Genomic DNA, 55,198 nt, shown 5'->3' with positions numbered 1-55,198 from the left:
CCACTCGGGATACTCGCCGGCCTCGATGGCCTCCCAGAGATCGCGCCGGTGATAGTCGGGGTCGGCGCCCGAGATCTTGACGGCTTCGTCCCAGACGTGGGAGTGCGTGCCCAGCTTGGGGTTCCAGTGGAACTTGACCAGCTTCGCCTGGCCTTCGGCGTTGACGAACCGGAAAGTATGGACGCCGAAGCCCTGCATCATGCGGTAGCTGCGCGGGATGGCGCGGTCCGACATCAGCCACATGATCATGTGGGTCGATTCGGGCATCAGAGAGATGAAGTCCCAGAAAGTATCGTGCGCGGACGCGGCCTGCGGCATGCCGTGATGGGGTTCGGGCTTGACCGCGTGGACCAGGTCCGGAAACTTCATGGCGTCCTGGATGAAGAACACCGGCATGTTGTTGCCCACGAGGTCCCAGTTGCCCTGGTCGGTGTAGAACTTCACGGCGAAGCCGCGCACGTCGCGCGCGGTGTCCTTGGAACCCCGTTCGCCGGCCACGGTCGAGAACCGCACGAATACCGGCGTGCGTTTTCCGGCTTCGGCGAAGAGCGAGGCGCAAGTCAGGTCCGCCAAGGCTTCATAGCATTCGAAGTAGCCGTGCGCGGCCGAGCCGCGGGCATGCACGATGCGCTCCGGGATCCGTTCGTGGTCGAAGTGGGTGATCTTCTCGCGCAGGATGAAGTCCTTGAGCAGCGCCGGGCCGCGCAGGCCCGCCTTCAAGGAACTCTGGTTGTCGCTTACGGGCACGCCCTGGTTGGTCGTGATGGCCTGGCCCGAGCCGTCGGCGCGCACGCGCGGCAGTTCGCCGCCGGCGGCGTTGACGCCGGACGCGGCCCTGGCGCCCGTCTTGCCCGAACGGTTCTTCTCCGACAAGGTGCTCGCCAAAGCGGACTCCTCGGCCGGCTCGGCAGTCGCGCCGGCCGGCGGGCGAGCCGCCGCCAGACCGTATTCGGCCGGCTTGTTCGGATTGGCCGGCATGCCCTCGACCATCTTCCCCACGGCGCGGGCCTGTTTTACTGCCGGATGCGCCGCCGCCTCGGAGGGAGGCGTCGCGGGACCGCTGTCCGTATTCAGGTAGGCGGTGTCTACCGCCGGCTGTGGTGCGGGGTCGGTGGGTGGACGCTTGCGTGTAGGCATGATGCATTCCTCGGAGGTTGTTGGTTGGCTCGGCGCACTCCAACATACAGACGGCGCTCTTTCCGGCGCGTGTCCGCGTTAAACAAAATGATTCCGCTTGCGGGCCGGCTGGCGTGCGCCGATTCGTATGGCGGCAAAGCGGCCGCACGCTTCGTAACGCTTTGAACAGAATGGTCTCCCGCCGGTTGAGCTGATCCCCATGTGCGCGCCTGCGAGCCCTGCTCAGGCTTCGCCGGGTTCCAGCATGGCTTGGGGGCGCGGAGACTGCTGCTCCCACGCGCGCCGCAACGTACAGGCGAATCCGCCTGCGACGCGCGAGAAGGGGCGTGCACTGGTGACGACGCGGGGCAACGCGGTCCAGGCGATGGGAACGCCGGCGCGCTCCAGCTTGTCGACCAGGGCCTGGTCTTCGCTACAGGCCAGTGCCTGGAAGCCGCCGATGCGCCGATAGGCCGCGGCATCGATGCCGAGATTGGCGCCGTGGACGTGGCGGTGTCCGTCGCGGTCCTGATAGGCGCAAAGAAAGGCGTTGCGGGCGAGCTCGGCATAGGGGCCGTGGGCGGTCCAGTCGCCGACCTCCACGGTGCCGCAGACGACAGCCGCCTGCAGCGAGAGCTGGTCGGCGAGCCAGCTTTCCGACACGACCGTGTCGGCATCCGTGAAGGCCAGCCATCTGGCGCCGGCGTCGAGCAGGCGGCGAGCGCCGGCCGCGCGCGCCAGGCCGACGTTCCGGCAGGCTGTCTCGATCGCGGTTACCGGCCAGGCGCGCGTGCGCGCCGCGGTGCGGTCGGAACAGGCATCCAGGACCACCACGACTTCCACAGGCTCTCCGCGCAGCCCTGGGTGGCGCACCGCGCGGGCCATGGCGGCCAGGCACCGGCCGATGTCCTCTTCCTCGTTGTGGGCGGGGATGCAGACGCCGATCATGGGGCGGCTCCTTCGTGTTTGCGCCAGATGTCCAGGCGGAAGCGCGCGTCGTCGTGGGTGACGATGCGGCGCAGCCCGGCGGTATCGTCCACTGCGCGGTGCAGGCGCGCGGTGTCCTGGAGCCGGTCGTGGAAGGGAAGGGTGTAGTGGCACATGGCCCAGTCCCCGCCCGGGGCGAGCGAACGCGAACAGCACTGGATGAAGCGCCGCAGCGCGTCGTCGGAAAAGTAATAGGCCAGCTCCGAAACCACGATCAGATCGACGGCGGCGCCGGCGGCCAGCGGCCATTGCCCGGGCAAGTCGAGCAGGTATACGCGCGCGTTGATCGTGCCCCGCTGCGCGAGGGCCTCCTGGCACCGGGCCGCCGCGGTCGGAGCGCCGTCCACCGCCAGCACGGCATCGCTGCGCGCGGCCAGTTCCACCGTGGCCTGGCCGGTGCCGCAGCCGAGTTCGAGCGCGCAGCGATAGCGTTCGCGCGGCAGCGCCGCCATCAGCAGGCCGAGTTTGCGGCGTTCGTACCACGCGCTGCGGACCGACCACGGATCGGGATGGTTGCGGTACAAGGCTTCGAAGTCCGTCATTGCAGCACCACTTCGAAAGTGCGCTGCAATCGCGCCAATGCGAAATCGGGCAGGATGGGCGGGTTGCCGGTATCCGCGTCGGGTTCCAGCTGGCTGCGGAATGCCTGGATCGCGTCGGCCTTGGCCTGGCGGTCGGCGGCGTCCAGCGCGATGGCCGCCGCTCGCCGCCACGGGAATCCGCCGTTTGCCGGTTCCGCCCAGTGCCAGCCCCAGATGGGGACTTCGAGCAGCCTGCATGCGCGGATTTTCGACGCCCGCAGGCATGCCCGGGCGACGGCTTCGTGGTCGGGATGGCCGTCCAGGCGCCATGGCGCGATGACGGTGTCGCCCGGCTGCAGGCGTGCGCCCAGTGTCGCCGCCAGTTCCGTCTCGTGGGTGGCGACCCCGCCGTCGGGCAGGCCGAGGCGTTCGCGCCGCGCGTCTATGCCGAGCCGGCGCAGCGCTTGTTCGCTTTCGCGGGTGCGCGCCCGCGCCAGGCTGTCCGCCGGCCACCTTGGCGACCCGGGGTGGCTGGCTTCGCCATCGGTGACAGCCCAGACCTGGACGGCGATGCCCAGGCGCGAGACCTGCCGCATGATGCCGGCGCAGCCGAGTATCTCGTCGTCGGGGTGCGGCGCGACCACGTGCAGCGCGGCTCCCGCGCGGACCAGGCCGGCGGCGCTTGCCGCGCGCAAGGGGTGGCGGCGCAGCCAGGTTTGCCAGGCCGCTTCGGGCGTGCCCCTGCCCACGATGGCGCGGCGGTTCAGAGCGTCCATGCAGCGTCCTGGCCGGATTGGGAAACGGCGTGCCCGTGTGCGGCGAGGTCGCGCTCGGCGTGGCTTTGGCGGATGAACACGGGCAGGTCGGCCATCAGGCGCGCGAAGCCGATGTCCTTGCATAGGGGCCCGGCGCCGACGGCGCGCGGCGCGCGCCGCAGCACGGTTTCCGCGGCCGCCTCGACGGCCAGCCGCGCGCGCCGGACGGCATGCGCACAGGCGTCGCGCCCGTCTCGGGCGTCGATCTCGGCCGCCGCGGCGCGCAGCAGGGCGCGCGCCTGGGCCAGCGCCACGTCGATGGCGCCGAGATGGGCCAGCGCATGCGGATCGTCTTCCCGCTGCCGCACTGATTGCGCCACCCGCGTGCCTATGGCTTGCGCCGCCCCGTACCAGCATGCCGCTATGCCCGCCGCGCCGTGCATGAACCCGGGGCGCTCGACATAGGCGCCCGGTCCGCCTACCAGGCAGCCCGGCGCCGCATCGAAGACGACGTCCACGCTGGCGGTGTCCGCCATGCCCACCGCATGCCAGCCTTCCCCGGTGACCCGAACGCCGGGCCGGTCCATCCGGACCGCAACCAGCACAGGCCGATCGTCGGCGTCCCAGGCGCTGAGCAGCGCGTGGCCGACATGCGCGGCTCCGGAGCACCAGGCCTTGGTGCCGTGGAGCCGGACCGCATCGGCTGCCGTTCCGGACGGGACGACGCGCACGCGCCTGTCGGGCGGCTCCGCGCACCATACCGCCCACAGGCCGCCGCGCGGCGCGAGCGCATCGCGTCCCAGCTCGTGCAGGATGGCCAGCGCGTCGGCATGGCTTTCGTACAGCTTGGCCAGCGCGAGGTCGTGCCGGGCGACTTCGGCCAGCATTTGCCAGCGCGCCAGCGTGCGGCCCGCGCCGGGGCAGGGCAGGTCCGCGCATCCTGAATCGATCAGGTCATGCAGCAGCGCATAGGTATCCCGGGGCAGATCGCGAAGGATGGCGCGCAGCTTCGAGAGGGCGGGATCGGCGAGGGGCGAGGAGGGTCCAGTCATGGCTGCGGACTTGGAAGAAAGAATCAGGATGAGCCGCGGCCTGAGGACGAGAGCCGATCCGCATGGGGGCCGGCCGCGTTGGTTGATGCAACATACACGGCGATTCGGCGCCAACCCGTTTCGGCTTTAAACAAAGTGATTCCATCCGACGTGAATGGAAGACCGTGCTCGCACGGCCGAGCACGGGGGACGGAAGAATCTTGGTAACGGTTGTGGCCGGGCCTATACAGGTCCGCGGGACCGGACTCGATTCGGCCGACTCGCATGGGCATATAGTTTGCTGCGAGGATGCGTCCTTCATGCCTGGACCTCATGCAGCAGCCCGATGGGAGATCCGCCGTCCATGCAAGACCTGGTGCAACTGCGCCCCGAAGGCCTTTACTGCGCGGCCGGGCGCTTCTACATCGATCCCTGGCGCCCCGTGGCCGCGGCCGTGCTGACGCATGGCCACGGCGACCACGCGCATGCGGGCATGGGCTGTTATCACACCAGCGCGGAAGGATTGCCCGTGCTGCGCTGGCGCCTGGGCGAGCAGGACTTTCGCCCGCATGATTACGGCGAGCCATTCGTCCTGGGCGATGCCCGCGTGTCCCTGCATCCCGCCGGCCACGTGCTGGGATCCGCGCAGGTGCGCATCGAGGCCGACGGACAGGTGTGGGTCGTGTCGGGCGACTACAAGCGCCAGCCGGATCCCACCAGCGCGGCTTTCGAGGTGGTCGCGTGCGATACCTTCATCACGGAGGCGACCTTCGGCCTGCCGATCTACCGCTGGCCGGATTGCGCGCAGGTGGCCGGCGAGATCGCGCAGTGGCGGGACCATTGCGCGCAGCGCGGCGAAGCCGCGATCCTCTATTGCTATGCGCTCGGCAAGGCCCAGCGGCTGCTGGCCGAACTCGCGCCGCATCTGGATCGTCCGGTCTACCTGCACGGGGCCATCGCGGCGGGGGTGGAGGTCTACCGCGGCTGCGGCATCGCGATGGCCGACACGCGGCTGGTTGCGGATGCCGGCGCGGCGGATGCGGGCTTTGCCGGCGAGCTGATCCTGGCGCCGCCCTCGGCCGCGGGCAGCGCGTGGCTGCGGCGGTTCCGCAAGGCGCAGCAGGGCTTCGCCTCGGGATGGATGCGGCTGCGCGGCAATCGGCGCCGGCGCAACATGGACCGGGGCTTCGTGGTGTCCGACCATGCGGATTGGCCGGACCTGCTGCGCACGATACGCGAGACCGGCGCGCGCCGGGTGATCGCCACGCACGGCGATACCGATGCGCTAGTGCGGACTTTGAACGAAGCAGGCCTGGCAGCCGAGACCTTGGCCACGCAATATGGCGAAGACGATTAGCAGTGCGCCGGCCGGCGCGGCGAAGGCAAAGCCATGAAGCGATTCGCCGCGCTCTACCAGGAACTGGATCGCTCCACCGCGACCTTGGACAAGCGCGCCGCGCTGGCGGCGTATTTCCGCGAGGCGCCGCCGCGCGATGCCGCCTGGGCGCTGTATCTCCTGGCGGGCGGCAAGATCAGCACCGCCCGGCGCAAGATCGCCGGCGTGGGCGAGTTGCGGGCCTGGGTCGCCGAGGCTTCCGATACCGCGCCATGGCTGGTCGATGCCAGCTATGCCCAGGTCGGCGACTTGGCCGAGACGCTGGCGCTGCTGGTGCCCGACCCGGCACGGCCCGCGCCCGAGCGCGGGCTGGCGGAGTGGATCGAGGAAGTCATGCTGCCGGTCGCCAACGGCGGCGAGGCCGAGCGGCGCAGCGTGGTCGTCACGGCCTGGCTGGGTTTGCCGTTCGACGAGCGGCTGGTGTTCAACAAGCTGTTGACCGGCGCGCTGCGCGTCGGGGTGTCGCAGCGCATGGTGCAGCAGGCGCTGGCGGAGCTCTCGGGCGTGCCGATCGCGCGCATCGCGCAGCGCATGCTGGGCGCATGGACGCCCAGCCCGGCGTTCCTGCGCGATCTGTTGAGCGCGGAAGACCTGCCCGGCGACCGGCAGCAGCCTTATCCGTTTTTTCTGGCCTCGCCGCTGGAGGGCGAGCCCGCCGGACTGGGGCCGATCGAGGACTGGCTGCTGGAGTGGAAGTGGGACGGCATACGCGCCCAGTTGATCCGGCGCCATGGCGAGGTGGCGCTGTGGTCGCGCGGCGAGGAGCGCCTGGACGGGCGCTTTCCGGAGATCGAGGCCGTGGCGGCGGCGCTGGATGCCGACTGCGTGCTCGATGGGGAGCTGCTGGCCTGGCGGGAAGGGGAGGCCATGCCGATGCCGTTCTCGGCCCTGCAGACGCGCATCCAGCGCCTCAAGCCCGGCACCCGATGGCTGGCCGATGCGCCGGTGCGCATGCTGGCCTACGATTTGCTCGAACTCCATGGCGCCGATCTGAGGGAACTGCCGCAGACCGAACGCCGCCGCGAACTCGAAGCGCTGCTGCTGCGGCATCCCGATCATCGGCTGGCGCTGTCGCCGCTCGTCGCGGCGCCGGATTGGGAAGAGGCGGCGGCGCTGCGCGCAAGCTCCCGCGAGCGGGGCGTGGAAGGCTTCATGCTCAAGCGTGCCGGCGCTGCCTACCAGGGCGGACGGCGGCGCGGCGACTGGTGGAAATGGAAGATCGCCCCGCTGACCATCGACGCGGTGCTGTTGTACGCCCAGCCGGGCCATGGGCGGCGCAGTACGCTCTATACCGACTACACCTTCGGTCTATGGCAGGACGGCGAGCTGGTGCCGGTGGCCAAGGCCTATTCCGGCCTGGACGACAAGGAAATCCTGGCGTTGGACCGCTGGCTGCGCGCCCACACGCGCGAGCGCTTCGGACCTGTGCGCGCGGTCGATCCGGTCCAAGTGTTCGAACTGGGCTTCGAGGGGGTCAATCTTTCCAGGCGCCACAAGTCCGGCGTCGCCGTGCGTTTCCCGCGCATCCTGCGCTGGCGGCACGACAAGCCGGCCGCCGAGGCGGACCGCCTCGATGCGCTCAAGGCGCTGGCGCGATGAATCGCCCGTCGCCGGGTCGGGATGCGCCGCTGGCGGCCTGGTTCGCGTCGCGGGGCTGGAAGCCCGCGCCATTCCAGCGCGAGACCTGGCGGCGCTATCTGGCGGGCGAGTCCGGGCTGCTGCACACGCCCACGGGCAGCGGCAAGACGCTGGCTGCATTCGGCGGCCCCATGCTGGAAGCGCTGGCCGAATCCGGGCAGGCCGGCTGGGTCGCGGACGCCGGTCCGCGGGTGCTGTGGGTGACGCCGCTGCGCGCGCTGGCCGCCGATACGGTCCGCGCCCTGGACCAGGCCGCGCAAGGCCTGGAGCTGGCCTGGACCGTGGCCTTGCGCACCGGCGATGCCAGCGCGCGGGACAGGCGGCTGGCCCGCCAGGGCAAGGCCGACGTGCTGGTGATCACGCCCGAGTCGCTGGCGCTGCTGCTGTCGTATGCGGATACCGCGCCGCGCTTTCGCACCTTGCGCTGCATCGTGGTCGACGAGTGGCACGAGCTGCTGGGCAACAAGCGCGGCGTGCTGCTGCAGCTCGGCCTGGCGCGGCTGCGAAGCCTCGCGCCGCAGGTGCGTATCTGGGGCCTGTCGGCCACGCTCGGCAATCTGGAGCAAGCCCGCGAGGTGTTGTTGCCGCATGCGCCGCAGGGCGCCCTGGTGGCGGGCGCGCGCCCCAGGCGGATGACGCTGTCTACGCTGATGCCGGAAGGCAAGGGCGCGGCGCTGCCCTGGGCCGGGCATCTGGGCCTCTCCCAATTGGCGCGGGTGTTCAAGCGCCTGTTCGAAGTACGCGCCAGCCTGCTGTTCACCAACACGCGCGCCCAGGCCGAACTCTGGCATCGCGCGCTGGCATCGATCTGGCCGGAAGATCCGGCCACGCTGGCGCTGCATCACGGCTCGCTGGATCCGGCGCTGCGGACCGCCGCCGAACAAGGCCTGCGCGCCGGAACGATACGCTGCGTAGTGGCGACCTCCAGCCTGGATCTCGGGGTGGATTTCCCGGAAGTCGACCAAGTCTTGCAGGTCGGCAGCCCCAAGGGCGTGGCGCGGCTGCTGCAGCGCGCCGGCCGCGCCCGCCACCGCCCGGGCGAATCCGGTCACGTCACTTGCGTGCCGACCCATGCGCTGGAGTTGATCGAATATGCCGCGGCCCGGCAGGCCATCGCGTATGGCCGGATCGAGTCCAGGCCGGCTCCGCGCGACTGTGCGGACGTGCTCGCGCAGCATGCGGTCACGCTGGCGCTGGGCGGCGGGTTCGAGGCGGATGCGCTGTACCGGGAGGTGCTCGGCACGCATGCCTATGCGGGGCTCGATCCGGCAAGCTGGCGGGCGGTGCTGGATTTCATCGCGCAGGGCGGCCAGGCGCTGTCCAACTATCCCGAGTTTCGGCGTGTAGAACGCGATGCCGACGGCTGGTACCGGGTGCACGACCGCCGGATCGCGTTGCGCCATCGGCTTTCCATCGGCACCATCGCCGCCGATGGCGCGGTGTCGGTCAAGTATCTGCGAGGCGGAGGGCTGGGATCCGTAGAGGAAAGCTTTCTGGCGCGCCTGCGGCCGGGCGACCGTTTCCAGTTCGCCGGCCGCACGCTGCAATTGGCCCGGCTGGAAAACATGACGGCCTACGTGCGGCGGGCCAAGGGCGGCGACGGCCCGGTCGCCACCTGGCAGGGCGGTCGCATGGCCTTGTCCACGCAATTGGCGCGCGAAGTGGAGAGTCTGTGCGCCGACCCCGGCGATCATCCCGAAATGCGCATGGCCGAACCCTTGTTGCGCATCCAGCGGCGGGCCAGCGCGCTGCCCGGCCCGGGCCGCCTGGTGGCAGAGCGCATCGCGACGCGGCGCGGCATGCACTTGTTCGTATACCCGTTTGCGGGGCGGGCAGTGCATGAAGGCCTGGCGGCGACGATGGCGCTGCGGTGGGGGCGGCGGCAGGCCAATACGTTTTCGTATGCCGTCAACGACTATGGCCTCATGCTGACCCTGGCCGAACCGGCGCCGCTGGACGCGGCGCTGCTGCGCGAACTGCTCGGCGTCCGGAACCTGGCCGAAGACCTGCGGGAAGGCGTCAACCTGGGCGAACTGGCGCGTCGGCAGTTCCGCGAGATCGCCCGCGTCGCCGGGTTGCTGACGCCGTCGCTGCCGGGGCGGGCCGCGCGCGCGATGCGCCAGGTGCAGGCTTCCAGCGGCCTGCTGTACGACGTGCTGCGCCGCTACGACCCGGACCACCTGCTGCTGGCGCAGGCCGAGCGGGAAGCCCTGGCGTTCCAGCTGGAGGCGCCGAGACTGGCCGCCGCGCTGCGCGATTGCGAGGGCAGGGAACTCGCGCTGCGCGAGCCTGCCGCGCTGACGCCGCTGTCATTTCCCCTGTGGTCGGAGAGCCTGCGCGGGCAGCTCAGCACGGAGACCTGGCAGGCGCGCATCCAGCGCGCCGCCGCGCAACTGGAGAAGCGCTATGCCCGGATCGTCTGAGAGCGCGCTGGCGCTGGAGCTGGCCGGCGAACCCGTCGTGCTGCTGGGCGAGCGCGCCATGTTCTGGCCCGCGCGCAAGCGCTTGATCATCGCCGATCTGCATCTGGGCAAGAGCCATGTCTTTCGCCGGGCGGGCATCGCCGTGCCGAGCGGCGGCACGCAGGACGATCTGCAGCGCCTGGCGGAGCTGGCGGCGCGCATGGCCGCGCGCGAAGTCTGGATCCTGGGCGACGTGCTGCATGGCCCGGCGGCGCAGGCGGGCTGGCGCGACGCCTGGCTGCGATGGCGCCAGGCGCATGCCGGGCTCGAGGTGGCGGTGCTGGCGGGCAACCACGACCGCGCCCTGGCGCCCGCCGCGCTCGGCATGCGCGGACTGGGAGAGGCCTGCTGCGACGGTCCCCTCCTGTTTCGCCACCTGCCCGAGCCCGATGCACATGGCCGCCATGTGGTCGCCGGCCACGTGCATCCGCGCACGCGCCTGCCCGGGGTGCCGCGCAGTTGGCCGGCGTTCTGGCTGAGGGAGGGAATGACGGTCCTGCCGGCGTTTTCGGATTTCACCGGCGGCCACGTAGTGGAGGCCGAGCCCGGCCACGGCCTGGTCGCATGCGTGCAAGGCTCGGCGCTGCCCATCGGGGTGTTCGCGGGGCTGCCGCGCGCCCGGCCGCCGTGACCCGCGCCGCTGCCGGACGTGCCGGCAAACCGCCCGTTTGATACTCTTGATCATTATCTACTGCCAGAGGAGCCGCCATGAACAACGCCGTCGTCCGCATGACCAACCTGTTCCTGCAACTGGGCCTGGATGCCAGCGAACAGGCCATCGCCGATTTCATCAAATCCCATCAGCTGCCGGCCGACGTGCAGATCGCCGAGGCGCCGTACTGGAACGCCGGGCAGCGCCAGTTCCTGGCCGAGCAGTTGCAGGCCGATGCGCCGTGGGCCATCGTGGTGGATCAGTTGAACGAGTCGCTGCACGAGGATGCCGTCAAGCGCCAGACGGGGCTGTAGCCGCCGCTGCCCGCCGGCCGCCAATGCGCTATCCTCGCCCCAGTGCAAAGAATGGATGGCGCATGGTCCCTATCAGGATGGCAGGCGCGGCCGCGGTGGCATGCGCCATCCTGGCCGGCTGCGCCCAGTACAGGGCGTTGCCTCGCCCGGGCTACGAGGCTGGCGGCACCGAGGAGATGTCCTCGGACCAGGTCGTGCAGACGGATTTCAACCGGACGCTGACCATCTCCATGCGCGACAACCTGGCCGGCCTGATGTCGCTGATGACCAAGCTGTACAAGCGCAATCCGCGCGAATGGCGCAAGGCCGGCCAGCCGGACCTGGAAGCCGCCGCCGAGGCGGTGCGCCGCTCCATCGACGCGCGCACGCCGCCGGCCGGGCTGGCGGGGCTGCGCGACGTCGAAGTCCTGGCCGTATCGCTCGACCCTTCCTACCAGGGCGACCGGGTCGCGGCCTTCATCTACGGCCTGGCCGATACCATCATCGCGGCACATGACGGCAAGACGCGATTCTTCGCGTTCGACCTGCTCGACGGCCAGCGCGTCTACAACGCCGCGCGCAATGTCGAGGCCGCCGCCTGGCTGCTCAACACCCGCAAGGATGCGCGCGGCACGCTGCTGCTGCTGGCCAACGAGTGGACGCCGGAGCAGGCGAACCTGAGCTTCGAGCGCGAGTTCGGCGCGCTGATCGGCCGGCTGGACCTGGTGGCGAACCTGCTGGGCGAGAATACGCGCCGCATCGGCATCAACTACGCGCAGAACCTGCTGCTGTTTTCTTTCCTGCCGGTGCGCTGAGGTGAGCCCCGGCCCGGGCCTCGCCTTCAGGCCGCGCGTGAAACGAAATGGTCGCCCGCCTGGGCGGGCAGGCGCAGCGCGTCGATGATGCCGAGCACGCAGACCGCCGCGGCGATCAGGAAGGCGATGCGGTATCCCATGCCGGCGCCGGTCAATTCGAACCGCTCGGCGATGAGGTGGCCCACACGGATGCCGAGCGCGGCCAGCGTGATGCCGGCCGCCATGCTGAGCTGCGAAATGGTAGTGAACAATCCGTTCGCGTCCGACATCTGCGGTTTGGGCACGTCGGCGTAGGCCAGCGTGCTCAGCGCGGTGAATTGCATGGAACGGGCCGCGCCGCCCACGAACAGCAGCGCCAGCGTGACGGCCAGCGGCGTGCCGGGCGTCAGCAGCGCGCAGGCAGCGATGCTGAGGGCGCACAGCAGGCCGTTCCAGACCAGGACCGGACGGTAGCCGGCATGCCGCAGGACGGGCGTGGTGACCGCTTTCATCGCCAGGTTGCCGGCGAACACCGCCAGCACCAGCAGGCCCGACCGGAAGGCGTCGTAGCCGAATCCGACCTGGAACATCAAGGGCAGCAGGAAGGGGGCGCTGCCTATGGCCATGCGCGACAGGGAGCCACCACGCAGCGAGGCGCGAAAGGTCGGAATGCGCCAGGAGCGCAGATCGATGAGCGGCTCCGGCGCCCGCGCGAGGTGGCGGATGGACAACGCCAGCAGCGCGATGCCCGCCGCCAGCAGGGCCAGGCTCGGCGCATCGAGGCGGTCGACCAGTTGCTCCAGGGCAAACAGCAACGAGAAGGTTGCCGTTCCGCACAGGAGGAAGCCGCGCAGGTCGAAACGGCGGCGCGCCGGTTCGGCGACCCCGGGAATGATCATCCAGGCCGCGGCCAGGCCAATGACGCCGAGCGGTACGTTAAGGTAGAAAATCCATCGCCAGCCGAAGTGCTCGGTGATGAAACCGCCCAGCGGCGGGCCCAGCACGGGCGCGACCAGCGCCGGCCAGACCAGCGCCGACATGGCGGCCATGAGCCTGGCCTTGGGGGTGTACTTCATCACCACCAGCCGGCCGACCGGCACCATCATCGCCCCGGCGATGCCCTGCAGGATGCGCAGGACGAAGAACGTGGGCAGGTCGTCGGCCATGCCGCACAGCGCGGACGCAAGCGTGAACAGCGCGATCGCGGCAACGAAGACGCGGCGCGCGCCGTAGCGGTCGGCGACCCAGCCGCTCACGGGAATGAACACGCCGAGAGCAAGCAGGTAGCCGCTGACGCCTATGTTCAGCGCGATGGCCGAGGTGCCGAAGCTCTGCGCCATGGCGGGCAGGGCGGTGGTGATGATGGTGCCGTCCAGGATTTCCATGAACAGCGCGCCGGTGACCAGCAGCATGACCAGCGCGAGGCGGCGCGGGGATAGCGCCGGCAGTTGTCGGCCGGCGCCGGTATCGGTAGAGGGAACAGCCATTTATATGTCGTAAGATATGTTTTAAGATAGTCAAAACAATATCTCGCTTCATGTCTGGAGGCAATAGAAAACCTTCGGGAGCCGGTCGCGAAGACGGGTTCCCGTGGTTTTTCCGACAGATCGGAACGGCGAAAAGGATTCGGCGCCGGCGGGCGGCAGCGACAGCCTGCCGGGCAGGGTGCCGGTTACAGCGCGTCCACCGGGATCTTCAGGTAGCGCACGCCGTTGTCCTCGGGCTCGGGCAGGTGGCCGGCGCGCATGTTGACCTGGACCGAGGGCAGGATCAGCCGCGGCATGGAGAGCGTGGCGTCGCGGGCCTCGCGCATGGCGACGAAATCGTCTTCCGATACGCCTTCGTGCACGTGGATGTTGCCGCGGCGCTGCTCGCCTATGGTGGTTTCCCAGACATAGCGGTCGCGCCCGGGGGCCTGGTAGTCGTGGCACAGGAAGACCCGGGCGGCCTCGGGCAGCGCGAGCAGCCGGCGGATCGAGCGGTAGAGCGTGCGGGCATCGCCGCCGGGGAAATCGCAGCGCGCAGTGCCGTAGTCGGGCATGAACAGGGTATCGCCCGGGAAGACTGCGTCGCCGATCACGTAGGCCATGCAGGCCGGGGTGTGGCCGGGCACGTGCAGGGCAATGGCTTCCAGCTCGCCGATGCCGAAGCGTTCGCCGTCGGCGAACAGATGGTCGAACTGGCTGCCGTCGCGGGCGAAGCGGCTGCCGGCATTGAAGATCTTGCCGAAGGTTTCCTGCACCCGCGTGATGTCGCGGCCGATGGCCAATTGCCCGCCCAGGTGTTCCTGCAGCACCGGCGCTGCCGACAGGTGGTCGGCATGGGCATGGGTTTCGAGCAGCCACTGGACGTCCCAGCCTTGCGCGCGCACGAAACCTTCCAGGGTGTCGGCGCAGGCGCGGCTCGTGCGGCCGCTGGCCATGTCGAAGTCGAGCACGCTGTCAATGATGGCGCAGTGGCCGCTGGCCGGGTCGCGCACGACGTGGCTGGCGGTGAAGGTGGCTTCATCGAAGAACGAGACGATCTCTGGACGCGGGGCGAGCCCCGCGCGGGCGCGGTTGACGATGTCGGACGCTGCGTGCAGCGCCTGGTCGCGGGTCATGTCGGACACGGTCGTGCTCCGTGGGCAGGCAAGGTAACGCGCCATGTTTCCATTGTTTGGGCAAGTGTTCAAGTGCCGGTTTGCCGCAGCCGCGCGGGTCCGGGTGCGGCGCCGCCGCCTGGGAGGCGATTTGTCATGGCCGGCTGCGTGTTTTACCCTCGGTGGGACTTTTTCCATCGTTCGACCAAGGAGGCCCGCGAGTGGCGCAGCACCCAGCGACAGCACCGATATGCATGTTCTTTCATTCGATCCGCGCTGCCCGACCCTGGCACCGCGGGCCGTCGAGGCCCTGGCTGGCAGCCCTGCTGCTGGCGGTGTCGCTGGCTCTGGGGCTTTTCGCGGGCGCCGCCCGCGCCGCGCCCGCCGAGGCCGCGCCGGCCGACCATCCGGCGCTGACGCCCGCCGCGCTGGCGGAACTGCTGGACGATCCCAAGGCCCGCGAGGCCCTGATCGAGCAGTTGCGGGCCCGCGCGCCGGCTGCGCAGGCGGCGGCGCGGCCGGCGCCCCGGCGCGCCGGCGAGGATTCCGCGCCCCTGCGCACGCGCCTGGCCGACGGCGTGGAGCGTTTCCTGGCCGGGCTGGCCACCGACGTCGAAGAGGGCGTCGACGACATGAAGGCCATTGCGAGCGGCCAATTGCCGCGCATGCCCGCCGGCCAGGCCGCCGGCGTCCTGCTCGGCCTGGCCGCCGTGGCGGCCGCGGCAATCGCCGCTTTCGTGCTGATGCGGCTGGTCGCGCTGTGGATCTACGGGCGCATCGACCGCTGGGTCGCCAGCCTGGGCCGCGCGGCCACCGCCACGCCCGAGGGAGTGCCGGTGGGGGTGAAAGTGTTGTGCCGGCGTGCCGTGGCCATTGTCGGAGCGGTGATCATCGACGCCGTCGTCGTGTTGCTGGCGGCCGCGGCCGGATATGCCGTGGCGGCCTACCTCGGCCCCGGCCGGGGCGCGCTGCCGGTGCTTGCCGCGGTCTTCCTCAAGGCCTTCGTGGCCGTCGAGATGACCAAGGTCCTGATCCGCACCGTGTTCGCCACGCGCCACCCGCACCTGCGGCTGCTGCCCGTCTCGGACGAGACGGCTGGCTACTGGAATGGACGCATCGTGTTCATCACTGCAGTGGCCGGCTACGGCACCATGCTGGTGGACCCGCTGGCGTCGACCCTGCTGTCGCCCGCGCTGGGCCGCATGGTGGGCCTGCTGATCATGCTGGGCATCTATGTGTACGCGGTGCGCGTGATCTGGCGCAACCGCCGAAACGTGCGCGAACGGATGGAGGAGCATGCCCGCAGCGATACCGCGCTGCTGCGCCGCCCGGGCCTGCTGGCGCGCACCTGGCACATCCTGGGCATCGCCTATTTCACCGTGCTGCTGGTGGTCAGCCAGGTCGATCCGGCCAATGCCCTGCCATTCATGGTCAAGGCCACGCTGCAGACCGTCCTGGTCGCGGGCGTGGCGGCCTTGCTGGTACTGGTGCTCAACTCCCTGCTGGCCCGGCCGATACGCCTGTCCGACGACACGCGCCGGCGCTTGCCCATGCTGGAGGCGCGGCTGAACTCCTACGTGCCGGCGGCGCTCAAGCTGCTGGGCCTGGCCATCCGCGTCATGGCGCTGCTGGTGATCCTGGACGGCTGGCACGCATTCGACCTGGCGCGCTGGATCACTTCGGATGCGGGATCGCGCGCCATCGGCACCGCCGTCAACGTGGCGATCGTGCTGCTGATCGCCACCCTGGCGTGGACCGTCGTGGCCAGCATCATCGAGCACCGCCTGAGCCTCAAGGAAGGCGGGCCGATGCCCAGCGCGCGCGAGAAGACGCTGCTTTCGCTGTTCCGCAACGCGGCCCTGATCGTCATCGTGGCGATGACCACGATGGTGGTCCTGTCGCAGATCGGCATAGACGTCGCGCCCTTGATCGCGGGCGCCGGCGTGGTCGGCCTGGCGGTCGGCTTCGGCGCGCAGAAGCTGGTGCAGGACATCATCACCGGCGTATTCATCCAGCTCGAGAACGGCATGAACGAGAACGACGTCGTGCAGGTGGCGGGCGTGTTCGGCACGGTCGAGAAAATGACCATCCGGTCGGTGGGCATACGCACGCTCGACGGCGGCTACCACCTGGTCCCGTTCTCATCGGTGGAGGTGGTCTCCAACCATATGCGCGACTTCTCGTACCACCTGGGCGAATACACCATCTCGCACCGCGAGAGCGTGGACGATGCCATGGCGCACCTGCGCGGCGCGTTTGCCGAATTGATGACCGACGAGATCCTCGCTCCGGAAATCCTCGAGGAAATCTCCATCCCCGGCGTGACCGCCGTCAACGAGAAGGGCGTGACCATACGCGTGTTGATCAAGACCCGGCCGGGCATGCAGTGGGCCGTGCAGCGCGGCTACAACCGGCTGGTGAAGAAGCATTTCTCCGAAGCGGGCATCGAAGTGCCGTATCCGCAAATGGTGGTGCACTTCGGCGAGGACAGGCAAGGGCAGGCGCCGGCTGCGCGCGTTGCCTTGCAAGGGGGCGAAGAGGGCGCCGCGGAACGGCCGGGCGTCGATTCCCGGGCTTGAGCCTTGCGCCGGCGTTGTGGCCGGCGTGCCGCTCATCCCGCTTCCAGCTCCGGCGCCAGCAGTTCGGCCGCCCAATCCATGAAGGCCTGCACCCGGCGCGGCACCTGCCGGCGATGCGGATACAGCAGCGTCACCGGCAGGGAAGGCGGCCGCCATTGCGGCAGCAATTCCGCCAACTGGCCGCTGGCGACGAGCTGCGCCCTGGGGCCCTGGACGGGCGCCTGGATGATGCCCAGGCCGGCCAGGCAGGCCGCTTCGTAGGCCAGGCTGGTATTGACCGTGACCATGCCCGCCATGGGCTGGGTGCGCAGCTGGCCGTCTTCGACATACTCGAAGCCGGCCGGCCCGCCGCCGAGGTCGGCCGAATAGCGGACCAGGCGGTGCCCGCCCAGATCCGCCAGCGTCCGGGGCGTGCCGAAGGCCGCCAGGTAGGCGGGGGAGGCCAGGTTGATCTGCCGCATGCGGCCGAGAGAGCGGGCGATCAGCCCCGAGTCCTGCAGCATGCCGATCCGGATGACGCAGTCGAATCCTTCGCGGACCAGGTCCACACGGCGGTCGGTGCTGCTCAGCTCCACCTCGATGTGCGGATGGACGGCCAGAAACTCCGGCAGGCGCGGGAGCAGCACGCGCGCCGCGAGCAGCAGCGGCATGTCCACGCGCACCCGGCCGCGCAGGGCGGCGGGCTGGCGCTGGAACAGCGCCTGGACGTCGTCGGCATCGGCCACCAGCGCCTGGGCCCGCTCTGCGAACAGACGCCCGTCGTCGGTTACCTGGACGGTGCGGGTGGTGCGCTGGAGCAGGCGGGTGCCGAGTTCGGTCTCCAGCCGCTGCACCGCTGCCGAGACGCGCGCACGGGTCAGGCCCAGCCGCTCCGCGGCGCGGGTAAAGCTGGCGGTTTCGGCGACGTGCAGGTAGATGCGGAGGGCGTCCAGGTCCATTGTCAACTGAATTCGGACAGTGAAGTCCTATCTTGGTGGTTTTTCTCGGTATTGTGCTTTATTAAAGTGCTTCCGTCTCCACACCATCTGCAAGGAAGCCAAATGAATGCCTCGACTCCCCGTATCGCCCTCATCACCGGCGGCAGCCGCGGCCTGGGCCGCAATGCGGCGCTGCACCTGGCGCGCGACGGCGCCGACCTGGTGCTGACCTATCGCAGCCGCGCCGACGAGGCGCAGGCCGTGGTTAGCCAGATCGAAGCGCTGGGCCGCCGTGCCGTCGCACTACCCCTGGATGTTTCGCAGTCTGGCAGTTTCGGCGCCTTCGCGGCCACGTTGCGGCGTTCGCTGCAGGAAACCTGGCAGCGCGAACAGTTCGATGTCCTCGTCAACAATGCCGGCATCGGCATCCATGCCAGTTTCGCCGAAACCAGCGAAGCGCAGTTCGACGAGCTCGTGGCCATCCATCTCAAGGGTCCGTTTTTCCTCACCCAGGCGCTATTGCCGCTGATCGCCGACGGCGGCCGCATCTTGAACGTATCGTCCGGGCTGGCGCGCTTCGCGCTGCCGGGGTATGCCGCGTACGGCGCGATGAAGGGCGCCATCGAGGTGCTGACCCGCTACCAGGCCAGGGAGCTGGGGGCGCGCGGCATCGCCGTCAACGCCATCGCGCCCGGCGCGATCGAAACGGATTTCGGCGGCGGCGCGGTACGGGACAACCAGGCCCTCAACGAGTTTGTCGCATCGGTGACGGCGCAGGGCCGCGCCGGCCTGCCCGACGACATCGGCGGCGCCGTCGCGGCGCTGCTGCGGCCCGGCAACGGCTGGATGACGGGGCAGCGCATCGAGGTGTCGGGCGGCATGCTGCTGTAGGGCCGCAGGTCTCAATGCTCGACCTGGACGCCCGATTGCTTGACGATGGGCGCGAAGTGCGCGACGTCGGCGGCGATGCGTTCGGCGAACTCCCGGGGCGAGGTCGCATAGACCTCGAATCCCTGCAATTGGTTGTTCGCCTGGGCGGTCTTGAGTGCACTCACGAACGCCGCGTTCAATACGTGCACGATGGGGTCGGACAACCCGGCGGGGCCGACCAGGCCGAACCAGATGTCCATCTCGACGCCGGGAAACCCCGCTTCCCGCATGGTGGGCACGCCGGGGAACAATTCGGAACGATTGCGCGCCGCGATGGCGATGGCGCGCAGCCGTCCTTCCTTGACCCACTGGGCCTTGTCCAGGCTGGCGCCGTCGAAGCTGAAGGCGACCCGGGCCGCCATCACGTCCTGCAGGGCGGGCAGCGAGCCTTTGTACGGGACGTGGGTGGCGTCCACGCCGGTCTGGAGGCGGAACTGCTCGCCCAGCAGATGCCCGCCGCTGCCCGGGCCTTGCGAGGCATAGCTGTCCGGCTTGGCCTTGATCGCAGCGACCAGTTCCGCAACCGTCTTGACGGGCGACGAGCCCGGCACGAACAGTACGCTGGGGAAGGACCAGCCCAGGGTGATGGGCTTGAAGTCGCGCACCGGGTCATAGGGCTTGCGCGTGAACAGTTCGGGCGTGACGGCCAGCGTGCCGACGTTGACCACGCCTATGGTGTAGCCATCGGGCCGCGCTCCGCGCACGGCCTGCATGCCTATCACGCCGTGCGCCCCGGCGCGGTTTTCCACCACGACGGTCTGGCCCAGCGTCTTCGATGCCTCCGCCGCCACCGCCCGCGCGGCGATGTCCGACGAACTGCCCGGCGGAACCGGCAGGATCAGGGTAATGGGACGCTCCGGGTACGCCGCGTGCGCCACTCCCGCCAGCGCCAGCGCGACCGCTCCCAGCAGCGCTCCCGCCGCGGCACGCCGCCGTGAAGAGGATCCAGGCCTGTCGTTCAGGCGGTTCGGCAAATAGCTCATCAGTGTCTCCATGCATGACTCGTATCGGTTCATTGCGTTTCATCGCGCGCAAAGCGGGCAATCGGCGGCATCGCCGATCCGCTCCGCCGGGCGCGTCGGGGCTAGATTTCTATTCCCCAATACCGGTGGGCGCAGCCCTGCAGCAGGTCGAGCTTGCGGCGCTGCATCTCCTCGGTGGCCGATGCGAAGTCCTTGTCGGTGCCCAGCGCCAGCCGGTGCTGGCCGAGCACGGCGTCGGCCGCATCGAGCGTCTCGAGGACGGCCTCGGTGTCTTCCAGCGTATCGGCATTGGCCTCGATCAGGCCGAGGACCACGGTGAGCGGCATGGGCAGTTGCGCCAGCGGGGAAAAATCCCGCACCCGGCCGCCGAGGTCGAGCACGACGCGATCGATGGCCAGGCCGTCGAACAGCTTGCCGATCCGCGGCGCCGATGCCGTTCGCAGCAGCCAGGAGCCGCCGTCGCCCGTGCGGCCCAGGCGCAGCGCCAGGGTGGTGTCGCGGGGCTGGGCCTGCTCCGCGAAGACGGCGGCGTCGGCTTGCCGCAGCGCTTCGAAGACGGCATCGGCGCTTTGCCCGCCGTCCTGGAGCATGGCCTGGGCCTCGGGCTGCGCCAGCCAGTCGTAGGCGGCGCCGCTGTCGACCTGGACGTAAGGCGTCTTGTCGGCGATCAAGGCGGCGACCGTGTCACTCAGCCCGGAGACGGCCTGGTTGGCGACGCCGGCCAGGTCGCGGGGGGAGGCCGTGCCGGCCGAGAGCGACCGCCACGCGAGCAGCGACGGGGCGGGCAGGCAGATCTTGAACGGCCATGAATAGGGCTTGCGGGTGTGCTCGTAGAGAAACCGGACTTCGTCGGCCGGTATCCAGGCGCCGGGCGCGGCGGCGCGCAGTCCGCCCGAGGTGACCACGTCCACGCGCAGCTCGATCTGCATGGCGACCGCGGCGGCCGCAGCCTCGGCGGCCAATTCGTCGTAGAACGCCTGGCTCAGCGTGCCTGCGTCCAGTTGCTCGCGGGCCTGCTGCAGCCTCCGGGGAACGACCAGCTTGCCGACATGGTCGGCGCGGAATTTCATCGGGTTGGCCATGTCAGTCCTTCTTGATGGTGTTCCACTCGGCGAAGGCGGATTCGTAGCCGAGCGCATGCAGCGCGGCGTCGCAGATTTCCTGGTCTTCGTCGCCGGTGCCGCCGGAGACGCCCAGGCCGCCCAGCAACTGGCCGTTGCGCTTGATGGTCATTCCGCCCTCGGTGGCAACGATGGGGTGATGACCCATGGTCGACACCTGGGCAAAGAAGCCGGGCTGCGATTCGGCCCAGCCCTTGAGCATTTTCGACGGGCGTTGCATGACGGCCGAGGTGTAGGCCTTGGCGGTGGCGATGCTGGGCTGCAGCGGACGGGCGCCGTCCATGCGCTCGGTGGCGACGACGAAGCCGCCCGTATCCACCACCACGACCGTGATGGGCTTGTCGATCCTGACGGCAGCCGCCTGGGCCGCGTCGATGAGCGCCTTGGCATCCTGCAGGGAAATATTCATTTCGCTATCTCCGTATTCTCGGTATTCGGTAGCGGGAGCGCGTCAGGCGTACAGCCGGCGCAGGAGCCGTCCCACGGCGGCGTTGTACTGGGCGGGCATCTCCCAGTACATGGAGTGCGGCGCTGCCGGCACGACGTCGAGCAGCGAGCCGGGCAGCAGCTCGTGCGCCTTGCGGACGGTGTCGGTGCGGATGACCGCGTCCCGTTCGCCGGCCAGGAAGGCCACGCGCACGCCGCTGGCCGCCACCTGTTCGACGCTGGGACCGCCCACGCTGAGGTTGCGCAGATCCTGCATGGTGGCGTGGTTGAAGGTGCCCATCTGCTTGAACAGGAAGGTCATCTCGGGCCGTTGGGCCTGGAATTCCGGAGTCAGCAGGCGGTCGATGACGGGCAGCGTCTCGGCCACGGCGCGATCGGCCCGGACCAGCGGCGTGACGTCAGGATGATTCATGCCGCCCAGCGAGTGCGCCAGGATCACGCCTGCGACCCGGCCGGGATGGCGCACGGCGGCCTGCAGCGAGGCGACCGCGCCGATGGACTGGCCTACCAGCACCGCCCGCTCGACGCCGGCGTGGTCCAGCACGGCGAGCAGATCGTCCGGGAAGTCCTGGGCGTCGGGACCGCCCTCGACCGGGTCGGAGCGGCCGAAGCCGCGCAAGTCTATGGTCAGCACCCGGTAGTCGGACGCGAACACCGGCACCTGCTGCCACCACGCGGCATGATGGCCGCCCGAGCCGTGCACGAACATGACGGCGGGGCCTTCCCCATGGCTTTCGTAATAGATGCCGACCGGGCCCGAATTGGCGTAAGGCATGCGTGTTCTCCTTTCCGGGACGGCTCAGCCGGGGCGGTTGCCGTGGTAGGTCAGCTCGATGGTCGTGCCGTCGGGATCGTGGATGTAGCAGAACTTGGAGTTGTTCTGCGGACGCTCGACGGGCTTGGTGTAGCGCACGCCTATGGAGCGCAGGTGGGCCAGGAAGCCGTCCCAGTCTTCGACCTCCATGGCCCAGTGCACCGGAAACAGGTTGCGCATTTCGGTCATGGGCGTGAAGTGCAGATCGAAGTCGCCGCGCGTGAGCAGCAGCACCTTGGTGTTGCTCAAGTGGCCGACATCGACGTGTTTCATGCCGAACACCTTGGTGTACCACTCGCGGGTGCGGTTCACGTCGGTGCACGGGAAGTTGATGTGGTGGATGGAGTGTGGCCGGTTGCTCATGGTCGGTCTTCTTCGTCGAGGCCGTCCGCATCGAGGACGACGTAGTTGCGCAAGGTGCCAAGTCCGGTGATCTCGATGTCTATCGTGTCGCCTGGCTCCATCTGGGTGGTGCCGTCGGCGCCCATCCAGAGGACGTCGCCAGGGTGCAGCGTGAGGTACTTGCTCATCTCGACGATGTAGTCGCAGGGATCGAAGACCATCGCCCCGGTGGGAAAGGACAGGCGGCGCTCGCCGTTGACGCTGACGAGGGTGGTGGCGTTCATCGCATCGGCGCCGGTGTCTATCCACGGGCCCATGGGCTTGAAGGTGTCGCTGTTCTTGCTGCGCCAGAACGTGCGGTCGCTGTGCTGCCATTGGCGCGCGCTCACGTCGTTGCCGATGGTCCAGCCGAAGATCGCTGCCCGCGCCTCGTCGCGGGAGCAGCGGCGCAGCTTGCGGCCGATGACCGCGACCAGTTCGGCTTCGGCCTCGAAACGGCCGTGGACGCCGCGCGGCCGCATGATGGGCTGCAGGTGGCCGGTCAGCGCGTTGTTGGCCCGGTAGCCGATTTCCGGCCGGTTGGGAATCTGCGCGCCGGGCATGCCGTGCTGGCGGGCGTGCTCGATGTGAGACCGGTAGTTCAGGCCGACGGCGTAGAACGTGCCGGGCACGACCGGCGGCAGCCATTGCACGGCGCTGCAGGGAAGGGGCGCGCCCGCAGGCCGCGGCGGGTCGAACAGTCCGCCGGCCAGCGGCTGTATGCTGTCGTCCTGCACGAGCCCGTAGCCGGTTTGGCCTTCGTGGGTGTAGCGGCACCACTTCAACGCGGGTCTCCCTTTATACTTTTTGCGAGTGCCATCTTAGGAGATCACCCTTGTCCTGAGCCCAGGACAACTCAATGTTGCACGGTCCTCAACAGTTCGGGTCTCGGTTCTAGCGGATACTACGTCCATGGATCGCTTTACCGTCATGAAGAGTTTCGTTTCCGTCGTAGAAACGAGCAGTTTCTCCGTCGCCGCGCGGGCCTTGGGCTTGTCCCGCGCGCTGGTCTCCCGCCATATCGCGGACCTCGAGCAGCAGGTGGGCGCGCGCCTGCTCAATCGCACCACCCGCTCGGTCACGCTCACCGAAGCAGGCATCAGCCATTTCGATTTCTGCCAGCGCATCCTTGCCGAGATCAAAGAGGAAGAGGAGTCGTTGCGCGGCCTGCGCGAACGTCCCGAAGGCGCGCTCGGCATCGTCTCGCCCAAGTGGATAGGCAGCCTGGACCTGGGCGATGCGATCGCCTCGTTCGCCGCCGAATATCCGCTGATCAAGGTCAGGCTCGAACTGGGCGGGATGTCCGACCGCACCCACGAGTTCCTCAGTTCGGGCTACGAGATCGCGTTCCAGACCAAGTACCTGCGCGACTCGTCGGTGATGGTCAAGAAAATGGCCACGCTGCAGTTCGTGGTGTGCGCCTCGCCCGCCTACCTGGCGCGTTCCCGCCGGCCGATGGAGCCGCGCGATCTCCTGGAACACAAATGCCTGGTCCACACCAACGACCCGATCTGGCATTTCACGACCGAGGAAGAAAAGCTGCGCATCAAGGTCGAGAACGTGGCGTTTTCCTCGAATACCTTCCTGGTGCTGCAGAAGGCCGCCGTGCAGGGGCTGGGTATCGCCATGCTGCCGCTGCGCTCGGCGTTGCGCGAACTGCGCGAAGGCGAGCTGGAGATCGTGCTGCCCGGCTTCAAGGTGCCCGACCGGCCGCTCTATGCGATCTATGCGCCGGGCGCGCACCGCATACGCAAGATCCAGTGTTTCCTGGATTTCATCTACAACTGGTATCGCGTGCATCCGGTTTCCGAACTGGAGAATGCGCGCGAGTCGCGCCTCGCCGAGATCGACTGAGTCGGGCAGGGCGGACGGCGGCGCGGCTGGCGGGGGGCGGAGAGGCTCCGCCGCGCGGCCGTATGCCTAGAGGATCTTGTGCAGTACGCGCTTGGTGATCAGGTAGCCGTCCAGGCCTTCCGGGCCGCCCTCGCGTCCGTAGCCGCTTTCCTTCCACCCGCCCGAGGGCGCTTGGTGCACCGAGCCGCCGGTGTGGTTGATCGAGAGGATGCCCGCCTCGAACCGGCGCTTGAGCCGGCTCGCATTGGTCGCCGACTTCGTGAAAGCGTAGGCGGCCAGCCCGTAGGGCAGCGCGTTGGCCTGTTCGATGGCGTCGTCCAGGTCGCTGAAACGCAGGACGGGCAGCAGCGGTCCGAACGGCTCTTCGTGCAGCACGCGCGCCTGCGGGGAAAGGTCGGTCAGGATGGTGGGCGGATAGAAGTGCCCGGGACGATCCATCCGTTCGCCGCCGCAGACCACCGTCGCGCCGCCGGCGCGCGCATCGTCGACCAGTTGCGCCACCGCCTGCAGGCGGCGATGGCTGATCAGCGGCCCCATGGTCGTGCCTTCGTCCAGGCCGTCACCTACCACGACCTCGCCGGCAGCCTTGACCAGCTCGGCCAGGAAGCGGTCGTGGATCGCGTCGTGGACGAAAAAGCGGCTCGGAGAAGTGCAGACCTGGCCGGCATTGACGATCTTGCCGGCGATGCAGGCCCGCGCGGCCTGGACCGGGTCGGCGTCGGCGCAGACGATGACCGGCGCGTGGCCGCCCAACTCCATCATGTGCGGCTTCATGTGGCTGGCCGCCATGGCGGCCAGTTGCTTGCCCACCGGGATGGAGCCGGTAAAGGCGACGAAGCGGACCACGGGCGAAGGGATCAAGTGGCTGGACACTTCGGCCGGAACGCCGAACACGAGGTTGAGCACGCCGGCGGGCAGGCCGGCATCCTGGAAGCAGTGCGCGATGGCGCAGGCGGTCGCGGGGACTTCCTCGGAGGCCTTGATCACGATGGAGCAGCCCGCCGCCAGCGCCGCGGCGATCTTGCGGGTAGGCGAGCCGGCGGGGAAATTCCACGGCGTGAATGCCGCCACCGGCCCCACGGGCTGGCGGATGATGGTCAGTTCGGTGTCGTTGTCCATGGGCACGACGCGGCCATAGGCGCGCCGGCCTTCCTCGGCGTCCCAGGAGATCATGTCGGCGACGCGGGTGACTTCGCCCAGGGCTTCCTTGTAGTGCTTGCCCTGTTCGCGGGTCATGTTGCGGGCGATGCCGGGCGCGCGCTCGCGCAGCCGAGCCGCAGCCTGGTGCAGGATCCGCGAGCGGGCATCGACCGGGGTGTCGCGCCAGCGGCGAAAGCCTGCGTCGGCGGCGGCCAGGGCCCGGTCCAGGTCCTGTGCGCTGGCCAGCGGGACGGTGCCGATGACCGTGTCGGTCGCGGGATTGCGGATTTCTTCGCGGCGGCCGGACGTGCCGTCCGTCCACGCTCCGTCGATGAGCATCTGTACCGGGCCGTAGGCGTCGGTCTGGCTGGTTGTGGCGGAACTCAAGTCGGTCTCCTCCTGGGGTATCGATGAGGCTGCCGGATCAGTCCAGCAGCGCGGCTGGCCGCACGCCGAGCCGCTCGGCATCCGCGACCAGTTTTTTCCAGCTCGCCATGGGCAGGGGAATGCCGCTTGCGCTGCGCGCTGCGAGGGTGCTGGCGCCGCGCTCCCCGGGGAACAGGATGGCGTCGGCGCCGGATCTGGGCAGGCCGTGGAGGGTGTCCAGGGTCGCGTCCACCATGGCGCGAACCCGGTCGGGCGGCTGGAAGGCCGACACGTCGGCCACGATGAAGGTGGCGTTCTGGCGGTGGCGCTCGCCCTCCGGCGTATGCGTGTGGTATTCGGTGACGATCGGATTGCCGGTCAGCACGCCGCACAGCAGTTCCAGCATCAGCGACAGGCCCGCGCCCTTGGCGCCCGCCATGGGCAGCGGTGTCTCGGCCTTGGCCGCGTCGGTGGTCGGAACGCCGTCGGCGTCGAGCGCCGAACCTTCGGGCAGCGGCTTGCCGGCGATCTTGTACTGGGCGATCTTGCCGAGCGCGATCGCGGCGGTCGCCATGTCGAGCACGGGCGTGGGCTGGGCGGCCGAGGGCATGGCGATCGACACCGGACTGGTGGCGACGGCGGGCACGGAACTGCCGGTATAGGCCATGTTGGGAACGCCGGCCACCAGGCCGATGACGGCGAAGCCCTCCCTGGCGGCAAGCTCGGTGTAGTAGCCGATGGCGCCGGTATGGACGGTGCCGCGCACGGCCGCCCAGCAGACGCCGGTTTCGCGGGCGATTTCCATGGCCTGGCGGACGGCGTGGGTCAGCGCGACCGGGCCGGGCGCGCCCTTGGCGTGGACCATCAGCACGCCCGGCCGCAGGCGTTGGGTTTCCATCGCGGCGCGCGCGGCTGCCTCGCCGGAGGCGAACATTTCCAGGTAGCGCGGCACGCGCGCGATGCCGTGGGAATCCACGCCGCGCAGATTGGCCCATACCAGTACGTCGGCGACCACGCCGGCCGGAGCGGCTTCCATGCCGGCCGCGGCGAACATGTCGCGCACCATGGCGTGCAGCGCCTGCGCGCCTACCTTGACCTTTTTGGGCGTCTCCATCGTATCTCCTTGCGTTCGATTGATCGTGACCGGTTGCGGTGCCGACGCGCTTCGGCACCGCGCGCCGCGCTTATTTCGCGACGATGACGTTGAGGATGGCGGTGCGTCCGGCGGCCACCGCCGCGGCGGCGTCGGCCAGCGCCTGGGGCAGGCGGTCCGGGGTGCGCACCGTTTCTCCATGCATGCCGAAAGGCCCGGCCAGGCTGGCCAGGTCGGGCTGGGTGGACAGGTCCGAGCCCAGGCCGCTGCCGGTCTCGGCCGCCACGCCGTCGGGGTAGTAGCGGCGGTGGTTGTATTGCATCGACAGGTACTTGCCGTTGTTGTAGATGACGATGAGCAGCGGCAGGTTCTGGTCGCGCGAGGCGCCCAGGCTCTGGACGATGGGGTTGTACAGGAACGAGCCGTCGCCGACCGTCAGCACCACCGGCCTGCCGCCGGCCGCGAGCTTGACGCCCAGCGCCACGGCGATGCCCTGGCCCAGCCCGCCCTGGACATAGTGGTAGCTGGCCGGGCGGTCGCAGCGCAGGTGCTGCTGGACCAGCCTGCTGTGGGTGATGGTCTCGTCCACGAATACGGTTTCCGGCGCGCAGGTCTCGCGCAGCAGGCGGGTGACCAGCACCGGATCGATGGCGTCGCTGCGTTCCAGGGCCTGGCGCTCGGCCTGGTCGGCGCGGTCATGCTGCCTGGCGTGGGTCGCGTGATGGCGCGCGCGGCGCTCCCGGACCAGCGCGGCGTCGAAGCCGACGCGCTGCACGGCGGCCAGCAGGCCGTCCAGCGTGGCAGGCACGTCGCCTTCCAGGTAGACGTCGGCGTGCAGCACCTGGTAGACGATGTGAGGGCGCTGCGGCACCTCGTCGAGCACGACGGTGCGGGCGCCGGTGGGCTTGCGGCTGGGCGGATACCAGGGAGCCCGGCAATTGACCAGCAGCACCAGGTCGGCGCTGCCCATGAAATCGTCGGCGCTGCCGCCCAGGTGCAGTTCATGGCTGCGCGGGAAGTTGGTGCATACGGCCGATTGCGGCTCGATGACGGGAATGGCGAGCTGCTCGCACAGGCGCACCAGCGCTTCCATGCCGCCCGGCGAGCGTCCGGCCGATTCGGTCAGCACTACCGGCTGACGGGCTTCGGCCAGCATGCGGGCGACGGCGTCCAGTTCGTCCGGCGGCGATACCTTGCGCGCGGGAGCGGGAACCTTGCGCGGGTGCGCGGGCGATTCCCAAGGTTCGAGCAGGACTTCCACCGGAATGCCCAGATAGGTGGGACCGGTCGGCGCGCGCATGGACATCTCGCCCGTGCGCAGCACCATTTCGTACATCGTTTCGATGCCCGGAACCTGGTTGGCCCATTTGACGATGGGCTGGACCAGGCCATGGACGCCGCCGACGATGGAAAGATTGCGATACCACTGGGAACCGGGGTCGACGCTTTCGCGCTCGCCGTAGGAATTGCTTTCCGACGAAAAGATCACCATGGGCGCCCCCGACAACTGGGCGCCCTGGATCGCGCAGGTGCCTTGCAGCAGGCCGCCCCCGGCATGCAGCAGGACCGCCTGGGGGCGGTGGGTCATCAGCGCATAGCCGGTGGCCATGCCGACGGCCAGCGTCTCGTGCCACAGGTCCATGTACCTGGGCCCGGGCAGGTTTTCGTGCCGCTGGCGCGCCACCGCTTCCCAGACCGGCGCCCATTCCGAACCCGGAGACGAGAAGATGTAATCGACCCCGAGATTGCGAAACGCTTCCAGCAGGCCCTCTCCTCCATCCACATACGCTTTCACGGTGTGCCTCGGCTTTTCCAGGAGTGGTATCGAATCGTGCCGGCGTCTTACCGGGCGTCGGCGGGAACCGGCCAGTTCAGGCACTTGCACAGGCCCAGCCCCATGATCTGCTCGAGTTCGCGCTGGCTGAAATCCATGTGCTTGGTGAACTGTTCGACCGTGTCGGTGTAGGTCAGGCCGTGGTCGAGCAGGCGCGTCAGGTCGGTGCCCCAGAAGCAGCGTTCGGGACCCATCTTGTCCACCATCTCGCGCACGTATTTGAAGATGTTCTGGTTGGGGAACGGATGGGTGGAGTAGCCGGGCAGGGCCGAGACTTTCACGTAGATGTTCGGATGCTCGTGCAGGTCGGCGGTTTCCTGGACCCAGTAGCCGATGGCGTCGTCCACGCAGCGGGCCATGATGCCCATGTGGTCGATGATGATCTTCAGGCCCGGATGGCGCTTGGCGATGGCGCCCAGTTCGGCCTTCCAGACGGGGGCGTGGACCATGGCGATGACGCCGTTCTCCTCGGCGAAGGGCCAGAACCAGTCGCAGGTGCCGTCTATCATCCAGTTGCGGTCCTGCGGGCGGTGGAAGGTCAGGCGCACGCCCTTGATGTCCGGAAGGCTCTTCCAGTCGCGCAGCATGGCCTTGGCTTCTTCGGGCTTGTTCTGGGGGATGCGGGCCATGATGCCGAAACGGCCGGGATGGGCTGCGCAGGCTTCCAGCGCATAGTCGATGCGATCGCCTTCCCATGAGGGCGGGACGATCAGCACCCGGTCGACGCCGGCCTCGTCCATCAGGCCGATGCATTCCTCATGGGTGAACGCTTCGAGGCGGTGGCCATTCAGTTTCATCCGTTCGCGCGCGCCGGGCAGCCAGGGGCGGTCGGGGGTCTCGTCTTTCCAAAGGTGGACTTGCGAGTCGGCAATGAACATCAGCGGTATCTCCTGGTCAGGTGGCTTGGACGTTGTCCGGTGCGGAGGGTTTTGCACCGTACTGGCGGCATTCTAGGAACTGTTCCGGCGTCCCAATGGCCCGCAATCCAATGGTGCAGAACCGTTGACAGTGGCTGCTCCAAAGACCTGCGCGCATGGCGGCCCGCGCAGGCTCACAGGTCGAGGACCAGCGCGCCCTGCCGGGCGCGCGAGCAGCACGCGGCCATGCGCCGTCCGGCCGCGCGTTCGGCCGCATCGAGATGGTGGTCCCGGTGTTCGACGCTGCCGCCGAGCACGGGGATGACGCAGGTCCCGCACAAGCCCATGCCGCAGGACAGCGGAACGTGGATGCCATGGGCGTTCAGGATGTCGGCCAGCGTGCGGTCGGCGGGAACGTGGAGCGTCCGTCCGGAGCGCGCGAGATGCACGTCGAACGGCGCTCCCTGGATCGCGGAGGCGGGCGTCTCGCCGGGGTATTCGCGGTGCAGGCGCGCCTCGGCCCATTCGCGCCAGCGCGCGCAATCGAGCGCCGCATCGATGAAGGCCGCCGGCCCGCAGGCATACAGGTGCGTGTCTTCAGTGCCGTCGTCCCATCGTTCCAGCGCCGCGTCGATGGCGCGGGCCTGCTCGTCGTCTTCGGCATCGCTCCAGGCGACCCGGCTGGCATACAGGGCCGTGTGCAGCTCGTCGCCCAGCGGCACGCCTGCATCCGGCCGGGAGAACGCGAGGAAGGCGAAATCCCGGCCGTCCTCGTGCAAGGCCTTTGCCATGGCGGCGAGCGGCACGATGCCGATGCCGGCGCCCAAGAGCAGGTGCCGCCGCGCCGCGGACGCGATGCCGAGGTGCTCCAGCGGCGGCCGGATGCGGACGGCCTGTCCCGGCGCGGCCTGCAGCGCGAAGGCGCGTGACGCGCTGGCGGGCGCGTCCGGGACGTCGATCACGATGCGGTAGCGGCCGGCATTGTCCCGCGGGCCCAGCCAGTAGGCGCGCCAGGCCAGCGGGGCTGCCTGCAGGAGAATGTGCGCCCCGGGGTGAAAGGAGGGCAGTGCGCCGTCGCGTCCTGCAAGCGTGATCTGCGCCAGCCTGCCATGGCGTACGACCGCCGCCACCTCGGCGTCGAGGCCGTCCATGGAGTCCGGTCAGGCCGTGGCGGCTTCGACCTTGGCGTAGCCGCGCACGTCGGGGAAGGGCGGCGCCTTGGCGGGATCGAGGTCGACCTGGGTGGCGTTCAGGCAGAAGGCCAGCATGGAGAAATTGCCCAGGCAGCCGATGATGTCGATCACGCCGTTCTGGCCGAACAGCGCGACGGCCTCGTTGAAGGTCGCGTCGCTGACGAAATGGCGTTCGAGCATCTGCGTGCAGAACTCATAGAACACGCGCTCGTCATCGGCCTTGAAGACGGGCGGCTCGCGCCGGGCCAGCGCCTCGGGTATCGCGGGGTCCAGGCCGGCGGCGACGGCCTTGCCGAGGTGGGCGTTCCACGAGTGCTGGGCGTCCCAGAAGCGCGCGGTGATCAGGATGCTGAACTCGCGCAGCTTTTCGGAAAGCGAGCAGTCATAGCGCACGTAGGCGCCCAGCGATTCCACGCGGTCGCACAGCTCGGGGCTGTGCAGCCACATGAGGAAGGGGCCGCGGACCTGGCCGCGCTTGCCCGCGATGCGGGCGGCCAGTTCCTGTTGGCGGGGGCTGTATTGTTCGGGCGAAATGACGGGCAGGCGCATGGAGGCTCCGGATGTCGGGGTGGGGTTCTGGAAGATGGGCGGCGCGGCGGTCCGCCATTCTTGCGGCCGGCGCGCACGGGTAGGGGCGCGTCATTCCGGCGCTCCGACAATGTAAGTGATCGGGGCCGGCCAATTGTCCAGTTCTGTGCAACATAAGCGTGCTCGCCGGGCCCGTTGCGGCGGCGTCGGCCTTGTAGGTACGATCAATCGCCCTCCCATCCCCAACCCCGCAGCCCCGTGCAGGATCCGCCCCAGACATGACCATTGAACGCATCGAATCCGTCACCTACGGCGTCGAGGACGTGGAGTTGTGTACCCGCTTCATGACCGACGTCGGCCTGGAGCCGGTGGACGCCGGACGAAGCGGCGCGACATTCCGTACGCCGGTGAACCAGTTCGTTCGCATCCTGCGCGCCGACGATGCCAGCCTGCCGCCGCGCAGCAGCGCAGGCTCCAATGTCCGCGAGGTCGCATGGGGCGTCGGCACGCAGGCCGCGCTCGACGCGCTGGCCGCAGAACTCGGACGCGACCGCGAGGTCAGCGTCGACGCCGGCGGCGTGGTGCGTACGCGCGACGAGTCGGGCTACGGCGTGGCCCTGCGGCTGAGCGACAAGGTCGAGGCGGCCGATCCGCCGCGGCGCACCAACCAACTGGGCCACGTCGAGCGCCGCAACGAAGGCGTCACGCCCTATGGCCGCGCCCGTCCGCTGCGCATCGTGCATGCCGCCTGGGACGTGCTCGACGCGGGCCACGAGCAAGCGCAGCGCTTCTATCTCGACAGGCTGCGCTTCCGCGCCATCGATACCGTCAGGCCGATGGGCACGTTCATGCAGTGCGAGGGCGACATCGAACACCACAACCTGCTGCTGTGCCACCGCACCAACGCGCTCGGCATCAACCACATCGCGTTCGAGGTGCACGACATCGACGAGGTCGTCGAGGGCGGCAACTACATGATCGCGCAGGGCTGGAAGGAATCGCGCCGCCTGGGACGGCACAACCTGGGCTCGAACGTGTTCCGCATGTTTCAGTCGCCGGCCGGAGGGCGCATCGAATTCGCATCCGACATGGACCGCATGGACAAGGACTTCGTGCCGCGCCATTGGGAGAAAACGCCTCAGCACCATCTCTGGATGCTGAAGATCCCCGGAGACTCCGAACCGCATTGACACGCATGCCCACCGGCCGGGATGGCCGGATACAAAAACAAGCAAAGCCGATACAGGCAGGAGACGAGCATGATCGATTGGAAGCATCTGGCGGCCGCGGTGGCCGCTTGCCTGGCAACTGCCGCGCAGGCCCAGACGAAGGAACTGATCTACAACAGCTACCTGCCGCCGTTCGACCCGGTGCACCGCATTGCCGTGGTCGATTTCGCTAAGCGCATCGAAGCCGAGACCGGCGGCACGCTGAAGATCACCATCCCGGCCAGTTCGCTCGCGCCGTCGCCCCGCCAGTGGGACATCGTCTCGCAGAAGGTGGCGGACCTCGCCGTGGTCGCGCATTACTCCCAGCGTTCGCGGCTGCAATTGCCGCTGATCGCCGATCTGCCATTCAACGCGGCCAATGCGGAATCGGCGTCGGTGGCGCTGTGGAACGTCCAGCAGAAATACTTCGACCAGGCCAACGAGTTCAAGGGCATGAAGCTGCTGTCCATGCACACGCTGCCGCCGCGCCACCTCGTCAGCAGCGACAAGGAAGTCAAGACCATCGAGGATTTTCGCGCGCTGAAAGTCTGGACGCCGGCCGGCGAACTGACCGACATCGTGCGCGGACTGGGCGGCGTGGCGGTGTATTCGACGCTGGCGCAGCTCTATGAATACGCATCCAAGCACACGGTGGACGCGTTCATGGTGGGGCCGGGCACGATCGCCCAGCAAAAGGTGGGCGACTACGTGAAGTACATGATGGAAGTTCCGGGCGGCTTCGGCACGGTCTCGTTCGCGGTCGTCATGAACGGCGATACCTGGAACGGCCTGAGCGATGCGCAGCGCGCAGCAGTGCAGCGCGCCGCCGAGGGGCTGCCGCAGCGTACCGGCAGGGCCATCGACGAACGCGAACGCGACGGCATGAAGGCCATCAAGCTGCAGGTGTCGCAGGCCAGCGCCGATATCCTGGCCAAGATGGAGCCGGTCATGCGCACGCAGGAGTACGAGTGGGTCGAGAGCGCCCGCAAACGAGGCGTCGCCAATCCCGAACAGGTGCTCAAAGCCTACCGCGAAGAAATGGCCAAGGCCGCCGAAGCGGCGGGCGCGCACGAAAGATGAGCGCGATGTCCATCAAGCGGGTGCCGGACCCGCCGCGCAGCAGGTTCATGCGCGGCCTGTCGCGGTTCGCGGCGGCAGTGGGCGGGACCAGCCTGGCAGCGATGATTCTCGTGACTTTCGTCGACGTGCTGGGGCGCAACTTCTACAAGCCCCTGCCGGGCGCCAGCGAGATCGTGTCCTTCCTGCTCGGCATCATGTTCTTTGCCGGGTTGTCGCTGGTCACGCTGGAGCGCGCCCACATCAGCGTCGGCGTGCTGGCTGAGAAGCTGCCCGGGCCGCTGCGCCGCGTCGAGCAGGTCTTTACCTGGGCGGGCAGCGTGCTGTGCTGCGGCCTGTTCGCCTGGATGGCGGTGCGCAGTTCGGTCACGCTGTGGACCACCGACTACCTGACCAGCTATCTGGAGATCCGCCTGGCCTGGGTGGTGTTCGGCATGGCGGCGCTGGCCATCCTGGCCGTGCCGGCGGCGCTGTACGTCCGGCCGCCGCGCGCGGATGCCGCGCATGGCGCAGCCGGCGGTTCCGGGGAAGGGACGACATGACCATCATCATCGTGGGCGTCGCCATGCTGGCGCTGATGGCGCTGACGCGGCTGCCGCTGGGCTTCAACATGCTGTTGTGCGGCATAGGCGGCATCGCGGCGCTCCATCCGCGCGGCCTGGATGCCGGCCTGTCGGTGGCCGAGCAGGCCGTCATGGAACTGGCGATGAATTTCCAGTTCTCCGTATTGCCGCTGTTCCTGGCCATGGGCGTGTTCGTCACCAAGGCGGGTCTGGCCGACGATCTGTTCAATGCCGCCGACGTCTGGTTCAGCCGCTTTCGCGGCGGCGTGGCCATGGCTTCCATTCTGGCGTGCGCGGGTTTTGCGTCGCTGTCGCACAACTCGGCGGCATCCACCGCGACCATGAGCCGCATCGCGGTGCCGGCCATGAGCCGGCTGCGCTATGACCAGGGCCTGGCCGCGGGCACGGTGGCGGCGGGCGGGACCATGGGCATCCTGATCCCGCCCAGCGGCGCGCTGATCATCTATGGCATGCTGACCGAGACCAGCCTGGGCAGCCTGTTCATGGCGGCGCTGATTCCCGCGGTGATACAGCTGGCGTGCTACCTGCTGGTCGTGGTCGCGCTGGTCCAGCTCGTGCCGGGCTGGCTGCCGCGCTCGCATTCCTCGGTCACGTGGGCCGAACGGATCAAGGCGCTGGGGTCGGTCTGGGGCGTACTGCTGCTGTTCGGCATGATCGTATGCGGCATCTTCTTCGGTATTTTCACGACAACCGAAGCAGGCGGCATAGGCGCCGGCGGCGCGCTCGCGTTCGCGTGCTGGCGCCGCCGCATGAGCTGGCAGCGCTTTACCGAGGCGCTCAAAGAGGCGCTGACCACGGCGTCCATGATCTACGTCGTGGCGGCGGGCGCCATGGTGATCAATCAGTTCGTCAACATCTCCGGCCTGCCCGAGCGGACCATGGCCGGAATCCAGGCCCTGCACCTGGAGCCGATGGCGGTGGTCGCGCTGCTGCTCCTGTGCTATGTGGTCCTGGGCATGTTCATCGACGGCTTCGCCATGATCTTTCTGACGGTGCCGGTGGTGGCGCCCGTCATCGTCAGCCTGGGCCTGGATCCGATCTGGTGGGGCATCGTGCTGATCATCGTGGTCGAGATGGCCATGATCTCGCCGCCGGTGGGGCTGAACGTCTTCATCATGAAAGCCATGGTGCCCAGCCTGTCGCTCAGGTCCATTTACAAGGGCGTCATTCCTTTCATGGTGTCCGACGTGGTGCGCCTGGTTGCCATTGCGGTGTTTCCCGGCCTGGCGCTCTGGCTGCCCTCGATCATGCGCTAGCCGTCCCGCATCTTGCGGCATGTCCGGCTCGAGGCATCGGGCAGCAGGCTGGGCATGCCGCGCCGTATACTGCGCCTGGTCGCATTCCGCATGCGTCCCCCGGGCAACACGTATAGGGCATTCGATGGAGCCATCCGCAGTCACCCGATCCTCCGCATTCCTGATGGCTGGCGGCGAAGGCAGCGCCACCAGTTTTCGCTGGCTGCTGGGGCAGTGCAAGACGCTGACGCTGCCGGAGCAGATCGCCGCCCACATCGGCGACCGCATCCTCAATGAAACCATTGCGCCGGGCGAGTGGGTGCGCGAACAGGATATCGCCGATGAATTCGGCGTCAGCCGCAGTCCGGTGCGCGAGGCGATGCGCCTGCTCGAGAAAGAGGGCATCGTCCGCATCCATCCGCGCCGCGGCGCGCAGGCCACGCAGCTGTCCACCCGGGAGGTCGAGGAATTGCTGGAGGTGCGCGTCAGCCTGATACGGCTGGTGGCGCGGCGGGTGGCCACGGCGCCGTCGCCCGAACTGTTGGCCATCCTGGAGGACGGCGTTGCCAAGCTGGCGCCGCTGGCCGATGATCCGCAGGGCGGCGATGCCTTCGGCGAGACGCTGGCGCGCCTGACCCTGTGCTGCGCCGCGCACAGCGGCAACGACAGGCTGTTCGCCCTGATCGCATCGCTGTCGCTGCAGATGTTCCGCTATACCCGGATCGGGCTGCACAGCCCCGAGCGCCGCAAACGCTCGCTCGCGCTGTGGCGCAAGTCGCTGCAGGCTTTCCGCCGGCAGGATGCGGACGAGGCCGAGCGGCTCTGGGCGCGCCGCCTGGAAGAGAACAGCAAGGAGATCCGGCGCCAGTTGGCGTCGCGCGAGGTTTCCTGAGCACGCAGGAATTACCCGGAGTGCCGTTGCCTTGGCGGTGTCGATGAAGTATGGTTTTTAAATTGTCGACAATATTAAAGTCATCAAAACGGAGGCCGAAATGAATCGTGTTGCGCAGCCATTGACGGGACCGGAGGTCTGGACGGGGTCCAGCCTTGCCGGGCGGACCGATTGGATCTGGCGGCTGGACCGCGCCGAGACCGACGAGCTTGCCGCGACGGTGGCCGCCTGCAAGGCGCGCGGCCTGGCGCCGGCGGCATTCGGCCCGGAGGACTTTCCCATTCCCCGCATGGCGGCGCGGCTGGAGCGCGTGCGCGAGGAGCTGGAGGGGGGGCGTGGCTTCGCGCTGCTGCGCGGCCTGCCCATTGCCGACTACAGCGACGACGACGCGCGCATTCTGTTCTGGGGGCTGTCGGTGCACCTGGGCGATCCGCAGGAGCAGGATGGCGCGGGCAACCGCATGCACAGCGTCACCAACACCGGACTGAAGGTATCGAACGACAACTCGGTGCGCAGCTACCAGACCGACGACGAGCTGACCTTCCATAACGATGGCGGCGACGCATTCATGTTGCTCTGCCTGCGCACCGCCAGGTCGGGCGGCGTGAGCAAGCTGGTGAGCGTCGCCGCGCTCTACAACGAAGTGCTGCGCCGCCGGCCCGACCTGGTCGACGTGCTGCAGCAGCCCTACCATTTCGATACGCGCGGCCAGCATCGCGGCGGCCTGCGCATCCAGTCGGTTCCCATCCTCAACTTCTTCGAGGGCAAGCTGAGCGCGCTCTACAAGCGGCGCTACCTGCGGCTGGCCCAGGAACTGCCCGACGTGCCGCGCTGGACGCAGGCCGAGGCTCAGGCCATCGAACTGGTAGAGGAGATCTGCAACGATCCGCAGGTGCAGCTCAGTTTCAGCATGGAGCCCGGCGACATCCAGATCGGCAACAACTACAGCGTGCTGCATGCACGCACCAAATACCAGGACCACGACGATCCGGCGCAGCGCCGGCACTTGTTGCGAGCCTGGGTGACCCTGCCCAATGGCCGCCCGCTGCCCGAAGTGTTCCGCCAGACGCGGGAGTTCGGCACTTCCTACGAGCGCCGCCACGGGCGCGCCGCGGCCACTGTCTAGGGAGAGCGCCATGAACAAGCGCATGCTGTCGATTGCGGCGGGCTGTATGGTTGCAGCCGCCGGCCTGGCCGTCCACGCCGCCGACGAAGGTTTTCCGTCCCGCCCCAGCCGGCTGATCGTTCCGTACACGCCAGGCGGCAACACCGACATGCTCGGACGCGTGATCTCGCAAGGGCTCAGCCAGGCCTGGAATCAGCCGGTCGTGGTCGAGAACAAGCCGGGTGCGGCGGGCACCATAGGCGTCGAGCAGGTCGCCAAATCCAAGCCCGACGGCTACACCACGGTGCTGGCGTCGTTCGGCAACATCCTGGTGGCGGGCAGCCTGTACAAAAACCTCGGCTACGACCCGGTCAAGGACCTCGCGCCGGTGGCGCTGATCGCCACGCCGCCCGTGGTGCTCGTGGCCAACGAACGCATGCCTTTTTCCGACGTGAAAGGCCTGATCGAGTATGCGCGGCAGCATCCGGGCAAGCTCAATTACGGCTCGTCGGGAAATGGCTCGTCGAACCACTTGTTCGGCGAACTGTTCGCCTCCATGGCGGGGGTCAAGCTGATCCACGTTCCGTACAAGGGCAGCGGCCCGTCGGTGGCAGATACGATAGCCGGCCAGATCCAGCTCAATTTCGCGCCGTTCCCGCTGGTGCGCGAGCAGATCAAGAGCGGCAAGCTCAAAGCGCTGGCGGTGACCAGCGCCCGGCGTTCGCCGCTGCTGCCCGAGGTCCCGACGGTGGCCGAGGCGGGCCTGCCCGGCTATGAGGCCGTGGGCTGGTTCGGCCTGATGGCGCCGGCCGGCACGCCCAAGGAGGTGCTGGAGCGGCTCAACCGCGACGTGAACCGGGTGCTCAATTCGCCGGAGGCGCGCTCCAGCCTCGCGGCGGAAGGCGCCGAGCCGGCCGGCGGCTCGGTCGAGGAAGCCCGGCGTTCCATCGTGGAGGGAGAAAAGAAATGGGGCGGGCTGGTCGAACAGCTGGGAATCCAGTTGTAGACAGGCCTGTTGCGGGCAAGCGCCGCGCGGATCGTACGCGGCGCTTGCAGGGCCATGCGATGCTATTGCCCGAAGATGGCCTGCAGGACGATGCCGGTGGCCACGCCCACCAGGAAATAATCGGCGCCGACGTTGATCCAGTGGTAGCCACGAGGCGGCGGCGCCAGGTGATGGCCGCGCCAGTTGTCGACCACGTATTGCGGACCGCGGTAGGGCAGGGGAACGCGCTGCCCCTTGGCCCAGCGCTCGTAACGCGGATCCGGGCGGTAATTGGCCTGTCCCGGAGGGCCGGCATGCGGGCGGTTGCCAGGGCGCATGCCGGGGCCGTTGTGGCCGGGCGCGCCGCCGCCGGCCCCCGGCCCGCCATGGGGGCCGCCGCCCGGGCCGCCATGGCTGGCGCCACGGTCGGGACCGTTGCCGCGTCCCGGGCCGCCTTGCGCCATGGCAGTGCCCGATACCGCAACGAAGGCGCCCAATACGATACTGGTCAGCAAACGCCTGGTCTTCATCATGCTCTCCTGGAGGAACCGGCCTCGACAGGGCCGGCCGGAAAAGGATTCCAGCGGCTGGCCCGGCAATGGGCACGGCCGCTCGAGAAGATAGACCCGGCGGGGCGCAGCGGGTTCGGCGCGCCGGCCATCCAAATGTTTCAGTCGACTTCGCGCAGATGGGCCGTGTTTATTCGACGGTCACCCCCGCCGCCTGAACGATGCCTTTCCACTTCTGGTAGTCGGCCTTGAGCAGGGCGGCGAATTCGTCGGACGACATGGCTTGCGCCTCGGCTCCCTGGGCATGGATGGCGTCGCGGGTTTCGGGCATGGCCAGGAGCTTGTTCACCGCCTGGTTCATGGTCGCGACGATTTCCTTGGGGGTGCCGGCCGGCATGAACAGGCCATACCAGGTGCTGACGTCGAAGCCTTTGTAGCCGAGTTCCGCGACCGTGGGCACGTCGGGCAGCGAGGTGCTGCGCCTGGCGCTGGTAACGGCCAGGGGGCGCAGCTTGCCGGACTGGATCTGCGCCATCGCGGAAGGAACGGAAGACACCATCAGGTCGACGTTGCCCGCGAGCACGTCCATCATCGCCGCGTTCGAACCTTTGTAGGGAATGTGGCGGATGTCGATGCCCGCCGCGTCTTTGAATATCTCGCCCGCGAGGTGGATGGTCGTGCCGCTGCCCGGCGAGCCATAGGTGATGGTGCCGGGCGCGGCCTTGGCGGCGGCCACCACGTCGGCCAGGGACTTGAAGCGCGAGTTCGCCTGGGTGACGATCAGGATGGGCGTGTAGCCCACGTGCGCGACGGCCACGAGGTCGCGCGTGGGATCGTAGGTCACGCTCTTGTACAGGTAAGGCGCGACGACCAGGTTGTCTTTCTGGCCCATGACCATTTCATAGCCGGTGGGCGCGGCCCGCACTGCCGCGGCAATGCCTATGGTGCCGCCGGCGCCGGCCCGGTTCTCGGACACCACCGTCCATTTCTCGGCTTCGCCGAGTCGATTGGCGATCAGGCGCGACAGGATATCGGTGCCTCCGCCCGGCGGGAACGGGATCAGCAGGCGGATGGGCTTGGACGGGTAGCCTTGGGCACAAGCGCCCGTAGCGGCGAACGCCAGCATGGCGACCGCGCAGACTTTACGGAACATGGCGTCTCCTGATGCCGTATAAGATGAACGATTATCTCAGTTCGCGCCGGTTCGACCCAGGGCACAGCGGATCCGGCTCCGCTGGTCCGCCAGTACCGCCCCCCGGGGGGCCGCGCCAAAACGGCATTCCGCTGGATCTGCGGTCGGGCACTTTCGTGGACGTGCTGCGCGAGACGGGCTACCGCACGTGCGCTGGCTGCGCCGCCAACGCGACGAAGGCAAGGCGGTCAAGCATACGGCGGCCATTTTTGCCTGCACCGAACGCGAGGCCAGAGAAGCCCTGGCGCTGAACTACGGTTCCATCTCCAACATCGACTGCCAGATCGGCCGCGTGATGGCGGCGCCGGAACGGTTGAGTCTGGCGGACAACACCGTGGTCATCTTTACCAGCGACCATGGCGACTACCTGGGTGACCATCAACTGATGTTGAAAGGCCCCATCCACTACCGGGGCCTGGTGCGCGTGCCGTTCATCTGGCGCGCGCCGGCGTGCGCGGCTTCAACGGTATCCAGGGCAAGAGCCTGCTCGGCGTAATGGCCGGCATGCAAGAGCGGGTGCGCGAGCCTTATCCGGAAACGTTGGCTTGAAGAGGCCCCAATGAAAACGGCGCACAGCGTAGACGCTGCGCGCCATGAGGGGAGGCCGGAAGAGCCTGACGCCGTGGAAGCGGAGAGCTTCCACGGATCAGCAAGAGATGGACTGCTCAGAAAAATCTACGTTTCGGCTCTCGTTGAAGCGCTTATCGCTGCGGCACAGGCTTGCCGGAGGCACCGCTGGAGGGACCCATGTCGGTACGGGATTCCTTGTGCCTTTCGCCCGAGGGCGGGAGTTGGCCAGGTTTGTTCTGCATGGTACCCGTCGCACCCGAGCTGTCCGGAGAAGGGACCGGCTTGCCGGAGGCACCGCTGGAGGGACCCATGTCTGTACGGGATTCCAGATGCCTATCGCGCGACCGGGGGATCTGACCGTTGTCGTTGGGCAGGCCCTGGTTCCCGGTTGCGCCGTTGCCGCGCGTGGACGGCACGGGCTTGGCGGCGGAGCCGCTGGAAGGGCCCATATCCGTACGCGACTCTGCGTCGTTACTTCGCTGCGAATTCATATTGCGCGAATTGTCCATGGTCGAGCCAGTGGTACCGGTCTGGGCGAATGCCAGTGGCGCGGCCACGGCGAGCATGGCGGCAAGCAGGGTATTGCGGCAGGAGTTCAAACGTTTCATGGCTACACCTCTTGTTTGTTGGAACACGCCACTGTCTTCGCAAGAGGCGTGCCCGCTCTCCATCTGCCGCAACACGACGAGAAGGGGAGGTGCTAGTCCAGGGTGATTTGCAGATCCCGGATCAGCTTTTGCCAGAGCGCGCTTTCGGACTTGATCAGGGCGGCGTATTCCTGCGGGGTGCTGCCGACCGGCTCGATGCCGAACTCGATCAGTTTCTTGTTGATGGCGGGGGTGTTGATCGCGGCGACGACCTGTTTCTGCAGGGCGCCTATGACTTCGGGCGGTGTACCGGCGGGCGCGACCATGCCCACCTGGGCCGAGGCGACGACGTCCTGGATGCCCAGCTCGGCGAAGGTGGGTACGTCGGGCAACTGGGCCAGGCGCGTGGGGTTGGCCACCGCGAGCGGCCGGACCTTGCCGCCCTTGATGAAGGCGTTGCCGGCCGCGAGGTCGGTCATCATCGCGGACAACTGGCCGCCCGCCACGTCTACCAGCGCCGGCGCCGCGCCGCGATAGGCGATGTGCAGCATGCGCATGCCGGTGCGTTCCTTGAGCAGCTCCATCGCCAGGTGGTGGGGGCTGCCGGCGCCTGCCGAGGCGTAGCTGAACTTGCCGGGCTGGCTCTTGATCTTGGCGACGAAGTCCTTGGCGTCTTTGAAGTCGGTATTGGGGCCGACGATCAGGATCATCGGGAAGCGGCCCATCAGCGTGACCGGCGCGAGGTCTTTGGTGGGGCTGTAGCTCAGGCTCTTGTACAGGGCCGGATTGAACACGAGGGTGCCGTTGTCGGCCGACAGCACGGTGTAGCCGTCCGGGGCGGCGCGGGCCGTCTCGGCCGCACCGATGGCGGTGTTGCCGCCCGGCTTGTTGTCCACGACCACCGGCTGCTTGATGTTCTCCGACAACTGGGCGCCGATGGTGCGCGCCAGAAAGTCGGAGCCGCCGCCGACGGCATAGGGCACGATCCAGCGGATCGGCTTGGCGGGGTAGGCGTCCGCGGCGTAGGCGGATGCGGTGCAGACCAACAGTGCCGAAGCGGCGAATGCGCGGGTCCAGGTGTGCTTCATGGTGTCTCCTCGAGTTGTCGTTGCAGGCCGCGCCGCGGGCAGGGCGGCGCGGCAGGTCGGCGCTGGCGTCAGCCGGCGATCGGCAGGGCCGGCAGGACGGTGCCCGCGCAGTGGCCGAAGCCGACGCGATAGCCGTCGCCCTGGCACCAGCCGGTCATGACGACCTCGTCGCCGTCTTCGATGAAGGCGCGGGTCGCGCCGCCGATGTCCACCGGAGTCTTGCCATTGCTGGTCAATTCGAGCAGCGAGCCGTAGGAACCGTGATCCGGTCCGCTGATCGTGCCCGAGCCCATCAGGTCCCCCACCCGGGTGTTGCAGCCCGACACGGTATGGTGCGCCAGTTGCTGCGCCATCGTCCAGTACATGTGCTTGAAGTTGGTCCGGGCGATGGTGGCTGCCTGCGGGGCGCCTTGCGGCCGCAGCGCGACTTCCAGGTGGATGTCGAAAGCATGCGCGCCGTCGTGGCGCAGGTAGGGCAGCGGCAGCGGGTCTTGCGCGGGCTGCGCGGTGCGGAACGGCTCGAGCGCGTCCATGGTGACGACCCAGGGCGAGATCGTGGTGGCGAAGCCCTTGGCGTTGAAGGGGCCGAGCGGCACGTATTCCCAGGCCTGGATGTCGCGCGCGCTCCAGTCGTTGAGCAGCACCATGCCGAAGATGTGCGATTCGGCTTCTCCGCAGGCGACCGGTTCGGCCATGCCGTTGGGGACGCCGACGAAAAATCCGGTTTCCAGTTCGAAATCCAGCTTCAGGCAGGGCGAGAACACCGGCCGCTCCTGGTTGGGCAGCTTGACCTGGCCATTGGGACGGCGCACCGGCGTGCCGCCGACGACGATCGAAGAGGCGCGGCCGTTGTAGCCGATGGGGATTTCCGTCCAGTTGGGCAGCAACGCGTTCTTGGGATCGCGGAACAGCGAGCCGACGTTGGTGGCGTGCTCCTTGGAGGAGTAGAAATCGGTATAGCCCGGGATCTGGACCGGCAGCAGCATGGTGGCGGATGCCTGGGGAACCAGCGCGCGGGCGCGCAGCGCCGCATCGTCGCGCAGCGTGGCGGTGTCGGCCTGCAGCAGCGTGCCCAATTGCGCGCGCACGCTGCGCCAGGTATCGCGGCCGCTGGCCATGAAGGCGTTCAGGCTAGCGGCGGCGAACAGTGGCGCGGGGGTGCGCAGCAGTCCGGCCTGTTCCAGCACCGAAAGGTCGAGGATCTGGTCGCCGATGGCCGCGCCGACGCGCGCATCGGCGTCCGGCGTGGGCTTGAACACGCCGTAGGGCAGGTTCTGGATGGGGAAGTGGCAGTCGGCCGCATTGGCGGAGGCCACCCAGCTTTTGAGGGCGGGCGTGGCGGGGGCGTTGCTCATCGTGTCTCCGGGGAAAAATGCTTGGTCAGGTTCTGCCAGCACTGGAAATAGCTTGCCTGCAATTGGGCGGTTTCCAGCGCATAGCGCGTGGGTTTGATGACGGTGCGGGTTTCGAACATGAAGGCCATGGTGTCGTCCACCTTGTGCGGCGTGCGGGTATCCACGATGGAAGCCTTCTCGAAGGTGTCGCCGTCGGGGCCGTGGCCGGCCATGCAATTGTGCAGGCTGGCGCCGCCCGGCACGAAGCCTTCCGCCTTGGCGTCGTAGGCGCCGTGCACCAGGCCCATGAATTCGCTGGCGACGTTGCGGTGGTACCAGGGCGGCCGGAAGGTGTCCTCGGCGGCGAGCCAGCGCGGCGGGAAGATCACGAAATCGATGCCGTCCACTCCCGGGGTGTCGCTGGGCGAATGCAGCACCAGGAAAATTGACGGGTCGGGGTGGTCGTAGCTGATCGAGCCTACGGCGTTGAAGCGCCGCAGGTCGTACTTGCAGGGCGCGTAGCTGCCGTGCCAGGCGACCACGTCCAGCGGCGAGTGGCCGATGTCGGCGCGCCACAGCCGGCCGCCGAACTTGGCCACCAGTTCGAAGTCGCCCTCGAGGTCCTCGTAGCGCGCGCGAGGAGTCAGGAAGTCGCGCGGATTGGCCAGGCCGTTGGAGCCGATCACGCCCAGATCGGGCAGGCGCAGCAGCGCGCCGAAGTTCTCGCAGATGTAGCCGCGCGCCTCGCCGTCGGGCAGGCTCACCTGGAAGCGGCAGCCGCGCGGGATGACCGCGATCTCCTGGGGAACGAGATCGATGGCGCCCATTTCCGTGGCGATGTGCAGCCGTCCTTGCTGGGGCACGATCAGCAGTTCGCCGTCGGCGTTGTAGAAATAGCGGCCGTCCATGGAACGGTTGGCGGCGTACAGGTGGATGGCGCAGCCCTGCATGGCATCGGCCGAGCCGTTGCCGGCCATGGTGGTCCAGCCTTCGACGAAATCCGTGGGCGCCTGCGGCATGGGTTGCGGATCCCAGCGCAACTGGTTGGGCGGGGTCGGCGGCACCTGGGCGAAATCGCTGACCAGTTCCGGCTGCCGTTCCATTGGTTCGAAGGGCATGTGTACCGCCGCGGGCCGGATGCGGTAGAGCCACGAGCGCCGGTTGTGGCTGCGCGGGGCGGTAAAGGCGGTGCCGGAAATCTGTTCCGCGTACAGGCCGTAGGGCGCGCGCTGCGGCGAATTGCGGCCCGCGGGCAGCGCGCCGGGCAGGGCTTCGGTGGCGAATTCGTTGCCGAAGCCGGACATGTAGTCGGCGGACGGGACTTCGTGGGAAAGGGCGGGAGTGTTCATGATGGTCCGTGGCAAAGAGCGGTCCGGGCGGGGTGGGCCGCATGGATCGGGCTGGGCGCGTGGATGGGCTGTCTCGTCGTAGGCAGATGCCCAGGCTGCGGCATCCGTATTTACGTTGAAAGTAATGTATTTACGTTAAGCGTAATTTTTTATCGAGAGCTAGTCAAGAAATTACGTATCGGGTGCTAGCATTACGTCAAGCGTAATCAAGAGGGGTGGCCATGGCGGGCAGGCGCGCGACGGAGGCGCAGGAGCCGGTAGTCGAGGAAGAGGCGGCGGCGCGCCAGGGCGGCGTGCAGGCGCTGGAAACCGGTTTGTCGGTGCTCGACGTGTTTGCCGATACGACCCGTCCGATGATGCTCAAGGACATCGCCGCGGCGGCGCAGATGCATCCGGCCAAGGTGCATCGCTACCTGGCCAGCTTCGTCCGGCGCGGCTACGTGGAGCAGGACGCCCAGGGGCGCTACAGCCTGGGACGCGGCGCCTTGCGCATCGGCCTGGCCAGCCTGGCCGCGCTCGATGCGGTGCGGCTGGTCACGCCTTTGCTGGACGAACTGAGCCTGGCGCTGGAAGAAACGGTGCTGGCCGCGGTCTGGGGCAATCGCGGGCCCACGGTGGTCCAGTGGCGCGATTCGCCGCGTCCGGTAATGGTCAACGTGCGGCCGGGTTCGGTCATGCCGCTGCTGTCTTCGGCCACGGGCCGGGTGTTCGCGGCCTTCATGGACGAACGGCTGACGGGCGGCCTGATTGCCGAAGAGTTGAAAGGGCGTGCCGCGGAGGGGCTCCATCCGGCCAGCGCCGGCGAGGTGCGCGAACTGCTGGACGCGGTGCGCCGCTCGCAAGTGGGGCGGGTCACCGGCGATCTGCTGCCCGGCGTCAATTCGGTCAGCGCGCCGGTGTTCGACTACGACGGCCGGCTGGTCCTGGCGATCTCGGCGCTGGGCAACAGCGCCCGTTTCGACGCGGATCCGGCCGGTCCCATCGCCGTGGCGGTGCGCAAGGCGGCCGGCACGCTCTCGGCCCGCCTGGGTTATGCCGTCGCGGAAGCGCCGGCGGAATCGACTTCGTAATCCACCATGCAGCCCGCGCTCAGGAAGCGGTCCATCCTGGCGCGGGTCTCCATGTGGACCGGATGCTGGTGATAGCCCTGCAGCGCGGCGCGGTCGGTGAAAACGGTATAGACCACCACGTCGAGCGCCTTGCCGGACGTGCTGAAGTTCAGCCCCGCCTCGGATTCCAGCAGGCCGGGGATGCGCCCGCGCTGCGCGGCGATGGTGTCGCGGATGATGTCGAAGGCAGCTTCGCGGCTCATGCCCTCGTCGAGCTTGAGACGCCACATGGCGATGTGCTTGATCATGCTTGTCCAGGATAGGAAGGGATGGGCGCCGCGGGCACCAGGCGCCATAGCGTAGTGGTTTCCGCCGCGCGCGCGGCATGCAGGGGATCGGCGTCGTCCTGCGCGCGCGGATGGCGCGGCTTGACATCGTGGCGGCCCGCCACGCGCAGACCGGCCTGCGCGATCAGGTCCAGCAGCTCTTCGCGGGTGCGCAGGCCCAGGTGCTCGGCTAGGTCGGACAGGATCAGCCAGCCTTCGCCGCCGGGTTCCAGGTGTTCGGCCAGGCCGGCCAGGAAGCCGCGCAGCATGCGGCTGGACGGATCGAAAATGGCGCGGTCCAGGCCGGCATGCGCCGAGCCGGGCAGCCAGGGCGGGTTGCACACCGCCAGCGCCGCGCGCCCCGCCGGAAAGAGATCGGTTTGTTCCACCCGGACCTTGCCCGTCAGCCCGAGCCGGGCGATGTTGTCGCGCGCGCAGGCCAGCGCGCGCGGATCGTTGTCGGTGGCGACGACCTTGCGCATGCCGCGGCGCGCCAGCACCGCGGCCAGCACGCCGGTGCCGGTGCCGATGTCGAAGGCGGTGCCGGCCGAGGGCAGGGGCGCCTGCGCGACCAACTCCACGTATTCGCCGCGCACCGGCGAGAACACGCCGTAGTGCGGATGGATGCGCGCATCCAGCGCGGCGATGGGCACGCCTTTCTTGCGCCACTCGTGCGCGCCGATCGCGCCCTGCAGTTCGCGCAGCGATACCACCGCGTCGCGGGTCTGCGGACCATAGGCTTCCAGGCAGGCCTGGCGCACGTCGGGCGCGCGGCGCAGCGGCACGCTGCCGTCGGCGGCCAGGGGCACCAGCAGCATGCCCAGCACGCGGGCCCGCTGCAGCTGTGCCTGGCGGTACAGGTGGAAGGTCTCGGTCAGGTTCGCGCCGGGCTTGACGGGCTTGCGGTCCACGCGCCGCGCCATGGCCTGGAGCAATTGGCGGGCGTTCTGGAAGTCTCCCTGCCACAGCAGCGCCGTGCCTTCGCAGGCATGGCGGTAGGCCTGGTCGGCCGGCATGCGGTCGTCGGCCACCAGCATACGTTTGGGCGGCGGGTGGCCGCTGGACGACAGCCAGGCGGCCTCTCGAGGCCCGGGGTCGTTCCAGCGCAGGAGTTCGGGAGCGGTCGTCACGGCATGCGGACCTGCAAGAAGGATAAGGGAAGCGAGTCTACTCCATCGCCCTGGCGGACTCGGCCGGGCAGGCCGGTTATTATCCGTGGCATCTTTCAGCATCCACCCCGCCGGAGACCTTGCCGATGTCCGCATTCGACTATGACCTTATCACCATTGGCGCCGGTTCCGGCGGTGTGGCCGGTTCGCGCCGCGCCGCCTCGTACGGCGCGCGCGTCGCCATTTGCGAAGACGGCCGCGTGGGCGGCACCTGCGTGATCCGCGGATGCGTGCCCAAGAAACTGCTGATGTACGGCTCGCAGTTCTCCGATGCCTTCGAGGATGCCGCCGGTTATGGCTGGACGGTGGAGGGCGCGCGCCTGGACTGGGCCGCGCTGGTGGCCGCCAAAGACCGCGAGATCGATCGCCTGGAGGGCATCTACCGCCGCATGCTGGACCAGGGCGGCGTGGCCCTGCTGGCGGGCCGCGCGGTGCTGGTCGACCCGCATACGGTGGAAGTGGCGGGCAGGCGCCATACGGCCGAACGCATCATGATCGCCACCGGCGGGCGCCCGGTGCGCCCGGAGATCCCCGGCGCGGAACTGGCCATCACGTCCAACGAGGCCTTGTCGCTGCCCGAGCTGCCGGGCGAGGTGCTGATCGTCGGCGGCGGCTATATCGCGCTCGAGTTCGCGGGCATCTTCCGCAGCGCCGGCGCGAACGTGACGGTGGCGGTGCGGCGCGACCGCATCCTGGGCGGCTTCGACCAGGACGTCCGCGCAAGCGTGGCCGAATCCCTGCAAAAGCGCGGCATAGCGATACGGCCCAATACCAAGGTGGCGGCGCTGTCGCGCCAGGACGGACGCATCGCCGCGCAGCTGGAAGACGGCCAGGTCCTGGTCGTGGACCAGGTGCTGATGGCGACGGGCCGTGCGCCCAACACCTCCGGGCTGGGCCTGGAAGCCTGCGGCGTCGCGCTGGGCAAGGACGGCGAAGTGAAGGTGGACGGCCGGTCGCGCACGAATGTACCGAGCATCTATGCGGTAGGCGACGTGACCGACCGCATCAACCTGACTCCTTGGGCGATCGCCGAGGGCCGTGCGCTGGCCGAGACCCTGTTCAACGACAATCCCATGCAGGCCGATCCGGAAAACGTGCCGGCGGCGGTGTTCAGCCAGCCGCCCATCGCCACGGTGGGGCTGTCCGAAGAGGACGCGCGCGAGCGCTACGGCAAGCTGCGCATCTATCGTTCGCGCTTTCGCCCGATGAAGAACACGCTGTCCGGGCGCGACGAGCAGACCATGATGAAGCTGGTCGTGGACGACGCCACCGACAAGGTCGTGGGCTGCCACATGGTCGGGCCCGATGGCGCGGAGATCATCCAGGGCCTGGCCATCGCGCTCAAATGCGGCGCGACCAAGCGCCAGTTCGACCAGACCATAGGCCTGCATCCGACCGCGGCCGAAGAGTTCGTCACCATGCGCGATCCCGTCGCGCAGCCATAATGAATGAATCCGGGCCCGGCGAGCTGCCGGGCCCGTCGCGAGCAACCAGGAGTTTTCATGAGCACACCCTCGGCGGCGGGGCTGGATACCCCGCTGATCATCACCGTCGCTCCCAACGGCGCCTACAAGAAGACCTCGGACCATCCCGCCGTGCCGGTCACGCCCGGCCAACTGGCCGAAGTGGCCAAGCAATGTCTGGATGCAGGCGCGGCCATGCTGCACATGCACGTGCGCAAGGCCGACCAGTCGCACAGCCTGGAGCCGGAAGCCTACCTGGCCGCCACCCGGGCGGTGCGCCATGCGGTCGGCAATGAACTGGTGGTGCAGATCACCACCGAGGCCGCGGGCGTCTACGCGCCCGACGAACAGGTCGAGGCCGTCATGGCGGTGCACCCCGAGGCGGTCTCGGTGGGTTTGCGCGAAATCGCCGTCGGCCCGCAGGCCGATGCGCGGGTGGCCTCGCTGTTCGGCTGGCTGGCGCGCGAGCGCGTCATGACGCAGGTGATCTTGTACGACACCGCCGACGTCGAACGCTGGATGGACTATCGCCGCCAGGGCGTGGTGCCCGATGCGCCGTGGTTCGTGCTGTTCGTGCTGGGACGCTACAGCGCCGGCCAGACCTCGTCTCCGGCCGACCTGCTGCCCTTCCTGGCCGCCTACGACCAGGCCTATCCGTGGGCCATGTGCGCCTTCGGCAAACAGGAGCATGCATGTGCGGCCGCGGCGGCCGCGCTCGGCGGCCATGCCCGCGTGGGCTTCGAGAACAACCTCTACCTGCGCGACGGTTCGCTGGCGCCGGACAACGCCGCGCTGGTCGGACAGGTGGCCGACGTCGCTGCGGCGCTGGGCCGGCCGCTGGCGACGGCGGCGCAGGTGCGCGAGCTGTTCCTGGGGAGCTAGTTTTTGTGGCGGTGCCGCCGTCAGGCTGCTGGGGTCTGGCCGCGGGGACGCGTCGCCAGCGCCAGCAGGAAGCTCAGGGCCAGCGCCGGCAGCGCCGAACCGGCATCGGGCGCGACGAGGCGGCCGAGATGGTAGGTGGCTACGCCGGCCAGCCAGATCGCGACCGGTCCCCAGTGGATGGCGCGGGCCCGCGCCAGCGCGGCGGCGGCATTGATGCCGAAGGACAGGCGTCCCAGGATGACGCCGAACAGCGGCACGAACACCGAGCTCAGCAGCAACAGGAAGGGTTCCAGGTCATGGATGGGCAAGGCCAGCGCCAGGACGGTGCAGACCGCCACCATGGCCAGCCCCCAGCGCCGTATGCTCCAGCGGGGATGCAGGCTGTGCGCCGACACCGCGCCCGAATAGCAGTCCCCGTAGGCGTTGTCGACTTCATCGATGAGGATCAGCGACAGCGCGATCAGGCCTCCCTGCGCAAGCAGCAGCGCCGTGACCAGGTCGGCGCTCGGCAGCGTCAGCGCCACCAGCACCCCCAATCCGTAGCACCACACATTGGCGATGGCGTAGCCCAGCCAGGTGCCGCCCAGCGCCGCGCGGCCGCCGCGGCCGTAGCGGGCATAGTCGGCCACCAGCGGCAGCCATGAGATCGGCATGGCGATGACCAGGTCCAGCGCCGGCAGCACGCCCATGCCGCCGTTGCCCGGCCGCTGCCACAAGCCGGCCCAGCCCTGCGCATGCGCCATTCCCAGGAACTGCCAGCTCAGCCAGAGCAGCGAAAGCACCACCAGCGGCAACGCGACGCGCGAAATCAGGCGCCGCACGACCTGAACCATGGAGCCGCTGATCAGCAGCGCCAGCAGGCCTCCCCACAGCAGCGTGGCGCCGACGGTCCAGCCGGGCGCCGCCATGCCGCCGGCCTGGCGGCCGATCGCCACCGTGGCATCGCGCATCACGACCAGTTCGAACGTGCCCCAGCCTACCAATTGGACGATGTTGAGCAGCACGGGCAGCCGCGCGAACGCGCTTCCGTAGGTGGCGTGGATCAGGCCCGCGCTGGCCAGTCCGCTGTCGCAGCCCAGCTTCGCGACCCAGCCCAGCAGGCCGGCGCCGACGATCGAGCCGGCGACGATGGCCAGCAGCGCCTCGCGGGTGCCGAGCGCGGGCACCAGGTAGGCGCCTACCTGCATGACGAGCAGGCCGACGCCCAGGCTGAACCATAGCGAGGCATGGTTGTGCCAGCCGAACAGGCGGGCGGAAGGCGCGACCGGGGTCAGCGCCTGGTTGGCGCCGGAAGAGGAAGAGTTCATGTCGTGATCCGCATGGGTGAGCCGGGAAGGCCGTGTCCACCGCAGGGCCGCGCCTTCCCGGAAAGGGCGGGTGCAACATTAGCACGCCGCTCGTCACGGCATGGAGGCGTCAATCCAACTGGATGTTCGCCCCTGCAGGTGCTGCCGGCGGCGGGCAACGGCCGAGGCGCGGCGCGGGCGCGCCCCGGCCTATGGCGCCAACTGCCCGACCATCTGCGCGATCACGCTGTGGATGATCGCGCGGATGCAGCGCGCTTCCATCAGCTTGCCTTGGTGGCGGAACCCGTTTGCGCGAGCCGGGCTGCGGCTTCGTCCGGGACGTCGAGTACGACCCGGATGCCCAGGCCATGCAAGACCTGGAACAGTTTGCCCCACTGGATCGTATCGCTGCCGCGCTCGATCTTGCCCAGGAAGTTTTCGCTCACACCTATGCTGCCGGCGGCGTCGTCCTGGCGGATGGCCTGGGCCTTGCGGACCGCGCGCACGATGGGGCCGAGCGCGTCCGCGCGTTGGAGTGGTATTTTCATGAATCCTCACGTTTGTAAGGATTATGGAAGAATGTAGGGGGTTTCACAACAAAATCCTCACGATCGTGAGGAAAATGAGTCATTCAAACTAGGTTAATCAAAAATCCTCATGATCGTGAGGATTTAGCGACGCGAACTCGTCAAGCCGCAGGCGGATAGTGCCGGCTGCCCAACAGCAGCGAGAGGTCGCGCGCGCCATTTTTGACGGCTTGCTCGGCGCGTGCGCGCAGGCCGGGCTGAGTCTGGTAGGCGGCTTCCGGGCCCGCCACGCTGATCGCGGCCACGGCCGCTCCCAGCGCGTCGAATACCGGAGCCGCGCAGGAATCGATGCCGGCCTCGAAACCCGAGAAGCTCCAGGCGCAGCCTTGCTCCCGATCCTGCGCCAGTTGGGCGCGCAGGCGGGCCGGGTCCGGCAGCCCGGCCTCCCGGTGCAATTGCGCGAGCACGGTTTCCAGTGCGCCCGCCGGCTGCCACGCGAGCAGCACGCGTCCCGGCGTGGTCAGCGGTGCCGCCAGGCGCGTGCCGACCTTGACGCTGCTGATCAGCCCGGCCTCGGGCATGTCGCGCAGCAGGTAGACCACGTGGCTGCCGTCCAGGGCCGCCAGGTAGGCCGACATGTTCAGCGCGGCGCGCACGTCGGCCAGCACGCGCCGGCCGAGGTCGAGCATGTCGTCGGCGGCGGTGGCGGCCGAAGCGAGCTTCAGAAAGCCCAGGCCGATGCGGTGGCCGCCCTGGGGCAGGGCTTCGAGCACGCCTTCGTGCTCGAGCGTGGCGATCAGCCGCATCACCGTGACGCGGTTGACGTCGATGGTGCGGCCCACCTCGCTCAGGTTGGAGGTGCTGCCGCCTTCGACCACGTAGCGCAGCAGGCGGAAAGCCCGCACCACGGGGGAGACGAGGCCGGCCTTGCCGGCGGGTTCGTCGTGGTCGAAGGAGTCGGCAGTAGCGGGCATGCGGATCAGGCCAGGGGAACGGTCCACGAATTGTATTCGTACACCCAGTCGGCATTGCCGCCGTCCTTGAGCCAGTTGTTGCCGCGCGAACCGAGCTGGATCTTGGCGGTGCGCTCGCGCCGCGCGCTTTCGTAGCGCGTGAGGGCTTCGGCAGGCTGCTCGGGCAGGGCGGCCAACTGGCGCGCCAGCACGACGGCGTCTTCGATGGCCATGCCGGCGCCCTGGGCCATGAACGGCATCATGGGATGGCAGGCGTCGCCCAGCAGGGTGACGTTGCCGCGCGACCAGGACGGCAGCGGATCGCGTACGTAGAGGGCCGACTTGAGCACTTCGTCGCAGGCGTCCAGCAGCGCGCGGGCCTCGGGGTGGAAATCGGCGTACAGCGAGCGCAGTTCCTCGACGCTGCCGGGCATGGTCCAGGATTCGTGGCGCCAGCTGTCCTGCGGGATGGTGGCGAAGATGAAGATGTCGCGGCCCAGGTTGAGCGGGAAGGTGACGATCTGGGTCTCGGGGATGGGGCCCCACCACTTGGTGAACGCGCCCAGGTTGGGGACGCCTTCCAGCTTGGCGGCCGGCACCACGGCGCGGTAGGCCACCACGCCGGTGAAATCGGGGTATTCGTCGCCCAGCAGGTACTTGCGCACGGTCGAGTGGATGCCGTCCGCGCCGACCAGTACATCGACGCGCTGCGAGGTGCCGTCTTCGAAGGCGACGGTGATGCCGTCTGCGCCCTCGCTGATGTTGACCGTGCGCTTGCCCATGTGGAGGGTGGAGGCGGGCACCGCCTGCTCGAGCGCGGACAGGAGATCGGCGCGGTGGATGGTGAGCTGCGGCGCGCCATAGCGTTCTTCGGCGGCGTTCGCCATTTCCAGGCGCGAGGTTTCCTCGCCGGTATCCCACATGCGGCTGATGCGGTGGGTGGGGCGGGCCGCGGTCTTGCGCAGTTCGGCGCCCACGCCCATGCCCAGGCCGTCGAGGGCCAGTACGGCATTCGGGGTGAGGTTGATGTCGGCGCCGACGCGGGCGAATTTGGGGGCCTGTTCGAACAGCACGGATTCCAGGCCGAGCTTGCGCAGGGCAATCGCCGCCGCCATCCCGCCAATTCCCGCGCCGCTGATGCCAATGAGAGGCGATGCCATGAGGTTCTCCTGTATTCGGCCTGATGTGTACATAAATGAACAATAAGTTCAAAAATTCTATAACTCGGTCGAGAGACGTGTCAATGGGGAAAACACGGAAGCGATGCCATGCAGGAAACACCCGCATCAGCCGGCCCAAGTCGCAACAAGCGGTTGTGCGCGCCATACAGGCGGACGCCCGGTGGTACAGTCCTGCCGGAACGACAAGGTGTGGTGCGATATCTGAATGCCTATGGTTGATTGCGGCCCCGGAAGGGGAGGCCATTGCCGGCGCGGCCGGTCTGCCGCCCTGGATGGACAGGGCGCGCGGCGCTGCGCGCGAATCGTCTGGCGGCGCATCGCGCGGGCCGGGATGCTGGCGGCCGCCTGCCTGCTCGCCGCCGCGCCGGGCGCTCGCGCGGACGAGCGCATCCTGGAGTTTTTCAGCGACATCAAGGTCGAGCGCAGCGGCGACCTGCTGGTAACGGAGAACATCCGCGTACGCTCCGAAGGGCGCCTGATCAAATACGGCCTGCAGCGCGACTTCGCCGGGCTGTACCGGGACGCCGAAGGCAACCGGCGCAGCGCTGCGCTCGACGTGCTGTCCATGCGCCGCGACGGCCGGCCGGAACCGTTCGCCGTCAGCCGCCTGCCCGATGGCCTGCGCCTCGTCACGGGCAAGCCCGACGTATCGTTCCGCATGGGCGAGTATCAGTATTCGCTGGTCTATCGGGTGAGCCGGCAACTGCAGGCCGACGGGGCGCGCGACCGGCTGGCCTGGGACGCCACCGGCCGTTCGTGGGCCTTGCCGGTAGACAAAGTGCGCGTGCGCATCGTGCTGCCCGACGATGCGCCGGTATCGGACGCGGTCGTGGCGGCGCGCGGCGGCGGCGCGCCGGGGCGGCTCGATGTGCGCGAGGCCGGGCGCGCGGTATTCGTGTCCACCCGGACGCTGGCGCCGGGCGAGGGCATGGAAGTGGACGTGGCATGGCCTGCGGGCGCGGTCGAGCGGCCCGGGCCGTTGCGGGCCTGGTGGCATGACGTGCAGGATCGCGCCGAGCTGTGGGTGGCCGGCGGCGGCGCCGCGCTGCTGATCGTGTATTACCTGCTGGCCGCGCTGTCCTTGCGCAGGTCCGGGCCGCGCACGCGCGAGCGTCTGGACGATCCGCCCGAGGGACTGTCGGCGCCGGCGCTGCGCTACATCGATCGCAAGGGCTACGACCGCTGGACCTTCCTGGCCGGCATGATGGAACTGCTGTCGCGCCGTTCCGTCGGCGTCCTGGTCCGCCAGGACGGCCGCTATATCGAGCGCCTGCCCAACCACACCGGCGGCGATGGCCGCCACGATCCGCTGCTCAACGGCATGCTGGGGCGCTTCTTCGCTTCCGGGCCGCCGCAGGCCGAGAGCCCCGCGCTCGGCGGCCAG

General features: G+C 68.7%; 53 protein-coding genes (2 of these 53 running past the window's edge). 21 read left to right on the top strand and 32 right to left on the bottom strand.

Going from position 1 to position 55,198, the window contains the following annotated elements; translation table 11 throughout:
• From PIGHUM_RS12620 to PIGHUM_RS12600, 5 genes are all read right to left on the bottom strand, one after another.
• Nucleotides 1-1,137, bottom strand: partial view of a catalase gene (locus PIGHUM_RS12620; RefSeq protein WP_124079948.1) — the 5' portion only. 1,257 nt of this gene lie to the left of the window's left edge; 1,137 of the gene's 2,394 nt are visible here — the first part of the coding sequence; it begins with the start codon at nt 1,135-1,137; its stop codon lies off the left edge, out of view.
• Nucleotides 1,138-1,359: 222 nt separating this feature from the next.
• Nucleotides 1,360-2,064, bottom strand: a complete 705-nt coding sequence (locus tag PIGHUM_RS12615; RefSeq protein ID WP_124079947.1) for a glycosyltransferase family 2 protein — start codon at nt 2,062-2,064, stop codon at nt 1,360-1,362.
• Nucleotides 2,061-2,645 carry a class I SAM-dependent methyltransferase gene (locus PIGHUM_RS12610; RefSeq protein WP_124079946.1) on the bottom strand — a complete coding sequence of 195 codons (585 nt, stop codon included), beginning with the start codon at nt 2,643-2,645 and terminating at the stop codon, nt 2,061-2,063. The genes PIGHUM_RS12615 and PIGHUM_RS12610 overlap by 4 nt, the downstream gene beginning before the upstream one ends.
• A complete protein-coding gene (locus tag PIGHUM_RS12605) occupies nt 2,642-3,400 on the bottom strand; it encodes a PIG-L deacetylase family protein (RefSeq protein ID WP_124079945.1) in 759 nt (252 codons plus the stop codon). Before PIGHUM_RS12605 ends, PIGHUM_RS12610 begins: the two co-directional genes overlap by 4 nt.
• The gene (locus PIGHUM_RS12600; RefSeq protein ID WP_124079944.1) at nt 3,388-4,431 is read right to left on the bottom strand and encodes an acyl-CoA dehydrogenase family protein; all 1,044 of its coding nucleotides are present in this window, start codon (nt 4,429-4,431) and stop codon (nt 3,388-3,390) included. Before PIGHUM_RS12600 ends, PIGHUM_RS12605 begins: the two co-directional genes overlap by 13 nt.
• Nucleotides 4,432-4,774: 343 nt before the next feature.
• Between PIGHUM_RS12600 and PIGHUM_RS12595 the strand changes: the two genes are divergently transcribed.
• The 6 genes from PIGHUM_RS12595 to PIGHUM_RS12570 all read left to right on the top strand — a co-directional run bounded on the left by PIGHUM_RS12595 (nt 4,775) and on the right by PIGHUM_RS12570 (nt 11,666).
• On the top strand, nt 4,775-5,767 hold the full coding sequence (locus PIGHUM_RS12595) for a ligase-associated DNA damage response exonuclease (RefSeq protein WP_124079943.1): 993 nt from the start codon (nt 4,775-4,777) through the stop codon (nt 5,765-5,767).
• A gap of 33 nt (nt 5,768-5,800) precedes the next feature.
• Complete coding sequence (locus PIGHUM_RS12590; RefSeq protein ID WP_124079942.1) at nt 5,801-7,405, top strand: ATP-dependent DNA ligase; 1,605 nt, start codon at nt 5,801-5,803, stop codon at nt 7,403-7,405.
• A complete protein-coding gene (locus PIGHUM_RS12585) occupies nt 7,402-9,867 on the top strand; it encodes a ligase-associated DNA damage response DEXH box helicase (protein ID WP_124079941.1) in 2,466 nt (821 codons plus the stop codon). The genes PIGHUM_RS12590 and PIGHUM_RS12585 overlap by 4 nt, the downstream gene beginning before the upstream one ends.
• A complete protein-coding gene (gene pdeM / locus PIGHUM_RS12580) occupies nt 9,851-10,537 on the top strand; it encodes a ligase-associated DNA damage response endonuclease PdeM (RefSeq protein ID WP_124079940.1) in 687 nt (228 codons plus the stop codon). Before PIGHUM_RS12585 ends, pdeM begins: the two co-directional genes overlap by 17 nt.
• Nucleotides 10,538-10,614: 77 nt before the next feature.
• Nucleotides 10,615-10,872 (top strand): DUF2789 domain-containing protein, encoded by a 258-nt coding sequence (locus PIGHUM_RS12575; protein WP_124079939.1) that lies wholly within the window; start codon nt 10,615-10,617, stop codon nt 10,870-10,872.
• 62 nt (nt 10,873-10,934) lie between these two features.
• On the top strand, nt 10,935-11,666 hold the full coding sequence (locus PIGHUM_RS12570) for a hypothetical protein (RefSeq protein WP_124079938.1): 732 nt from the start codon (nt 10,935-10,937) through the stop codon (nt 11,664-11,666).
• Nucleotides 11,667-11,692: 26 nt separating this feature from the next.
• Here the strand turns inward: PIGHUM_RS12570 and PIGHUM_RS12565 are convergent, their stop codons facing one another.
• A complete protein-coding gene (locus PIGHUM_RS12565; RefSeq protein ID WP_124079937.1) occupies nt 11,693-13,132 on the bottom strand; it encodes an MFS transporter in 1,440 nt (479 codons plus the stop codon).
• Between the two features lie 185 nt (nt 13,133-13,317).
• On the bottom strand, nt 13,318-14,256 hold the full coding sequence (locus PIGHUM_RS12560; RefSeq protein WP_425466719.1) for an MBL fold metallo-hydrolase: 939 nt from the start codon (nt 14,254-14,256) through the stop codon (nt 13,318-13,320).
• 224 nt (nt 14,257-14,480) lie between these two features.
• Here PIGHUM_RS12560 and PIGHUM_RS12555 point away from each other — a divergent pair, with 224 nt between their 5' ends.
• Nucleotides 14,481-16,805 carry a mechanosensitive ion channel domain-containing protein gene (locus tag PIGHUM_RS12555; RefSeq protein ID WP_124079936.1) on the top strand — a complete coding sequence of 775 codons (2,325 nt, stop codon included), beginning with the start codon at nt 14,481-14,483 and terminating at the stop codon, nt 16,803-16,805.
• A 32-nt stretch (nt 16,806-16,837) separates the two neighbouring features.
• On the opposite strand, the gene PIGHUM_RS12550 is transcribed toward PIGHUM_RS12555, so the two are convergent.
• On the bottom strand, nt 16,838-17,749 hold the full coding sequence (locus PIGHUM_RS12550) for a LysR family transcriptional regulator (RefSeq protein ID WP_124079935.1): 912 nt from the start codon (nt 17,747-17,749) through the stop codon (nt 16,838-16,840).
• Nucleotides 17,750-17,845: 96 nt separating this feature from the next.
• On the opposite strand from PIGHUM_RS12550, the gene PIGHUM_RS12545 reads away from it, so the two are divergent.
• Nucleotides 17,846-18,613 (top strand): SDR family NAD(P)-dependent oxidoreductase, encoded by a 768-nt coding sequence (locus tag PIGHUM_RS12545; RefSeq protein ID WP_124079934.1) that lies wholly within the window; start codon nt 17,846-17,848, stop codon nt 18,611-18,613.
• 11 nt (nt 18,614-18,624) lie between these two features.
• On the opposite strand, the gene PIGHUM_RS12540 is transcribed toward PIGHUM_RS12545, so the two are convergent.
• The 6 genes from PIGHUM_RS12540 to PIGHUM_RS12515 form a co-directional block, all read right to left on the bottom strand.
• On the bottom strand, nt 18,625-19,635 hold the full coding sequence (locus PIGHUM_RS12540; RefSeq protein WP_160142250.1) for a Bug family tripartite tricarboxylate transporter substrate binding protein: 1,011 nt from the start codon (nt 19,633-19,635) through the stop codon (nt 18,625-18,627).
• A gap of 101 nt (nt 19,636-19,736) precedes the next feature.
• Nucleotides 19,737-20,717 carry a uroporphyrinogen decarboxylase/cobalamine-independent methonine synthase family protein gene (locus PIGHUM_RS12535; protein WP_124079932.1) on the bottom strand — a complete coding sequence of 327 codons (981 nt, stop codon included), beginning with the start codon at nt 20,715-20,717 and terminating at the stop codon, nt 19,737-19,739.
• A gap of 1 nt (nt 20,718) precedes the next feature.
• Nucleotides 20,719-21,165 carry a GlcG/HbpS family heme-binding protein gene (locus tag PIGHUM_RS12530; protein ID WP_124079931.1) on the bottom strand — a complete coding sequence of 149 codons (447 nt, stop codon included), beginning with the start codon at nt 21,163-21,165 and terminating at the stop codon, nt 20,719-20,721.
• Nucleotides 21,166-21,207: 42 nt separating this feature from the next.
• Nucleotides 21,208-21,978 carry an alpha/beta fold hydrolase gene (locus tag PIGHUM_RS12525; RefSeq protein ID WP_124079930.1) on the bottom strand — a complete coding sequence of 257 codons (771 nt, stop codon included), beginning with the start codon at nt 21,976-21,978 and terminating at the stop codon, nt 21,208-21,210.
• Nucleotides 21,979-22,002: 24 nt separating this feature from the next.
• Entirely contained in the window at nt 22,003-22,380 is a 378-nt protein-coding gene (locus PIGHUM_RS12520) for a VOC family protein (protein ID WP_124079929.1), read from the bottom strand.
• On the bottom strand, nt 22,377-23,183 hold the full coding sequence (locus PIGHUM_RS12515) for a fumarylacetoacetate hydrolase family protein (RefSeq protein WP_124079928.1): 807 nt from the start codon (nt 23,181-23,183) through the stop codon (nt 22,377-22,379). Before PIGHUM_RS12515 ends, PIGHUM_RS12520 begins: the two co-directional genes overlap by 4 nt.
• A gap of 127 nt (nt 23,184-23,310) precedes the next feature.
• Here PIGHUM_RS12515 and PIGHUM_RS12510 point away from each other — a divergent pair, with 127 nt between their 5' ends.
• On the top strand, nt 23,311-24,252 hold the full coding sequence (locus PIGHUM_RS12510) for a LysR family transcriptional regulator (protein WP_124079927.1): 942 nt from the start codon (nt 23,311-23,313) through the stop codon (nt 24,250-24,252).
• 66 nt (nt 24,253-24,318) lie between these two features.
• Here the strand turns inward: PIGHUM_RS12510 and PIGHUM_RS12505 are convergent, their stop codons facing one another.
• The 6 genes from PIGHUM_RS12505 to PIGHUM_RS12480 form a co-directional block, all read right to left on the bottom strand.
• The gene (locus tag PIGHUM_RS12505; RefSeq protein WP_124079973.1) at nt 24,319-25,731 is read right to left on the bottom strand and encodes an NAD-dependent succinate-semialdehyde dehydrogenase; all 1,413 of its coding nucleotides are present in this window, start codon (nt 25,729-25,731) and stop codon (nt 24,319-24,321) included.
• Nucleotides 25,732-25,816: 85 nt separating this feature from the next.
• Entirely contained in the window at nt 25,817-26,872 is a 1,056-nt protein-coding gene (locus PIGHUM_RS12500; RefSeq protein WP_124079926.1) for an Ldh family oxidoreductase, read from the bottom strand.
• 70 nt (nt 26,873-26,942) lie between these two features.
• Entirely contained in the window at nt 26,943-28,646 is a 1,704-nt protein-coding gene (locus PIGHUM_RS12495; RefSeq protein WP_124079925.1) for a thiamine pyrophosphate-dependent enzyme, read from the bottom strand.
• 47 nt (nt 28,647-28,693) lie between these two features.
• On the bottom strand, nt 28,694-29,563 hold the full coding sequence (locus PIGHUM_RS12490) for an amidohydrolase family protein (protein WP_124079924.1): 870 nt from the start codon (nt 29,561-29,563) through the stop codon (nt 28,694-28,696).
• A 173-nt stretch (nt 29,564-29,736) separates the two neighbouring features.
• Nucleotides 29,737-30,693, bottom strand: coding sequence for a flavin reductase family protein (locus PIGHUM_RS12485; RefSeq protein WP_124079923.1), 957 nt, complete (start codon nt 30,691-30,693; stop codon nt 29,737-29,739).
• A gap of 9 nt (nt 30,694-30,702) precedes the next feature.
• Nucleotides 30,703-31,284, bottom strand: coding sequence for a carboxymuconolactone decarboxylase family protein (locus tag PIGHUM_RS12480; protein ID WP_124079922.1), 582 nt, complete (start codon nt 31,282-31,284; stop codon nt 30,703-30,705).
• A gap of 257 nt (nt 31,285-31,541) precedes the next feature.
• Here PIGHUM_RS12480 and PIGHUM_RS12475 point away from each other — a divergent pair, with 257 nt between their 5' ends.
• The 7 genes from PIGHUM_RS12475 (at nt 31,542) to PIGHUM_RS12445 (ending at nt 38,370) form a co-directional block, all read left to right on the top strand.
• A complete protein-coding gene (locus PIGHUM_RS12475; RefSeq protein ID WP_124079921.1) occupies nt 31,542-32,453 on the top strand; it encodes a VOC family protein in 912 nt (303 codons plus the stop codon).
• A gap of 69 nt (nt 32,454-32,522) precedes the next feature.
• Nucleotides 32,523-33,551, top strand: coding sequence for a TRAP transporter substrate-binding protein DctP (gene dctP / locus PIGHUM_RS12470; protein WP_160142249.1), 1,029 nt, complete (start codon nt 32,523-32,525; stop codon nt 33,549-33,551).
• A complete protein-coding gene (locus tag PIGHUM_RS12465; RefSeq protein WP_124079919.1) occupies nt 33,548-34,090 on the top strand; it encodes a TRAP transporter small permease in 543 nt (180 codons plus the stop codon). Before dctP ends, PIGHUM_RS12465 begins: the two co-directional genes overlap by 4 nt.
• Nucleotides 34,087-35,388, top strand: coding sequence for a TRAP transporter large permease (locus PIGHUM_RS12460; RefSeq protein ID WP_124079918.1), 1,302 nt, complete (start codon nt 34,087-34,089; stop codon nt 35,386-35,388). Before PIGHUM_RS12465 ends, PIGHUM_RS12460 begins: the two co-directional genes overlap by 4 nt.
• A 124-nt stretch (nt 35,389-35,512) precedes the next feature.
• Nucleotides 35,513-36,259: a GntR family transcriptional regulator gene (locus PIGHUM_RS12455; protein WP_160142248.1), complete on the top strand. Its 747-nt coding sequence runs from the start codon at nt 35,513-35,515 to the stop codon at nt 36,257-36,259.
• Nucleotides 36,260-36,359: 100 nt separating this feature from the next.
• The gene (locus PIGHUM_RS12450; protein ID WP_124079916.1) at nt 36,360-37,385 is read left to right on the top strand and encodes a TauD/TfdA family dioxygenase; all 1,026 of its coding nucleotides are present in this window, start codon (nt 36,360-36,362) and stop codon (nt 37,383-37,385) included.
• A 10-nt stretch (nt 37,386-37,395) separates the two neighbouring features.
• Nucleotides 37,396-38,370, top strand: coding sequence for a tripartite tricarboxylate transporter substrate binding protein (locus tag PIGHUM_RS12445; protein ID WP_160142247.1), 975 nt, complete (start codon nt 37,396-37,398; stop codon nt 38,368-38,370).
• Between the two features lie 62 nt (nt 38,371-38,432).
• On the opposite strand, the gene PIGHUM_RS12440 is transcribed toward PIGHUM_RS12445, so the two are convergent.
• Together PIGHUM_RS12440 and PIGHUM_RS12435 are read right to left on the bottom strand one after the other, a co-directional pair.
• Complete coding sequence (locus PIGHUM_RS12440; protein ID WP_246013147.1) at nt 38,433-38,882, bottom strand: RcnB family protein; 450 nt, start codon at nt 38,880-38,882, stop codon at nt 38,433-38,435.
• Nucleotides 38,883-39,048: 166 nt separating this feature from the next.
• Complete coding sequence (locus PIGHUM_RS12435; protein WP_124079914.1) at nt 39,049-40,011, bottom strand: Bug family tripartite tricarboxylate transporter substrate binding protein; 963 nt, start codon at nt 40,009-40,011, stop codon at nt 39,049-39,051.
• Between the two features lie 187 nt (nt 40,012-40,198).
• On the opposite strand from PIGHUM_RS12435, the gene PIGHUM_RS12430 reads away from it, so the two are divergent.
• Complete coding sequence (locus tag PIGHUM_RS12430; RefSeq protein WP_246013145.1) at nt 40,199-40,546, top strand: sulfatase-like hydrolase/transferase; 348 nt, start codon at nt 40,199-40,201, stop codon at nt 40,544-40,546.
• Nucleotides 40,547-40,751: 205 nt separating this feature from the next.
• Here PIGHUM_RS12430 and PIGHUM_RS12425 read toward each other — a convergent pair whose 3' ends face one another.
• From PIGHUM_RS12425 to hmgA, 4 genes are all read right to left on the bottom strand, one after another.
• Entirely contained in the window at nt 40,752-41,228 is a 477-nt protein-coding gene (locus PIGHUM_RS12425; RefSeq protein WP_124079912.1) for a hypothetical protein, read from the bottom strand.
• Nucleotides 41,229-41,320: 92 nt separating this feature from the next.
• Nucleotides 41,321-42,295, bottom strand: a complete 975-nt coding sequence (locus tag PIGHUM_RS12420) for a Bug family tripartite tricarboxylate transporter substrate binding protein (protein ID WP_124079911.1) — start codon at nt 42,293-42,295, stop codon at nt 41,321-41,323.
• Nucleotides 42,296-42,363: 68 nt separating this feature from the next.
• Nucleotides 42,364-43,650 (bottom strand): fumarylacetoacetase, encoded by a 1,287-nt coding sequence (gene fahA, locus PIGHUM_RS12415; protein ID WP_124079910.1) that lies wholly within the window; start codon nt 43,648-43,650, stop codon nt 42,364-42,366.
• Entirely contained in the window at nt 43,647-44,978 is a 1,332-nt protein-coding gene (hmgA, locus tag PIGHUM_RS12410; RefSeq protein ID WP_124079909.1) for a homogentisate 1,2-dioxygenase, read from the bottom strand. Before hmgA ends, fahA begins: the two co-directional genes overlap by 4 nt.
• 221 nt (nt 44,979-45,199) lie before the next feature.
• Between hmgA and PIGHUM_RS12405 the strand changes: the two genes are divergently transcribed.
• The gene (locus PIGHUM_RS12405; RefSeq protein ID WP_124079908.1) at nt 45,200-46,048 is read left to right on the top strand and encodes an IclR family transcriptional regulator; all 849 of its coding nucleotides are present in this window, start codon (nt 45,200-45,202) and stop codon (nt 46,046-46,048) included.
• Here the strand turns inward: PIGHUM_RS12405 and PIGHUM_RS12400 are convergent.
• Nucleotides 46,009-46,335: a Dabb family protein gene (locus tag PIGHUM_RS12400; RefSeq protein ID WP_160142246.1), complete on the bottom strand. Its 327-nt coding sequence runs from the start codon at nt 46,333-46,335 to the stop codon at nt 46,009-46,011. The genes PIGHUM_RS12405 and PIGHUM_RS12400 overlap by 40 nt on opposite strands.
• A complete protein-coding gene (locus PIGHUM_RS12395; protein WP_246013143.1) occupies nt 46,332-47,483 on the bottom strand; it encodes a methyltransferase in 1,152 nt (383 codons plus the stop codon). Before PIGHUM_RS12395 ends, PIGHUM_RS12400 begins: the two co-directional genes overlap by 4 nt.
• 125 nt (nt 47,484-47,608) lie before the next feature.
• Between PIGHUM_RS12395 and gor the strand changes: the two genes are divergently transcribed.
• Together gor and PIGHUM_RS12385 are read left to right on the top strand one after the other, a co-directional pair.
• The gene (gene gor / locus PIGHUM_RS12390; protein ID WP_124079905.1) at nt 47,609-48,967 is read left to right on the top strand and encodes a glutathione-disulfide reductase; all 1,359 of its coding nucleotides are present in this window, start codon (nt 47,609-47,611) and stop codon (nt 48,965-48,967) included.
• A 57-nt stretch (nt 48,968-49,024) separates the two neighbouring features.
• Nucleotides 49,025-49,867: a beta-keto acid cleavage family enzyme gene (locus tag PIGHUM_RS12385; RefSeq protein ID WP_124079904.1), complete on the top strand. Its 843-nt coding sequence runs from the start codon at nt 49,025-49,027 to the stop codon at nt 49,865-49,867.
• 20 nt (nt 49,868-49,887) lie between these two features.
• On the opposite strand, the gene PIGHUM_RS12380 is transcribed toward PIGHUM_RS12385, so the two are convergent.
• The 4 genes from PIGHUM_RS12380 to PIGHUM_RS12365 form a co-directional block, all read right to left on the bottom strand.
• The gene (locus PIGHUM_RS12380; protein WP_124079903.1) at nt 49,888-51,174 is read right to left on the bottom strand and encodes a purine-cytosine permease family protein; all 1,287 of its coding nucleotides are present in this window, start codon (nt 51,172-51,174) and stop codon (nt 49,888-49,890) included.
• A 260-nt stretch (nt 51,175-51,434) separates the two neighbouring features.
• Nucleotides 51,435-51,701 (bottom strand): helix-turn-helix domain-containing protein, encoded by a 267-nt coding sequence (locus tag PIGHUM_RS12375; protein ID WP_124079902.1) that lies wholly within the window; start codon nt 51,699-51,701, stop codon nt 51,435-51,437.
• Nucleotides 51,702-51,841: 140 nt separating this feature from the next.
• Nucleotides 51,842-52,681, bottom strand: a complete 840-nt coding sequence (locus PIGHUM_RS12370) for an IclR family transcriptional regulator (RefSeq protein ID WP_246013142.1) — start codon at nt 52,679-52,681, stop codon at nt 51,842-51,844.
• The gene (locus tag PIGHUM_RS12365) at nt 52,660-53,793 is read right to left on the bottom strand and encodes an FAD-dependent monooxygenase (protein WP_124079901.1); all 1,134 of its coding nucleotides are present in this window, start codon (nt 53,791-53,793) and stop codon (nt 52,660-52,662) included. The genes PIGHUM_RS12370 and PIGHUM_RS12365 overlap by 22 nt, the downstream gene beginning before the upstream one ends.
• A 226-nt stretch (nt 53,794-54,019) precedes the next feature.
• On the opposite strand from PIGHUM_RS12365, the gene PIGHUM_RS12360 reads away from it, so the two are divergent.
• Nucleotides 54,020-55,198, top strand: partial view of a DUF2207 domain-containing protein gene (locus PIGHUM_RS12360; protein ID WP_124079900.1) — the 5' portion only. The gene runs 843 nt beyond the window's last position; only the first 1,179 of its 2,022 coding nucleotides appear in the window; its start codon is at nt 54,020-54,022; the stop codon falls past the right edge of the window.

The sequence above is a fragment of the Pigmentiphaga humi genome (genome assembly GCF_900606115.1).
GTDB lineage: Bacteria > Pseudomonadota > Gammaproteobacteria > Burkholderiales > Burkholderiaceae_B > Pigmentiphaga > Pigmentiphaga humi.
This window is presented reverse-complemented; position numbering and strand designations above follow the sequence as displayed.

What these genes read in the sequence shown, in the direction of transcription:
- PIGHUM_RS12465 (WP_124079919.1), top strand. Translation starts at nt 33,548, where the DNA reads ATGAGCGCGATGTCCATCAAGCGGGTGCCGGACCCGCCGCGCAGCAGG.
- PIGHUM_RS12525 (WP_124079930.1), bottom strand. Translation starts at nt 21,978, where the DNA reads ATGCCTTACGCCAATTCGGGCCCGGTCGGCATCTATTACGAAAGCCAT.
- PIGHUM_RS12505 (WP_124079973.1), bottom strand. Translation starts at nt 25,731, where the DNA reads ATGCTCATCGACGGAGCGTGGACGGACGGCACGTCCGGCCGCCGCGAA.
- pdeM (WP_124079940.1), top strand. Translation starts at nt 9,851, where the DNA reads ATGCCCGGATCGTCTGAGAGCGCGCTGGCGCTGGAGCTGGCCGGCGAA.
- PIGHUM_RS12570 (WP_124079938.1), top strand. Translation starts at nt 10,935, where the DNA reads ATGGTCCCTATCAGGATGGCAGGCGCGGCCGCGGTGGCATGCGCCATC.
- PIGHUM_RS12565 (WP_124079937.1), bottom strand. Translation starts at nt 13,132, where the DNA reads ATGGCTGTTCCCTCTACCGATACCGGCGCCGGCCGACAACTGCCGGCG.
- PIGHUM_RS12435 (WP_124079914.1), bottom strand. Translation starts at nt 40,011, where the DNA reads ATGTTCCGTAAAGTCTGCGCGGTCGCCATGCTGGCGTTCGCCGCTACG.
- PIGHUM_RS12485 (WP_124079923.1), bottom strand. Translation starts at nt 30,693, where the DNA reads ATGGACGGCCTCGACGCCGAGGTGGCGGCGGTCGTACGCCATGGCAGG.
- PIGHUM_RS12455 (WP_160142248.1), top strand. Translation starts at nt 35,513, where the DNA reads ATGGAGCCATCCGCAGTCACCCGATCCTCCGCATTCCTGATGGCTGGC.
- PIGHUM_RS12450 (WP_124079916.1), top strand. Translation starts at nt 36,360, where the DNA reads ATGAATCGTGTTGCGCAGCCATTGACGGGACCGGAGGTCTGGACGGGG.
- PIGHUM_RS12520 (WP_124079929.1), bottom strand. Translation starts at nt 22,380, where the DNA reads ATGAGCAACCGGCCACACTCCATCCACCACATCAACTTCCCGTGCACC.
- PIGHUM_RS12480 (WP_124079922.1), bottom strand. Translation starts at nt 31,284, where the DNA reads ATGCGCCTGCCCGTCATTTCGCCCGAACAATACAGCCCCCGCCAACAG.
- PIGHUM_RS12585 (WP_124079941.1), top strand. Translation starts at nt 7,402, where the DNA reads ATGAATCGCCCGTCGCCGGGTCGGGATGCGCCGCTGGCGGCCTGGTTC.
- PIGHUM_RS12545 (WP_124079934.1), top strand. Translation starts at nt 17,846, where the DNA reads ATGAATGCCTCGACTCCCCGTATCGCCCTCATCACCGGCGGCAGCCGC.
- fahA (WP_124079910.1), bottom strand. Translation starts at nt 43,650, where the DNA reads ATGAGCAACGCCCCCGCCACGCCCGCCCTCAAAAGCTGGGTGGCCTCC.
- PIGHUM_RS12405 (WP_124079908.1), top strand. Translation starts at nt 45,200, where the DNA reads ATGGCGGGCAGGCGCGCGACGGAGGCGCAGGAGCCGGTAGTCGAGGAA.
- PIGHUM_RS12445 (WP_160142247.1), top strand. Translation starts at nt 37,396, where the DNA reads ATGAACAAGCGCATGCTGTCGATTGCGGCGGGCTGTATGGTTGCAGCC.
- PIGHUM_RS12490 (WP_124079924.1), bottom strand. Translation starts at nt 29,563, where the DNA reads ATGTTCATTGCCGACTCGCAAGTCCACCTTTGGAAAGACGAGACCCCC.
- PIGHUM_RS12590 (WP_124079942.1), top strand. Translation starts at nt 5,801, where the DNA reads ATGAAGCGATTCGCCGCGCTCTACCAGGAACTGGATCGCTCCACCGCG.
- PIGHUM_RS12555 (WP_124079936.1), top strand. Translation starts at nt 14,481, where the DNA reads ATGTTCTTTCATTCGATCCGCGCTGCCCGACCCTGGCACCGCGGGCCG.
- hmgA (WP_124079909.1), bottom strand. Translation starts at nt 44,978, where the DNA reads ATGAACACTCCCGCCCTTTCCCACGAAGTCCCGTCCGCCGACTACATG.
- PIGHUM_RS12475 (WP_124079921.1), top strand. Translation starts at nt 31,542, where the DNA reads ATGACCATTGAACGCATCGAATCCGTCACCTACGGCGTCGAGGACGTG.
- PIGHUM_RS12615 (WP_124079947.1), bottom strand. Translation starts at nt 2,064, where the DNA reads ATGATCGGCGTCTGCATCCCCGCCCACAACGAGGAAGAGGACATCGGC.
- PIGHUM_RS12420 (WP_124079911.1), bottom strand. Translation starts at nt 42,295, where the DNA reads ATGAAGCACACCTGGACCCGCGCATTCGCCGCTTCGGCACTGTTGGTC.
- PIGHUM_RS12540 (WP_160142250.1), bottom strand. Translation starts at nt 19,635, where the DNA reads ATGAGCTATTTGCCGAACCGCCTGAACGACAGGCCTGGATCCTCTTCA.
- dctP (WP_160142249.1), top strand. Translation starts at nt 32,523, where the DNA reads ATGATCGATTGGAAGCATCTGGCGGCCGCGGTGGCCGCTTGCCTGGCA.
- gor (WP_124079905.1), top strand. Translation starts at nt 47,609, where the DNA reads ATGTCCGCATTCGACTATGACCTTATCACCATTGGCGCCGGTTCCGGC.
- PIGHUM_RS12400 (WP_160142246.1), bottom strand. Translation starts at nt 46,335, where the DNA reads ATGATCAAGCACATCGCCATGTGGCGTCTCAAGCTCGACGAGGGCATG.
- PIGHUM_RS12600 (WP_124079944.1), bottom strand. Translation starts at nt 4,431, where the DNA reads ATGACTGGACCCTCCTCGCCCCTCGCCGATCCCGCCCTCTCGAAGCTG.
- PIGHUM_RS12385 (WP_124079904.1), top strand. Translation starts at nt 49,025, where the DNA reads ATGAGCACACCCTCGGCGGCGGGGCTGGATACCCCGCTGATCATCACC.
- PIGHUM_RS12605 (WP_124079945.1), bottom strand. Translation starts at nt 3,400, where the DNA reads ATGGACGCTCTGAACCGCCGCGCCATCGTGGGCAGGGGCACGCCCGAA.
- PIGHUM_RS12380 (WP_124079903.1), bottom strand. Translation starts at nt 51,174, where the DNA reads ATGAACTCTTCCTCTTCCGGCGCCAACCAGGCGCTGACCCCGGTCGCG.
- PIGHUM_RS12365 (WP_124079901.1), bottom strand. Translation starts at nt 53,793, where the DNA reads ATGGCATCGCCTCTCATTGGCATCAGCGGCGCGGGAATTGGCGGGATG.
- PIGHUM_RS12440 (WP_246013147.1), bottom strand. Translation starts at nt 38,882, where the DNA reads ATGATGAAGACCAGGCGTTTGCTGACCAGTATCGTATTGGGCGCCTTC.
- PIGHUM_RS12595 (WP_124079943.1), top strand. Translation starts at nt 4,775, where the DNA reads ATGCAAGACCTGGTGCAACTGCGCCCCGAAGGCCTTTACTGCGCGGCC.
- PIGHUM_RS12510 (WP_124079927.1), top strand. Translation starts at nt 23,311, where the DNA reads ATGGATCGCTTTACCGTCATGAAGAGTTTCGTTTCCGTCGTAGAAACG.
- PIGHUM_RS12575 (WP_124079939.1), top strand. Translation starts at nt 10,615, where the DNA reads ATGAACAACGCCGTCGTCCGCATGACCAACCTGTTCCTGCAACTGGGC.
- PIGHUM_RS12610 (WP_124079946.1), bottom strand. Translation starts at nt 2,645, where the DNA reads ATGACGGACTTCGAAGCCTTGTACCGCAACCATCCCGATCCGTGGTCG.
- PIGHUM_RS12500 (WP_124079926.1), bottom strand. Translation starts at nt 26,872, where the DNA reads ATGGAGACGCCCAAAAAGGTCAAGGTAGGCGCGCAGGCGCTGCACGCC.
- PIGHUM_RS12530 (WP_124079931.1), bottom strand. Translation starts at nt 21,165, where the DNA reads ATGAATATTTCCCTGCAGGATGCCAAGGCGCTCATCGACGCGGCCCAG.
- PIGHUM_RS12425 (WP_124079912.1), bottom strand. Translation starts at nt 41,228, where the DNA reads ATGAAACGTTTGAACTCCTGCCGCAATACCCTGCTTGCCGCCATGCTC.
- PIGHUM_RS12460 (WP_124079918.1), top strand. Translation starts at nt 34,087, where the DNA reads ATGACCATCATCATCGTGGGCGTCGCCATGCTGGCGCTGATGGCGCTG.
- PIGHUM_RS12535 (WP_124079932.1), bottom strand. Translation starts at nt 20,717, where the DNA reads ATGGCCAACCCGATGAAATTCCGCGCCGACCATGTCGGCAAGCTGGTC.
- PIGHUM_RS12375 (WP_124079902.1), bottom strand. Translation starts at nt 51,701, where the DNA reads ATGAAAATACCACTCCAACGCGCGGACGCGCTCGGCCCCATCGTGCGC.